The sequence below is a fragment of the Phenylobacterium zucineum HLK1 genome (assembly GCF_000017265.1).
GTDB lineage: Bacteria > Pseudomonadota > Alphaproteobacteria > Caulobacterales > Caulobacteraceae > Phenylobacterium > Phenylobacterium zucineum.
In genome coordinates, this window is record NC_011144.1 from 106350 (window position 1) to 160338 (window position 53989).

General features: G+C 71.7%; 54 protein-coding genes (2 of these 54 only partly in view). 29 read left to right on the forward strand and 25 right to left on the reverse strand.

Going from position 1 to position 53989, the window contains the following annotated elements:
• Positions 1 to 51, reverse strand: partial view of a 30S ribosomal protein S16 gene (gene rpsP, locus PHZ_RS00625; RefSeq protein ID WP_012520678.1) — the 5' portion only. Its footprint begins 486 nt before the window's first position; only the first 51 of its 537 coding nucleotides appear in the window; the start codon lies at positions 49 to 51; its stop codon lies off the left edge, out of view.
• A gap of 19 nt (positions 52 to 70) precedes the next feature.
• Positions 71 to 1591, reverse strand: a complete 1521-nt coding sequence (gene ffh / locus PHZ_RS00630) for a signal recognition particle protein (protein ID WP_041372921.1) — start codon at positions 1589 to 1591, stop codon at positions 71 to 73.
• Positions 1592 to 2123: 532 nt separating this feature from the next.
• Between ffh and PHZ_RS00635 the strand changes: the two genes are divergently transcribed.
• Both PHZ_RS00635 and PHZ_RS00640 read left to right on the forward strand, forming a co-directional pair.
• Positions 2124 to 2480, forward strand: a complete 357-nt coding sequence (locus PHZ_RS00635) for a nuclear transport factor 2 family protein (RefSeq protein ID WP_012520680.1) — start codon at positions 2124 to 2126, stop codon at positions 2478 to 2480.
• 51 nt (positions 2481 to 2531) lie between these two features.
• Positions 2532 to 3095, forward strand: coding sequence for a methylated-DNA--[protein]-cysteine S-methyltransferase (locus PHZ_RS00640; RefSeq protein WP_012520681.1), 564 nt, complete (start codon positions 2532 to 2534; stop codon positions 3093 to 3095).
• Between the two features lie 3 nt (positions 3096 to 3098).
• On the opposite strand, the gene PHZ_RS00645 is transcribed toward PHZ_RS00640, so the two are convergent.
• Positions 3099 to 5255, reverse strand: coding sequence for a M3 family metallopeptidase (locus PHZ_RS00645; RefSeq protein WP_012520682.1), 2157 nt, complete (start codon positions 5253 to 5255; stop codon positions 3099 to 3101).
• Positions 5256 to 5424: 169 nt separating this feature from the next.
• Here PHZ_RS00645 and PHZ_RS00650 point away from each other — a divergent pair, with 169 nt between their 5' ends.
• A complete protein-coding gene (locus PHZ_RS00650) occupies positions 5425 to 6276 on the forward strand; it encodes a glutamate racemase (protein WP_012520683.1) in 852 nt (283 codons plus the stop codon).
• Between the two features lie 17 nt (positions 6277 to 6293).
• Positions 6294 to 6845, forward strand: a complete 552-nt coding sequence (locus PHZ_RS00655; protein ID WP_041372922.1) for a hypothetical protein — start codon at positions 6294 to 6296, stop codon at positions 6843 to 6845.
• On the opposite strand, the gene PHZ_RS00660 is transcribed toward PHZ_RS00655, so the two are convergent.
• Positions 6802 to 7527: a pyridoxamine 5'-phosphate oxidase family protein gene (locus PHZ_RS00660; protein ID WP_012520684.1), complete on the reverse strand. Its 726-nt coding sequence runs from the start codon at positions 7525 to 7527 to the stop codon at positions 6802 to 6804. The two genes, PHZ_RS00655 and PHZ_RS00660, sit on opposite strands and share 44 nt — an antisense overlap.
• A gap of 98 nt (positions 7528 to 7625) precedes the next feature.
• Here PHZ_RS00660 and pdxR point away from each other — a divergent pair, with 98 nt between their 5' ends.
• Together pdxR and PHZ_RS00670 are read left to right on the forward strand one after the other, a co-directional pair.
• The gene (gene pdxR / locus PHZ_RS00665) at positions 7626 to 9083 is read left to right on the forward strand and encodes a MocR-like pyridoxine biosynthesis transcription factor PdxR (RefSeq protein WP_012520685.1); all 1458 of its coding nucleotides are present in this window, start codon (positions 7626 to 7628) and stop codon (positions 9081 to 9083) included.
• A 232-nt stretch (positions 9084 to 9315) separates the two neighbouring features.
• Positions 9316 to 10212, forward strand: coding sequence for a hydrogen peroxide-inducible genes activator (locus PHZ_RS00670; protein WP_012520686.1), 897 nt, complete (start codon positions 9316 to 9318; stop codon positions 10210 to 10212).
• Between the two features lie 12 nt (positions 10213 to 10224).
• Here PHZ_RS00670 and PHZ_RS00675 read toward each other — a convergent pair whose 3' ends face one another.
• Positions 10225 to 12306, reverse strand: coding sequence for a prolyl oligopeptidase family serine peptidase (locus PHZ_RS00675; RefSeq protein ID WP_012520687.1), 2082 nt, complete (start codon positions 12304 to 12306; stop codon positions 10225 to 10227).
• A 193-nt stretch (positions 12307 to 12499) separates the two neighbouring features.
• Here PHZ_RS00675 and PHZ_RS00680 point away from each other — a divergent pair, with 193 nt between their 5' ends.
• Genes PHZ_RS00680 through PHZ_RS00695 form a run of 4 tightly spaced genes read left to right on the forward strand, consistent with a single transcriptional unit; the run spans position 12500 to position 16839 of the window.
• On the forward strand, positions 12500 to 14203 hold the full coding sequence (locus PHZ_RS00680) for an ATP-binding protein (RefSeq protein ID WP_049758085.1): 1704 nt from the start codon (positions 12500 to 12502) through the stop codon (positions 14201 to 14203).
• Between the two features lie 58 nt (positions 14204 to 14261).
• The gene (gene dapF, locus PHZ_RS00685; protein ID WP_041373760.1) at positions 14262 to 15083 is read left to right on the forward strand and encodes a diaminopimelate epimerase; all 822 of its coding nucleotides are present in this window, start codon (positions 14262 to 14264) and stop codon (positions 15081 to 15083) included.
• Positions 15014 to 16411: a tRNA (N(6)-L-threonylcarbamoyladenosine(37)-C(2))-methylthiotransferase MtaB gene (mtaB, locus tag PHZ_RS00690; protein ID WP_012520690.1), complete on the forward strand. Its 1398-nt coding sequence runs from the start codon at positions 15014 to 15016 to the stop codon at positions 16409 to 16411. Before dapF ends, mtaB begins: the two co-directional genes overlap by 70 nt.
• Positions 16408 to 16839 (forward strand): GFA family protein, encoded by a 432-nt coding sequence (locus PHZ_RS00695; RefSeq protein ID WP_012520691.1) that lies wholly within the window; start codon positions 16408 to 16410, stop codon positions 16837 to 16839. Before mtaB ends, PHZ_RS00695 begins: the two co-directional genes overlap by 4 nt.
• Here the strand turns inward: PHZ_RS00695 and PHZ_RS00700 are convergent, their stop codons facing one another.
• Positions 16840 to 17475 (reverse strand): trimeric intracellular cation channel family protein, encoded by a 636-nt coding sequence (locus PHZ_RS00700; protein WP_012520692.1) that lies wholly within the window; start codon positions 17473 to 17475, stop codon positions 16840 to 16842.
• A gap of 59 nt (positions 17476 to 17534) precedes the next feature.
• Between PHZ_RS00700 and ftsY the strand changes: the two genes are divergently transcribed.
• The 3 genes from ftsY to PHZ_RS00715 all read left to right on the forward strand — a co-directional run bounded on the left by ftsY (position 17535) and on the right by PHZ_RS00715 (position 19713).
• Positions 17535 to 18479 carry a signal recognition particle-docking protein FtsY gene (gene ftsY, locus PHZ_RS00705; protein WP_012520693.1) on the forward strand — a complete coding sequence of 315 codons (945 nt, stop codon included), beginning with the start codon at positions 17535 to 17537 and terminating at the stop codon, positions 18477 to 18479.
• On the forward strand, positions 18476 to 19057 hold the full coding sequence (locus tag PHZ_RS00710; RefSeq protein ID WP_012520694.1) for an inner membrane-spanning protein YciB: 582 nt from the start codon (positions 18476 to 18478) through the stop codon (positions 19055 to 19057). Before ftsY ends, PHZ_RS00710 begins: the two co-directional genes overlap by 4 nt.
• 92 nt (positions 19058 to 19149) lie before the next feature.
• Positions 19150 to 19713 carry a MarR family winged helix-turn-helix transcriptional regulator gene (locus tag PHZ_RS00715; RefSeq protein WP_012520695.1) on the forward strand — a complete coding sequence of 188 codons (564 nt, stop codon included), beginning with the start codon at positions 19150 to 19152 and terminating at the stop codon, positions 19711 to 19713.
• Positions 19714 to 19738: 25 nt separating this feature from the next.
• On the opposite strand, the gene PHZ_RS00720 is transcribed toward PHZ_RS00715, so the two are convergent.
• The 6 genes from PHZ_RS00720 to PHZ_RS21375 form a co-directional block, all read right to left on the reverse strand.
• On the reverse strand, positions 19739 to 19936 hold the full coding sequence (locus PHZ_RS00720) for a hypothetical protein (RefSeq protein WP_041372924.1): 198 nt from the start codon (positions 19934 to 19936) through the stop codon (positions 19739 to 19741).
• A 105-nt stretch (positions 19937 to 20041) separates the two neighbouring features.
• Positions 20042 to 20308, reverse strand: a complete 267-nt coding sequence (locus PHZ_RS22940) for a hypothetical protein (RefSeq protein ID WP_012520696.1) — start codon at positions 20306 to 20308, stop codon at positions 20042 to 20044.
• Between the two features lie 87 nt (positions 20309 to 20395).
• Positions 20396 to 20911, reverse strand: coding sequence for a DsbE family thiol:disulfide interchange protein (locus tag PHZ_RS00730; RefSeq protein ID WP_012520697.1), 516 nt, complete (start codon positions 20909 to 20911; stop codon positions 20396 to 20398).
• The gene (gene ccmD / locus PHZ_RS22005) at positions 20908 to 21063 is read right to left on the reverse strand and encodes a heme exporter protein CcmD (RefSeq protein ID WP_083770787.1); all 156 of its coding nucleotides are present in this window, start codon (positions 21061 to 21063) and stop codon (positions 20908 to 20910) included. The genes PHZ_RS00730 and ccmD overlap by 4 nt, the downstream gene beginning before the upstream one ends.
• Before the next feature lie 4 nt (positions 21064 to 21067).
• Entirely contained in the window at positions 21068 to 21796 is a 729-nt protein-coding gene (ccmC, locus tag PHZ_RS00735) for a heme ABC transporter permease CcmC (RefSeq protein WP_012520698.1), read from the reverse strand.
• A 71-nt stretch (positions 21797 to 21867) separates the two neighbouring features.
• Complete coding sequence (locus PHZ_RS21375) at positions 21868 to 22452, reverse strand: Spy/CpxP family protein refolding chaperone (RefSeq protein ID WP_012520699.1); 585 nt, start codon at positions 22450 to 22452, stop codon at positions 21868 to 21870.
• 148 nt (positions 22453 to 22600) lie between these two features.
• Here PHZ_RS21375 and PHZ_RS00745 point away from each other — a divergent pair, with 148 nt between their 5' ends.
• A complete protein-coding gene (locus PHZ_RS00745) occupies positions 22601 to 23050 on the forward strand; it encodes a nuclear transport factor 2 family protein (protein ID WP_041372925.1) in 450 nt (149 codons plus the stop codon).
• Positions 23051 to 23060: 10 nt separating this feature from the next.
• Here PHZ_RS00745 and ccmB read toward each other — a convergent pair whose 3' ends face one another.
• Entirely contained in the window at positions 23061 to 23726 is a 666-nt protein-coding gene (gene ccmB / locus PHZ_RS00750) for a heme exporter protein CcmB (protein WP_012520701.1), read from the reverse strand.
• Complete coding sequence (gene ccmA / locus PHZ_RS00755; protein WP_012520702.1) at positions 23723 to 24325, reverse strand: heme ABC exporter ATP-binding protein CcmA; 603 nt, start codon at positions 24323 to 24325, stop codon at positions 23723 to 23725. Before ccmA ends, ccmB begins: the two co-directional genes overlap by 4 nt.
• A 223-nt stretch (positions 24326 to 24548) precedes the next feature.
• Between ccmA and acnA the strand changes: the two genes are divergently transcribed.
• Positions 24549 to 27239, forward strand: a complete 2691-nt coding sequence (acnA, locus tag PHZ_RS00760) for an aconitate hydratase AcnA (protein WP_012520703.1) — start codon at positions 24549 to 24551, stop codon at positions 27237 to 27239.
• Between the two features lie 69 nt (positions 27240 to 27308).
• Here acnA and PHZ_RS00765 read toward each other — a convergent pair whose 3' ends face one another.
• Positions 27309 to 27836 carry a hypothetical protein gene (locus tag PHZ_RS00765; protein ID WP_041372926.1) on the reverse strand — a complete coding sequence of 176 codons (528 nt, stop codon included), beginning with the start codon at positions 27834 to 27836 and terminating at the stop codon, positions 27309 to 27311.
• A 112-nt stretch (positions 27837 to 27948) separates the two neighbouring features.
• On the opposite strand from PHZ_RS00765, the gene PHZ_RS00770 reads away from it, so the two are divergent.
• Both PHZ_RS00770 and PHZ_RS00775 read left to right on the forward strand, forming a co-directional pair.
• The gene (locus PHZ_RS00770; protein ID WP_012520704.1) at positions 27949 to 28644 is read left to right on the forward strand and encodes a DUF1223 domain-containing protein; all 696 of its coding nucleotides are present in this window, start codon (positions 27949 to 27951) and stop codon (positions 28642 to 28644) included.
• Between the two features lie 328 nt (positions 28645 to 28972).
• Entirely contained in the window at positions 28973 to 29308 is a 336-nt protein-coding gene (locus PHZ_RS00775; protein ID WP_012520705.1) for a DUF2794 domain-containing protein, read from the forward strand.
• On the opposite strand, the gene PHZ_RS00780 is transcribed toward PHZ_RS00775, so the two are convergent.
• Together PHZ_RS00780 and PHZ_RS00785 are read right to left on the reverse strand one after the other, a co-directional pair.
• The gene (locus PHZ_RS00780; RefSeq protein ID WP_012520706.1) at positions 29292 to 29798 is read right to left on the reverse strand and encodes a GNAT family N-acetyltransferase; all 507 of its coding nucleotides are present in this window, start codon (positions 29796 to 29798) and stop codon (positions 29292 to 29294) included. The genes PHZ_RS00775 and PHZ_RS00780 overlap by 17 nt on opposite strands.
• An 86-nt stretch (positions 29799 to 29884) precedes the next feature.
• A complete protein-coding gene (locus tag PHZ_RS00785) occupies positions 29885 to 30637 on the reverse strand; it encodes a Bax inhibitor-1/YccA family protein (protein ID WP_041372927.1) in 753 nt (250 codons plus the stop codon).
• A 186-nt stretch (positions 30638 to 30823) separates the two neighbouring features.
• Here PHZ_RS00785 and PHZ_RS00790 point away from each other — a divergent pair, with 186 nt between their 5' ends.
• Both PHZ_RS00790 and thpR read left to right on the forward strand, forming a co-directional pair.
• Positions 30824 to 31486: an arylesterase gene (locus PHZ_RS00790; RefSeq protein ID WP_012520708.1), complete on the forward strand. Its 663-nt coding sequence runs from the start codon at positions 30824 to 30826 to the stop codon at positions 31484 to 31486.
• Positions 31487 to 31497: 11 nt separating this feature from the next.
• Positions 31498 to 32034 (forward strand): RNA 2',3'-cyclic phosphodiesterase, encoded by a 537-nt coding sequence (gene thpR, locus PHZ_RS00795; RefSeq protein ID WP_012520709.1) that lies wholly within the window; start codon positions 31498 to 31500, stop codon positions 32032 to 32034.
• A gap of 1 nt (position 32035) precedes the next feature.
• On the opposite strand, the gene PHZ_RS21380 is transcribed toward thpR, so the two are convergent.
• Together PHZ_RS21380 and PHZ_RS00805 are read right to left on the reverse strand one after the other, a co-directional pair.
• Complete coding sequence (locus PHZ_RS21380; protein ID WP_012520710.1) at positions 32036 to 32743, reverse strand: DUF6624 domain-containing protein; 708 nt, start codon at positions 32741 to 32743, stop codon at positions 32036 to 32038.
• Complete coding sequence (locus PHZ_RS00805; protein ID WP_183281284.1) at positions 32743 to 33129, reverse strand: DUF2237 family protein; 387 nt, start codon at positions 33127 to 33129, stop codon at positions 32743 to 32745. The genes PHZ_RS21380 and PHZ_RS00805 overlap by 1 nt, the downstream gene beginning before the upstream one ends.
• Before the next feature lie 69 nt (positions 33130 to 33198).
• On the opposite strand from PHZ_RS00805, the gene PHZ_RS00810 reads away from it, so the two are divergent.
• Both PHZ_RS00810 and PHZ_RS21385 read left to right on the forward strand, forming a co-directional pair.
• On the forward strand, positions 33199 to 34068 hold the full coding sequence (locus PHZ_RS00810) for an HpcH/HpaI aldolase/citrate lyase family protein (RefSeq protein ID WP_012520712.1): 870 nt from the start codon (positions 33199 to 33201) through the stop codon (positions 34066 to 34068).
• Positions 34065 to 34613 (forward strand): hypothetical protein, encoded by a 549-nt coding sequence (locus tag PHZ_RS21385; RefSeq protein ID WP_049758087.1) that lies wholly within the window; start codon positions 34065 to 34067, stop codon positions 34611 to 34613. The genes PHZ_RS00810 and PHZ_RS21385 overlap by 4 nt, the downstream gene beginning before the upstream one ends.
• Here PHZ_RS21385 and PHZ_RS00820 read toward each other — a convergent pair.
• Entirely contained in the window at positions 34588 to 35004 is a 417-nt protein-coding gene (locus PHZ_RS00820; RefSeq protein WP_012520713.1) for an HIT domain-containing protein, read from the reverse strand. The two genes, PHZ_RS21385 and PHZ_RS00820, sit on opposite strands and share 26 nt — an antisense overlap.
• A 99-nt stretch (positions 35005 to 35103) precedes the next feature.
• Between PHZ_RS00820 and PHZ_RS00825 the strand changes: the two genes are divergently transcribed.
• Entirely contained in the window at positions 35104 to 36093 is a 990-nt protein-coding gene (locus PHZ_RS00825; RefSeq protein ID WP_012520714.1) for a malate dehydrogenase, read from the forward strand.
• A 66-nt stretch (positions 36094 to 36159) separates the two neighbouring features.
• On the opposite strand, the gene PHZ_RS00830 is transcribed toward PHZ_RS00825, so the two are convergent.
• On the reverse strand, positions 36160 to 36987 hold the full coding sequence (locus tag PHZ_RS00830; RefSeq protein WP_012520715.1) for a lysozyme inhibitor LprI family protein: 828 nt from the start codon (positions 36985 to 36987) through the stop codon (positions 36160 to 36162).
• A gap of 91 nt (positions 36988 to 37078) precedes the next feature.
• A complete protein-coding gene (locus PHZ_RS21390) occupies positions 37079 to 38311 on the reverse strand; it encodes a lysozyme inhibitor LprI family protein (protein ID WP_012520716.1) in 1233 nt (410 codons plus the stop codon).
• 113 nt (positions 38312 to 38424) lie between these two features.
• On the opposite strand from PHZ_RS21390, the gene PHZ_RS00840 reads away from it, so the two are divergent.
• Positions 38425 to 38985: a GNAT family N-acetyltransferase gene (locus tag PHZ_RS00840; RefSeq protein ID WP_012520717.1), complete on the forward strand. Its 561-nt coding sequence runs from the start codon at positions 38425 to 38427 to the stop codon at positions 38983 to 38985.
• On the opposite strand, the gene PHZ_RS00845 is transcribed toward PHZ_RS00840, so the two are convergent.
• Positions 38982 to 39746: a LytTR family DNA-binding domain-containing protein gene (locus PHZ_RS00845; protein WP_012520718.1), complete on the reverse strand. Its 765-nt coding sequence runs from the start codon at positions 39744 to 39746 to the stop codon at positions 38982 to 38984. The two genes, PHZ_RS00840 and PHZ_RS00845, sit on opposite strands and share 4 nt — an antisense overlap.
• Before the next feature lie 148 nt (positions 39747 to 39894).
• Here PHZ_RS00845 and PHZ_RS00850 point away from each other — a divergent pair, with 148 nt between their 5' ends.
• The 5 genes from PHZ_RS00850 (at position 39895) to odhB (ending at position 47049) form a co-directional block, all read left to right on the forward strand.
• Complete coding sequence (locus PHZ_RS00850; protein WP_012520719.1) at positions 39895 to 40440, forward strand: DUF2306 domain-containing protein; 546 nt, start codon at positions 39895 to 39897, stop codon at positions 40438 to 40440.
• A 153-nt stretch (positions 40441 to 40593) separates the two neighbouring features.
• Positions 40594 to 41793, forward strand: coding sequence for an ADP-forming succinate--CoA ligase subunit beta (sucC, locus tag PHZ_RS00855; RefSeq protein WP_012520720.1), 1200 nt, complete (start codon positions 40594 to 40596; stop codon positions 41791 to 41793).
• Between the two features lie 4 nt (positions 41794 to 41797).
• Entirely contained in the window at positions 41798 to 42676 is an 879-nt protein-coding gene (gene sucD, locus PHZ_RS00860; protein WP_012520721.1) for a succinate--CoA ligase subunit alpha, read from the forward strand.
• 80 nt (positions 42677 to 42756) lie between these two features.
• Positions 42757 to 45705, forward strand: a complete 2949-nt coding sequence (locus PHZ_RS00865; RefSeq protein ID WP_012520722.1) for a 2-oxoglutarate dehydrogenase E1 component — start codon at positions 42757 to 42759, stop codon at positions 45703 to 45705.
• Positions 45706 to 45768: 63 nt separating this feature from the next.
• Positions 45769 to 47049 carry a 2-oxoglutarate dehydrogenase complex dihydrolipoyllysine-residue succinyltransferase gene (odhB, locus tag PHZ_RS00870; protein ID WP_012520723.1) on the forward strand — a complete coding sequence of 427 codons (1281 nt, stop codon included), beginning with the start codon at positions 45769 to 45771 and terminating at the stop codon, positions 47047 to 47049.
• A gap of 129 nt (positions 47050 to 47178) precedes the next feature.
• On the opposite strand, the gene PHZ_RS00875 is transcribed toward odhB, so the two are convergent.
• The gene (locus PHZ_RS00875; protein ID WP_012520724.1) at positions 47179 to 48249 is read right to left on the reverse strand and encodes a citrate synthase/methylcitrate synthase; all 1071 of its coding nucleotides are present in this window, start codon (positions 48247 to 48249) and stop codon (positions 47179 to 47181) included.
• 81 nt (positions 48250 to 48330) lie between these two features.
• Between PHZ_RS00875 and PHZ_RS00880 the strand changes: the two genes are divergently transcribed.
• Positions 48331 to 49494 carry a citrate synthase gene (locus tag PHZ_RS00880; RefSeq protein ID WP_012520725.1) on the forward strand — a complete coding sequence of 388 codons (1164 nt, stop codon included), beginning with the start codon at positions 48331 to 48333 and terminating at the stop codon, positions 49492 to 49494.
• Positions 49495 to 49532: 38 nt separating this feature from the next.
• On the opposite strand, the gene gltB is transcribed toward PHZ_RS00880, so the two are convergent.
• Positions 49533 to 53989: the 3' portion of a glutamate synthase large subunit gene (gltB, locus tag PHZ_RS00885; RefSeq protein ID WP_012520726.1), read on the reverse strand. The gene runs 88 nt beyond the window's last position; only the last 4457 of its 4545 coding nucleotides appear in the window; its start codon lies beyond the right edge, outside the window; it ends in the stop codon at positions 49533 to 49535.

Here is a 53989-nt window from a genome sequence, read left to right on the forward strand (position 1 = left end):
GTAGTAGGGGCGCTTCTTGGCGCCGCCGCGGGCGAGACGGATCTTCAGCATTGGTCTAGGTCCTCAGGTCTTATTTCTTGAAGGGATTGAAGCCCGGCGGCAGGCCGCCGCCGAGGCCGGGAAGCTTCAGGCCGCCCAGGGCCCCCTTGGGGCCGGCGCCGAGTTGTTTCTGGAGCTCTTCCATCTGCTCGGGCGTCGGCGCCTTGCCGCCGCCGAGCTGGGCCAGCTTGCCCAGGTCCATGTCGCCGCCGCCGAGCATCTTGGCCATCTGGCCGAAGCCCTTGCCGCCGTTCTTGGACAGCGCCTTGAAGGCGTCGGCCATCTGGCGGTGCTGCTTGAGCAGGCGGTTGATCTCGGCCACGTCGACGCCGGCGCCCGCGGCGATCCGGCGCTTGCGCGAAGCCTGCAGGATGTCGGGCTTCTTCCGCTCGGCCTTGGTCATGGACGAGATGATCGCGAGCTGGCGGTCGAAGGTCTTGTCGCTGACCCCGCTCTCGGCGATCTGCTTCTTCATCTTCTGCACGCCGGGCAGCAGGCCCATCAGGCCTTCCATGCCGCCCATGCGCTTCATCTGCTTGAGCTGCTCGGCCATCAGGTCGAGGTCGAACTGGCCCTTGGCCAGCTTCTTGGCCATCGCCTCGGCGCGCTCGACGTCGAGGTCCTGGGCGGCCTTCTCGACAAGGGCCACGACGTCGCCGCGGCCCAGGATGCGGCCGGCCACGCGGTGGGCGTCGAAGGCGTCGAGGCCGTCGATCTTCTCGGACACGCCGAGGAACTTGATCGGCAGGCCGGTGACCGCGCGCATCGACAGGGCCGCGCCGCCGCGGCCGTCGCCATCGGCGCGGGTGAGCACCAAGCCGGTGAGCGGCAGGCGCTCGTGGAAGGCCTTGGCGGTGCGCACCGCGTCCTGGCCAGTCAGGGCGTCGGCGACGAGCAGGGTCTCGGAGGGGTTCGAGATCTTCGCGATCTCGGCCGCCTCGCTCATCATCGCCTCGTCCAGCGTCGTGCGGCCGGCGGTGTCGAGGATCAGGACGTCGTAGCCCTGCAGCCTGGCCGCCTGCAGCGCGCGGCGGGTGATGTCCGGCGCCGACTGGCCCGGCACGATCGGCAGCGAGTCCACCCCGGCCTGGGTCGCCAGCATGGCCAGCTGCTCCATGGCCGCCGGGCGGCGGGTGTCGAGCGAGGCCAGGAGGACCTTCTTGCGCTCCTTTGAGAGGCGCAGGGCGAGCTTGCCGGCGGTGGTCGTCTTGCCCGACCCCTGCAGGCCGCTCATCAGGATCACGGTCGGCGGGTTGGCCGACAGGCGCAGGCCCTCGGGCTCGCCGTCTCCGCCCAGCATCTCGACGAGGCCGTCGTAGGTGATCTTGATGACCTGGTCGGCGGGCTTGACCGAGCGGATCACCGCCTCGCCCGTCGCGCGCTCCTTGGCCTTGTCGATGAACTGCCGGACGACCGGCAGGGCGACGTCGGCCTCGAGCAGGGCGACGCGCACCTCGCGCATCGCCTCGTCGATGTCCTTCTCGGACAGCACGCCGCGACCGGAGAGCCGGTCGAAGACGGATGTCAGCCGATCAGAAAGCGCGTCGAACAAGTGCAACTCCTATGGCCCAAACGCGATCAGCCCCCGTGGACGATTGCGTCGACGGGGGGCCTCGCCGCCCTCGTCCCATATGGTGGTGGGGGTCGTGGCGGTGGAGGGCGCTGACCGAGATCAGGCCGGAAGGGCGCGCTTATGCGCCTGTGGAGAACTCCGAGTCAAGGAATCAGCGGCGCGGGCGGCAGCCGTGGACGCTCGTAGGGTGCGGAAGAGGTCCACGAACCACACGAACGAGGCTCCCTCATCTCGTCATCGCCCGGCTTGTCCGGGCGACCCAGCCTGGGGCGGCGGGCCGGGGATGTTCGAACACCAAGAACACGAAGGGCGCAAAGGACACGAAGGGGCCATCCTTCGTGATCTTGGTGGTCTTCGTGCGCTTCGTGTCGACGGGACGGCTTTGCCGTCGGCCTCTCCCCTCTCGTCGCGGAGGGGCGTCGGGATGGGTGACCCGAACAAGTCGAGCCGTGACGAAAAGGGGAGAGGGCGCGGACGGGAGACGGACGGCGGGTCCTGCGTTTCCTCTTCCATGAACGAGACCGATCACCTGTGGGACCTGGAGCGGCGGTTTTGGCTCAGGGGACCCGAGCATTTCGCCCGCGCGCTGGACCCGGAATGCGTCATGGTCTTCCCGTTCGGCGTGCTGCGGGGTCCGGCGATCGCAGCCAGCCTGGAGGGTGCGCCGCGCTGGGCTTCGGTGGAGATGGACGAGCGGACCCTGGCGCAGCCGACGGGCGAGCTTGCGGTGCTGGCCTATCGCGCGAGCGGGCGGCGCGATGGCGAGGCGCCGTACGAGGCCTGGTGCAGTTCGACCTATCGCCGCGACGGGCCGGGCTGGCGGCTCGTCCAGCATCAGCAGACGCCGCTCCAGGGGACCTCGACCTAGCAAGTCCGAAAGCCGCCAGCGGCTATCGGCGACCGGCGCTATATTGCGGTCATGATCCGGTTCGCACTCTTCGAGACGGCCATCGGCTGGGCGGGGATCGCCTGGAACGAGGCGGACAGCCAGGCGCGCCTCGTCGCCTGCCACCTGCCCGAACGCGACGCCGAGACGGCGCGGCGCGGCTTCCGGCGCCGCTTCCCCGAGACGGCCGAGGCCGAGCCGCCGGCGTCGCTGTCGCCGACGATCGCCGGGATCCAGGCGCTGATGCGCGGCGAGAAGGCCGACCTGTCGGCCGCGCCGCTGGACCTGTCGCGCACGCCCCCGTTCCACGCCCGCGTCTACGAGATCGCCCGCGCGATCCCGCCGGGCGAGACCCTGACCTACGGCGAGATCGCCGAGAAGCTGGGCGACAAGCTGCTGGCCCGCGACGTCGGCCAGGCGCTCGGCAAGAACCCCTGGCCGATCGTGGTGCCGTGCCACCGGGTCACCGCCGCCGGCGGCAAGCCCGGCGGCTTCTCGGCCCGCGGCGGGGTGGACACCAAGCTGAGGCTGCTCGCCATCGAGGGCGCGAAGGCGGCCATCCCGAAGGAGACTCCCCAGGGCGACCTGTTCGCCTGAGGGTCAGCTCGTCGGGAAGCCCTTGTCCTTCAGGTAGGCCTTCACGTCGGGGTCGCGGCCGCGGAAGGCGCGGTAGCCCTCGCGCGGGTGGACCGAGTTGCCGACGCTCATGACGTGGTCGTGCAGCCGCTTGGCGACGCCCTTGTCGTAGAGGCCGCCCGGCGCCTCGCGGAACGCCTCGACGGCGTCCAGCGCGATCACCTCGGCCCACAGGTACGAGTAGTAGCCGGCCGAATAGCCGTCGGACGCGAAGATGTGCCCGAACTGCGGCGTGCGGTGGCGCATCGGCAGCTCGGCGGGCATGCCGAGTTTCGCCAGCTCCTCGCGCTCGAAGGCGTCGGGATCGATGTCGGCGTCGCCGGCCAGGTGCAGCTTCATGTCGATCAGCGCCGAGGCGAGGAATTCGGTGACGTCGAAGCCCTGGCGGAAGGTCGAGGCGTTCTCGATCTTGGCGACCAGCTCGGGCGGGATCGGCTTGCCGGTCTGATGATGCAGGGCGAACCGGTTCAGCACCTGGGGCGTGCGCAGCCAGGACTCGTTCACCGTCGAGGGGAACTCCACGTAGTCGCGGAACACCCGGGTGCCCGACACGGAGGGATAGGTCACCGCCGAGTTGAGGCCGTGCAGGGCGTGGCCGAACTCGTGGAACATGGTCTCGGCGTCGTCCCACGAGATCAGCACCGCCTCGCCGGGGGCGCCCTTCACGAAGTTCGAGTTGTTCGAGACGATGGTGGTGACCTTGCCGTCGAAGGTCTCCTGCGCCCGGTAGGCGTTCATCCAGGCGCCCGAGCGCTTGCCGGTCCGGGCGTAGGGATCGAAGTACCACAGGCCGATGTGCTCGGCCCCGCGCTTCACCTCCCAGACGCGGACGTCCGGATGCTGCACGGGCACGTTCGTCACCGGATGGAACGTGAAGCCGTAGAGCTGGCCGGCGGCCCAGAACATGCCCTCGCGCAGCTTCTCGAGCTGCAGGTAAGGCTTCACCTCGTTCATATCGAGGTCGTAGCGGGCCTTGCGGACCTTCTCGGCGTAGAACCGGTAGTCCCAGGGCTCGATCTTGATCCCGGCGCCTTCCTTGTCGGCGATGGCCTGCATCTCGGCCACCTCCTCCTTCACGCGGGCGACGGCGAAGGGCCACACCCGCTCCATCAGCTCGCTGGCGGCCTGCGGGGTCTCGGCCATGGAGTTGTTGGCCAGCCGCCAGTGGGCGTGGGTCGGATAGCCGAACAGCTTCGCCCGCTCGGCGCGCAGCTTCAGGATCTGGCGGATCAGGCCGTTGTTGTCGTGAGCTCCGCCGTTGTCGCCGCGGCTGTAGTAGGTGCGCCAGACCTTCTCGCGCAGGTCGCGGCGCTCGGCGTAGGTGAGGAACGGGTCCACCGACGAGCGCGTGTTGACGATCACGTACTCGCCGTCGCGGCCCTTGGCCTTGGCCGCCGCGGCCATGGCCGCGCGCACGTCGGCGGGCAGGCCGGCGAGGTCGGCCTCCTTCAGGTAGAGGTCGTACTCGTTCTCGTCGTGCAGCAGGTTCTGGCTGAAGGCGGTGAAGGCCGTGGCCAACTCGGCGTTGATCGCCGCGACCCTGGCCTTGGCCTCGGGGGCGAGCTGGGCGCCGTTGCGGACGAAGGTGTTCCAGCGCAGCCACAGCAGCCGGTCCTGCTCGGGGGTGAGCTTCAGGCTCTCGCGCTGGCGGTAGACCGCGTCGATGCGCTGGAAGAGCTTCTCGTTCTGCAGGATGCGGTCGCTATGGGCCGCGAGCTTCGGCTGCATCTCCTTGTCGAGCGCGCGCAGCTCGGGCGTGGACAGGGTCGCCACCCAGACGCCGTAGATCGTCTGGACGCGGTCGAGGGCAGAGCCGCTACGCTCCAGGGCCTCGATGGTGTTGTCGAAGGTGGGCGGGGCGGGATCGTTCGCGATCGCCTCCACCTCGGCCCACTCCTGCGCCATGCCGGCCTCCAGCGCGGGACGGAAGTGCTCCAGCCGCACCTTGTCGAAGGCGGGCACGCCGCCGAAGGGCCCAGTCCACGGGGCCGCGGCCGGGTTGGCGGCCAAGTCCTTGGGAAGGTCCTGGGCCAGGACGGCGGCGGGCAGGGCGGCGGCGGCGGCGAGGGCCGAGGTGGCGGCGAGGGCCGAGGTGGCGGCGAGGAAGGTGCGACGGCGCATGGAATCTCCGGTCGGACGGCTCATTGCCTGCGACCTTAAGCAGGATCGGAGCTGAACGTCACGTGACAGGGCCTTGATATGACGCCGGTTTTCCCGCGGGCTCGCCCGGCGAGGCGCGGGCCGCACGACGGCCTAGCCGCCGGTCGGGACGCAGTTTAAGCAACCGGACATGGCCATTGGTGTCTTCGACTCCGGCGTGGGCGGCCTGACCGTCCACCACAGGCTCGTGGAGCGCTTCCCCGACGCCGACTTCGTCTATCTCGCCGACCAGGCGAACGCGCCGTACGGCGGCCGCCCCGGCGAGGAGATCGTCGAGCTGACCAAGGCGGGCTGCATCCGGCTGTTCGAGGCGGGCTGCGACCTCGTCGTGCTGGCCTGCAACACCGCCGCCAGCGTGGCCCTGCGCCGCCTGCAGCAGACCTGGCTGCCGGGCTACCGCCGCGAGACGGGGCGGGCGCTGAACGTGCTGGGCATCGTCGTGCCGACCATCGAGGCGGCCACGGGCCTGCCGTGGGAGCACGAGGCCGAGCGGCGCGGCGAGAAGGTCGAGAAGCTCGACATCCTCGGCGTCTTCTCCACCCCCGCCACCGCCCGCAGCCGGGTCTACGAGATCGAGATCGACAAGCGCCGGCAGGACGTGGCGGTCTTTTCCGAGCCCTGCCCCGAGCTCGCCCGGATGATCGAGGCCGGCGCCCCGCGCGAGGAGCTGAAGGCGGTGATCGAGGGCCACGTCCAGGCGCTGAGGACCCGTATCGGCCGCGCGCCGGATCGCGCGATCCTCGGCTGCACCCATTACGAGATCGTCGCCGACCTGTTTCGCGAGGCGCTGCCGCCCGGAACCCCGCTGATCCGCCAGCCCGAGGCGACCGCCGACGCCCTGGCGCGCTACCTCGACCGGCATCCGGAGTTCGATCCCGGCCGTTCGGGCCTGCGGCGGTTCCTGACCACGGGCGAGCCCGGCGCCCAGAACAGCCTGGTCGAGACCTTCTGGGGCGGCCCGCTAAGCTTCGAGCCCGCCTGAAGGGGAGGAGTCCCCCCATGAGCACCCGCGTCAGACCCGTCATGCTCGCCGGCGCCATGATCGCCGCAGCCTTCGCCGGCGCGGCCCGGGCCGAGGTGGTGAGACAGTGGGACACGGGCTTTGCGATTCGGCATGTGGTCGAGGCGCCGGTCCGCGCCGACCGCGCCTATGCCGCCTTGGGCGAGGTCGGCCGCTGGTGGAGCAGCGCGCACACCTACTCCGGCGACGCGCCGAAGGCGCTGACGCTCGAGATGAAACCCGGCGGCTGCTTCTGCGAGGCCCTGGCGGGCGGCGGGGTGGCGCACGGGACGGTGGTCCTCGCCTGGCCGGCCCAGGGGATGCTGCGGCTGGACGCGGCCCTCGGTCCGCTGCAGGACCAGGGCGTCTCGGGCGCGCTGACCTTCACGGTCAAGCCCAAGGGGACCGGCGCGTCCGAGGTGGTGCTGACCTACAGCGTGAGCGGCGGCCCGCCGGGCCTGGCCCAGGCCTTCGCCGCGCCCGTGGACGGGGTGATGGGCGAGGCGCTCAGCCGCTACGGCCGCTACCTGCGGACCGGGACGCCCGACTAGCCGCCGCCAGCGCCGCGTCGAGCCGCGCCCCTTCGGCGTAGGGCGACAGGTCCGGCGTGTGCGGCGCCGCCTCGCCCCGCGCGGGGGCCGGCGCGCCGATCCGCGTCTCGATCGGGAACACGCCCGCCCAGGCGGCCCAGCCGGGCTCGGGCTCCAGTTCGGCGGCGTCGGCGCTGCGGACCTTCGCCGAGGCCTCCTCGATCTCCATCTCGACGAGGGCGATCCGCGCCAGCTCGGCGTCGGTCGTCGGCCGCAGCTTCAGCGGCCGGCCCGCGTAGAGGCGGTCGATGAAGGCGTCCATCGCGGCGCGCTTGGCCGCGGGCTCGGCGACGGCGCGCGCCCGGCCGAAGGCCATCACCGAGCGGTAGTTCAGCGAGTGCATGATCCCCGAGCGGCCGACGATCAGCCCGTCCAGGAAGCTGACGGTGACGCAGACCGGGACGCCCTGGCCGACCGTCCCCAGCATCCGGCTGGCGGCCGCGCCGTGCCAGTAGAGCGTGCGGCCCTCGCGCCAGTAGGCCGTGGGGGTCACATAGGGCTGGCCGTCGATGACATAGCCCACGTGGGCCATCAGCCCGGCGTCGAGGATCTCGAACACCGCCGCCTCGTCGTAGGCGGCGCGCTGCGGCCGGCGGCGCACCTGCGAGCGCGGCGTGGGCGTGAAGGCGGGCGCATCGTCCATCGGCGGAACTCCGTTACGTGGGTTCCGCAGCTAGAGGATATGTGGTCTAGCATGTAGGTCCAATCGGCGACGTCGCCGCAGACCACTTCGGGGCGAGCATGAGCTGGGCCGACATCTATCCGTGGGAGGCGCCGGGGCCCGGCGGGCCCGTGATCCGGCAGGTCTACGAGCAGGTGCGCGGCGCCATCCACCAGGGGGCGCTGAAGCCGGGCGGGCGGCTGCCCTCCAGCCGCGATCTCGCCGCGCGGCTGGGCGTGGCGCGGGCCTCGGTGGTGGCCGCCTACGACCTGCTGCTGGCCGAAGGCTACGCCGAAGGTCGGCCGGGCTCGGGCACCTACGTCTGCGGCGACCTCTCCGGGGTGCTGGAGCTGAAGGCCCCGTCCGCCGCGCCCGCCGCCCCGCCGCCGCTGACGCCGCCGCGCGTCGCGTCGCTGGCCGCCCTGCCCCTGCCCGGACCCGACGAGCCCCGCCTGTTCTCCAACGGCCGAACGCTGATGGACGCCCGCGCCCTGGACGCCTGGGCGAAGGCAACGCGCCGGGCCCTCCGGACCCTGGACCACGTCCACTTCGGCTATTCAGACCCGGCGGGAGAGCCCCGCCTGCGGGCCGCGGTCGCCGACTACCTGCGCGCGGCGCGGGGCGTGGTCTGCGACCCCGACCAGGTGATTGTCACCTCGGGCGCCCAGCACGCTGTGGACATCGCCGTGCGCGTGCTGCTGCAGCCCGGCGATCCGGTCTGGATGGAGGACCCCGGCTACCAGCCGACCTGGCACGCCCTGACCGCCGCCGGGGCGGTGGTGCATGCGGTGCCCGTCGACCGGGCGGGGCTGGACGTCGCGGCGGGGATGGCCGCGGAGCCGCGGGCCCGGCTCGCCTTCGTCACCCCCTCGCACCAGTACCCGCTGGGCGTGACGCTCTCGATGGGCCGGCGGCTGGAGCTGCTGGCCTGGGCCCGCGAGGCCGGGGCCTGGATCGTGGAGGACGACTACTCGGCCGAGTTCCGCTACTCGGGCCCGCCGCTGGCCGCGCTGCAGGGCCTGGATGGCGGCGAGCGGGTGATCTACGTCGGCACGCTGAACAAGGCGCTCTTCCCGGGCCTGCGGCTCGGCTACATGGTCGCCCCGCGGCCGCTGGCCGCCGCGCTGACCGCCGCGCGCCAGCTCACCGACCGGCAGCCCCCGACGCTGACCCAGGCCGTCGTGCTCGACTTCATGGAGAGCGGCCAGTTCGCCGCCCACATCCGCCGCCGCCGGATCGCATACAAGGTCCAGCGCGACGCGCTCGCGCAGGCGCTGCGGGACGCGTTGGGGGACCGGGTCGAGATCGGCCTGCCCGACCAGGGGCTGCACCTGACCGCGTTCCTGAACGGCGGGCTCGACGACGTGGCGGCCGAGCGCGCGGCGGCCGGGCGGGGGATCATCGCCCGGGCGATCAGTCCGCTGTACCGCCGCGCGCCGCCCCGCGCCGGCCTGATGCTCGGCTTCTCGGGCTTTCCGGCGCGCGGCATGGCGGCCGGCGTCGCGCGGCTGGCCGCGGCCCTGGACTCGCTGGGATGAAGAGGAAGGCGCCCGGGGGATGCTTGGGGGGAGGTAGGGAAGCACCCCCCGGGCGGGGCTGAAGTTGGTGTGCGTGTCCAGACTTCAGGAGAGCGCCGGGCGGTGGCTCCGCCCGGCGTGTGACGGGGAGATAGGGGAGGCTGAACCCAAAGGCCAATCGATTGTTTTTGGATATCGAATAGAACAAAGCTATGGTGATGCGGCGCCCCGCGCGCCCCTGGAGTGACGCCCGATGCTGCCGACGATCAGACAGCTGCAGTACCTCAAGCTGCTGGCCGAGCACGGCGCGTTCGGCCGCGCCGCCGAGGCCGCGCACGTCACCCAGCCGACGCTGTCGGCGGGCATCCAGGAGCTGGAGCGGACGCTGGGCGCGCCGGTGGTCGACCGGGCCCGCTCGGGCGTGATCCTGACCCCCGTGGGCGAGGAGGCCCTGCGCCGGGCGACGGTGATCCTCAACGAGGCCGAGGAGCTGGTCGAGGCGGCCAAGAACGCCGGACAGCCGCTGACCGGCCGCTTCCGTCTCGGGGTGATCCCGACCATCGCGCCCTTCCTGCTGCCCCGAGCCCTGCCGCTGCTGCGCGAGCGCTTCCCCAAGCTGAAGCTGTTCCTGCGCGAGGACCTGACCCAGCGGCTGATCGCGCAGCTCAAGGCGGGGCGCCTCGACGCCGCGCTGATCGCCCTGCCGTTCGACATGTCGGGGCTGGAGTGGGCGCACGTCGCCGACGACGAGCTGCTCGCCGCCCTGCCGGCGAACCATCCGCTCGCCGCCCTGAAGGCCGCCTCGCCCGAGGCGCTGGCGGAGGAGAACCTGATCCTGCTCGAAGACGGCCACTGCCTGCGCGAGCATGCGCTGTCGGCCTGCCGGCTGAGCCCGCCGCGCGACGGCGGCAATGAGGAGGCCTTCGCCGCCACCTCCCTGCCCACCCTGGTGCAGATGGTGGGCTCGGGCCTGGGCGTGACCTTCATTCCCCGGATGGCGGTGGCCGCCGGGCTGACCGAGGCGGCGCCGGTCGCCGTGCGGCCGATCACCGCCGATCACCCCGAGCGCGAGATCGTCGTCGCCTGGCGCGCCGGCTCGAACCGCCGGGCGGAGGGCCGGCTGCTGGCCGACATGCTGAAGGAGGCCTGAGGCCCCCCCCCTTCAGTCCATCAGCCGCTGGGCCAGGTAGACGTAGTGCCGCGCCCAACGCCGGGCGTTCAGCTCGGGATCGGCGTCGTTGGCGTGCCCGCCGAAGGTCTGCTCGTAGTAGAGGTAGGGGACCCCCAGCTCGGCGAGGCGCGCGGCGTACTTGCGCGCGTGGCCCGGATGGACCCGGTCGTCGCGGGTGTTCGTGGTGATGTAGGCCAGCGGGTAGCGCACGCCCGGCTTCAGGTTCTGGTAGCCGGAGTATTTCGCGATGAACGCGCGGTCCTCGGCCACGTCGGGATCGCCGTACTCGCCGACCCAGGACGCCCCGGCCGAGAGCTTGTGGTAGCGCAGCATGTCGACCAGCGGGCTCTCGACGACGACGGCGTTCCACAGCTCGGGATGCTGGGTCATGGACACGGTGGTCAGCACCCCGCCGTTGGAGCGGCCGTAGATGCCGAGCCTGCGCGCCGAGGTGATCTTGCGTGCGAACAGGTCGCGGGCCACGGCGGCGAAGTCGTCGAAGGCGAGCTGGCGCTTCTCGCGCAGCACCGCCTGGTGCCAGGCGGGTCCGAACTCGCCGCCGCCGCGGATGTTGGCGATGACGTAGGCGCCGCCCCGCTCCATCCACAGCTTGCCGGCCTCGGGCATGTAGATGGGCGGCTTGGCGACCTCGAAGCCGCCGTAGCCGTACATCAGGGTGGGCAGGGAGCCGTCCAGCTTCGCCGCCTTCGGGCGCACGATGAAGTAGGGGATCTTCGCGCCGTCGGAGGAGGTCGCCCAGAACTGCTCCACGACGTGGGTCGAGGCGTCGAAACGGGGCGGCAGGGTTTTCACCTGCTGCGCCGTCCCGCTCGCGGCGTCGGCGAGCCAGAGGCTGGTGGGGGTCAGGAAGCCCTCGACCGTGACGAACAGGGCGTCGTCCTTCCCGGAGGTGTCCACCAGGGTGATGTTGGCGTCCTTCGGCAGCGGCAGGCGCCGGGCGGTCCAGCGGCCGTCCGCGAAGTCGTAGGCGTCGACCGCGCCCTTCACGTCCTCGAGCAGCGTCACCACCAGCTTCCCGTCGGTGGCCGAGACCTGCTGCACCGCCTGGCGCGGGCCGGGCTGGAAGACGAGCGTCGGGCGCGCGCCGGCGGGGTCGGCCTTCAGGGCCGCCAGGTCGTAGGCGACGAGGGCGCCGGGCTGGAAGCCGCCCCAGGCCTCCTGCAGGCTGAACACCACCTGGCCGTCCACATAGGCCTCCTCCTGCGCCTTCTTCGGCAGCTGGATGCGGACGAGGCCCCGATCAGTGACGAGGCTGAACTCGGACTCGAAGAACGACAGGCCCCGCTGGACCACCAGGCCGTCGGCCCGGCCGCCCTCGCCGTAGAGCACGGCGGGCTGGGCCCAGACGTCAGCCTTCTGGCCGCGGAAGACCTCGCGCGCCGTCCCGTCGCGGGCGACCGTCTTCAGCACATAGGGATAGCCGGACTGGGTGACCTCGCCGGGGGTCCATTCGCGGCCGACGACCAGCGTGTGGCGGTCGATCCACTGGACGTACTGCTTGCCCTCGGCGAAGCGGAAGCCGCCCTCCACGAACCGTCGGGTGCGGGTGTCGAACTCGCGCAGTTCGACCGCGTCGCCGCCGCCGTCGGAGAGGCGGACGAGGCAGGTCGTCTCCTCGGGCTTCAGGCACACCGCGCCCTTGAAGAACCAGCGCCGGCCCTCGGTCTTGGCCAGGGCGTCCATGTCGATCAGCGTCTCCCAGGCAGGCTGGGCGGCGCCGTACGAGGCCCGGGTCGTATGCCGCCACAGGCCGTGCGGGTGCTCGGCGTCCTGCCACAGGTTGTCGATCCCGCCGGCCCGGAAGCCCGGCGTGGGGATGCGGTCCTTGGCGGTGAAGATGGCGCGCGCCTCGGCCAGCATCGCCTGGTAACGGGGGTCCGTCTCCAGGACAGCTGCGGTCTTGGCGTTCTCGGCCTCGGCCCAGGCGAGCGCCCTGGGGCTTTCCACCTCCTCGAGCCACAGGTGCGGATCGTCTTGGGCCAGGGCGGGGGGAGCGAGGGCGGCGGGCGCGGAAATCGACAGGGCGGCGAGGGCGCAGGCGAGGCGTTTCATGGCCTCATCTAGCCGGGCCGCCACGGGCTTGTCTGCCCCTCCTCGCCGGCCGCCGTACGCCTGATTCGAAAAAGGCGGCCTGATTGGAACGCTTGATTAAGCCAACCTGGGAAATGCTGCAGGCTGGGGAGAGGCAATGTCGCCCAGTTTCAGTTACCACCGCCTCGCGTCGACCCGGGCCCGGGAACTGCCCATGCGGGTGGGCCTTGCGCTCATCATCGGCGCCGGGACCCTGTACCTGACGCAGAGCCCCTGGACCTTCGCCTGGCTGGCGGCGGTGGCGGCGACCCAGCTTCTCGACCTGCGGCTGACGGCGCCGATGCGCCGCGACCCCGATTTCGTCCCCGACCGCGCCCAGGAGCGGGTCTATCTCGCCTCGGTGACGCTGAACGTCCTCGTCTACTCCGCCATCACGCCGCTGTGCTGGCTGAAGGGCGGGCTGGAGGGCCACCTCTACGCCCTGCTGGTGCCGGCGGCGGGGTTGATCAACGTGGCGCTGCAGGCCCAGTCGGCGCCCAAGATGCTGTGGGCCGGCTGCACGCCGCACGCCCTCTACCTGGTCAGCCTGCCGGTGCTGTCGATCCTCGTGGAGCAGGACGCCGATGTCGCCGGCATGGCCTTCGTCGCCGTCGGCGCGAGCCTCTACCTGGCCCACCTGTTCATCGCCGTGCTGCGCAACCGCCAGGCGGCGGTGGCCCTGGACGAGGCGCTCGGCGAGGCCCAGGCGGCCCGGGCCAGGGCCCAGGAGGCGAGCGCCGCCAAGAGCGAGTTCCTGGCCACCATGAGCCACGAGATCCGCACACCGCTGAACGGGGTGCTGGGGATGGCCCAGGCCATGGCGCACGATCCGCTGCCCAGGCGCCAGCGCGAGCGGCTGGAGGTGATCCGCCAGTCGGGCGAGGTGCTGCTGGTGCTGCTGAACGACCTGCTCGACATTTCCAAGATCGAGGCCGCCAAGCTGGAGCTCGACCTTGCACCGCTGGATCTGCACGACCTTGCGGCCCAGGCGCAGGAGGCCTTCGCCCCGCTCGCCGCGTCGAAGGACCTCGAGCTCTCGGTGCGGGCCGCGCCCGAGCTCGCCGGCGCCTGGCGGGCGGACGCGACGCGGGTGCGGCAGATCCTCTACAACCTGCTCGCCAACGCCGTGAAGTTCACCGAGCGCGGGGCCGTGGCCGCCGATCTCTTCCTGGACGCGGCGGGCCAGGTCGTGCTGCGCGTCCGCGACACCGGACCGGGCGTCGCGCCCGAGCGGCTGGACGCCCTGTTCGAGCGTTTCGTGCAGGCCGAGGCCTCGACGACCCGCCGCTACGGCGGCTCGGGCCTGGGGCTGGCCATCTCCCGCGACCTCGCCCGGCTGATGGGGGGCGACATCGCCGCGCAGAGCACGCCCGGCGCAGGCTCGACCTTCACCGTCATCCTGCCGCTGGACCGCGCCGATGCGCCCGAGGTTGTGGGGCCGGCGGCCGCGCCGGCGGAGGTCGCCGCGATCCGGGTGCTGGTCGCCGAGGACAACGAGACGAACCAGCTGGTGCTGAAGACCCTGCTGGGCCAGCTCGGGGTCGAGGTCGAGATGACCGCCGACGGCCACGAGGCGGTCGAGGCCTGGCGGCAGGGGCCTTTCGACCTGATCCTGATGGACGTGCAGATGCCGGTGATGGACGGCCTCGCCGCCACCCGCCGCATCCGCGAGATCGAGGCGCAGACCGGCCGGGCGCGCACGCCGATCGTCGCCCTGACCGCCAACGCGATGTCGCACCACCTGGTCGAGTACGCGCAGGCCGGCATGGACGGCGTCACGGCCAAGCCGATCGAGCTCAGCCGGCTGGTGGAACAGATGAACGTCGCCCTGAGCGGCCGCCGCTCGGGTCCGGTGACGGGGGCCACCGCGGCCGCCTGACCAGGCGCCGAAGCGGCGAGGTGCAGCGCGCGCCGTTCTCGCCTATATGTCCGCGGCCATGGGACGTCCGTTCCTCAAGATGAACGGGCTCGGCAACGACTTCGTCGTGGTCGAGACCCGCTCCGCGCCGTTCGAACCGACGGCGGCGCAGGTGCGCGCGATCGCCGACCGCGCGACCGGGATCGGCTGCGACCAGCTGATCGCCGTCGACCCTGCCGAGGGCGCCGACGCCCACGTCCGCTTCTGGAACGCCGACGGCGAGGAGGTGGGGGCCTGCGGCAACGGCACGCGCTGCGTCGGCTGGCTGCTCATGCAGTCCAGCGGCAAGGACGAGGCGGTGATCGAGACGCGGGCGGGGCGCCTCGTCGCCACCCGCGCGGGCGAGCGGCTGGTCAGCGTCGACATGGGCCCGCCGCGGCTGGAGTGGAACGAGATCCCGCTCGCCGAGCCGCACGACACCCGCGCGCTGGACGTCGTCCTATACCACCACGCCGACCTGATGGCGCCGCCCGGCTGCGTCTCGATGGGCAACCCGCACGTGGTCTTCTTCGTGCCCGACGCCGAGCAGGCGCCGGCGGCCGAGGCCGGCCCCGCGATCGAAGGGCACCCGCTGTTCCCCGAGCACGTCAACGTCGGCTTCGCCCAGGTGAAGGCGCCGGACCGCATCCGCCTGCGGGTGTGGGAGCGCGGCGCGGGGCTGACGAAGGCCTGCGGCACCGGCGCCTGCGCGGCCATGGTGGCCGCCTCGCGCCGCGGCCTGATCGGCCGCCACGCGACGATGGAGCTGGACGGCGGCGAGCTGTTCGTCGAATGGCGCGCGGACGGCCACGTGATCATGACCGGCCCGGCGGCCGTCGACTTCCAGGGCGAGCTGCCGTGAGCGGCTTCGAGGCCCCCTCCGTCTCGACGCGTTCGCGCCGATCCACCTCCCCCCCTTCGCAGGGGAGGAGCGACGTCGACATCGTCACGTTCGGCTGCCGGCTGAACGCCTACGAGAGCGAGGTCATCCGCAAGCGGGCGGCCGAGGACGGCCTTTCGGACGCCATCGTGTTCAACACCTGTGCGGTGACGGGCGAGGCGGTGCGCCAGGCCCGGCAGGCGATCCGCAAGGCCCGCCGCGAGCGGCCGGGCGCGAAGGTGATCGTCACCGGCTGCGCGGCCCAGATCGATCCCGACGCCTTCGCCGCCATGGACGAGGTCGACCTGGTGCTCGGCAACGCCGAGAAGAGCCAGGCCGGGTCCTATGCGCCGACGGCCGAGGCCGGCCGCGTGCGCGTCAATGACATCATGAGCGTGCGCGAGACGGCGGGCCATCTCATCGACGGATTGAAAGACCGCGCGCGGGCCTATGTCGAGGTCCAGAACGGCTGTGACCACCGCTGCACCTTCTGCATCATCCCCTACGGCCGCGGGAACTCCCGCTCGGCGCCCGCCGGCGAGGTGGTCGAGCAGGTTCGCCGGCTGGCGGGCGAAGGCTACCAGGAGGTCGTGCTCACCGGCGTGGACGTGACGAGCTGGGGCGCCGACCTGCCGGGCGCCCCGACCCTGGGCCAGCTGGTCGGGCGAATCCTGAAGCTGGCGCCCGGGCTGCCGCGCCTGCGGCTGTCGTCCATCGACGCGGCCGAGATCGACGCCGACCTGCTGCGGCTCCTCGCCGAGGAGCCCCGGCTGATGCCCTACCTGCACCTCAGCCTTCAGGCAGGGGACGACATGATCCTGAAGCGCATGAAGCGCCGCCACAGCCGCGCCGACGCGCTGAGGCTCGTCGCCGACGTGCGCGCGGTGCGCCCCGACGTGGCCTTCGGCGCCGACCTGATCGCCGGTTTCCCGACCGAGACGGACGAGATGTTCGAGAACACCCTGCGGCTGGTGGAGGAGGCGGGACTCGCGTTCCTGCACGTCTTCCCCTTCAGCCCCAGGCCGGGCACGCCGGCGGCCCGGATGCCGCAACTGCCGCGCGAGGTGGTGAAGGCTCGCGCCGCCCGCCTGCGCGCCGCCGGCGAGGCCGCCCTGGACCGCCACCTGGAGGCCCAGGTCGGCCGGACGCTGCTGGGCCTCGTCGAGCGGCCCGGGTTCGCGCGCGCCGAGGACTTCACCGAGATCGCCTTCACCGGCGAGGCGGCGGAGGGGGCCGTCGTCGCCCTGGCGGTCACCGCACACGACGGCCGGCGGGCGATCGCCCGCGTTCAGGAGAGGGGCGCGGCATGAGCTGGACCGGCGGATGCCAGTGCGGGAAGGTCCGCTTCCGGGTGGAGGGCGAGCTGGGGCGCGCCAGCATCTGCCACTGCCGCATGTGCCAGAAGGCGACCGGCGGCCCGTTCGGCGCGTTCGTGGGCGTGGACCGGGACCGGCTGACCTGGACGGGGGAGGAACCCGCCCGCTTCCAGAGCTCCAACCTCGTGCGCCGGGGCTTCTGCCCATCGTGCGGGACGCCGCTGACCTTCGAGACGGCCAAGAGCATCGACCTGACCATCTTCGCCTTCGACCGCGCCGCCGAGATCGCGCCGACCGTGCAGCTGGAGCCCGAGAGCTCGCCGGGGTGGATGGCGCACATCGCCGAGCTGGAGGTCGAGCGCCCGCCGCCCGGCTACTACGAGCGGATCCAGAACTACCAGCACCCCGACCGCGACGACTGATCAGTCCTCGGGTTCCGGCGGCGGCCGGCCGGGGAAGCCCGGCATCTTCCAGCCGAACAGGATCGCCCCCGCCCGCAGCGACAGCGCGACGGCGAAGCCCGCCCCCGCCGCCGCCATCGGCAGCACGTCCAGGGCGTACAGCCCCGCGAAGGTGGAGGCGCCGGCGAGCGCAGGGGTGACGTAGAGCTCGCGCCGCAGCAGCACCGACGGCTCCTGGGCCAGCACGTCGCGCAGGACGCCGCCGAAGGTGGCCGTCAGCACGCCCATGACGATGGCCGCCAGAGGCGGCACGCCCAGCGAGGCGGCCTTCAGGGCCCCCACCACCGAGTAGCCGGCCATGCCCAGCGCATCGAGCCACAGCAGCAGCCGCCCGCGTCCGCGCCCGCCGCCGAAGACCCACACCGCCAGGGCGGCGGCCAGGCACGCGACGAGGAAGCTCGGCTTCAGCACCCAGAACACCGGGGCGTCGATCAGCAGGTCGCGCAGCGTGCCGCCGCCCACGCCGGTGACGGCGGCGAAGAAGCCGAAGGTGATGATGTCGTGCTTGCGCCGGGCGGCCGCGAGCGCGCCGGTCGCGCCGAACACGGCCACGGCGGCGTAGTCGAGGGCGGCGAGGGTTGCAGCGAGACCTTCCATCGCCCCTCTCATGCGGCCGCAGGTGACGCGCGGCAAGCTCCCGGCTAGAAGCCCAACCCATGTCAGAACCCAAACGCGGCTGGTTCCAGCGCCTCACACAGGGGCTCACCAAGTCGTCGAAGCAGATGGGCGACCAGATCGCCTCTGTGTTCACGGCCAAGGAGCCGCTCGACCAGGCCAAGCTGGACGAGCTGGAGGAGATGCTGATCGAGGCCGACCTCGGCCCGCATTCCGCCGCCCGCATCACCGCCCGCTTCGCCGAGGAGAAGTTCGGCAAGGACGTCGGCGAGGAGGAGATCAAGGAGGCGCTCGCCCAGGCGATCGGCGACGAGCTGTCGAGCCGCCAGGGCGGCTTCGACCCGCTGTCGGGCCCCAGGCCCTACGTCGTCCTGTTCATCGGCGTGAACGGCTCGGGCAAGACCACCACGCTCGGCAAGATCGCGGCCGACCTGCGCAGCCGGGGCGCCAAGGTCCTCATCGTCGCCGGTGACACCTTCCGCGCCGCCGCCGTCGAACAGCTCAAGGTCTGGGCCGAGCGGGCGGGCGCCGACTTCATGGGCCGCCCGACCGGGTCCGACGCCGCGGGCCTGGCCTTCGACGCCGTGCAGCGGGCGAAGGCCGAGGGCTACGACGTCGTGCTGATCGACACCGCCGGGCGGCTGCAGAACAAGCAGGGGCTGATGGACGAGCTCCTGAAGATCATCCGGGTGGTCAAGAAGCTGGACCCCGAGGCGCCGCACGAGACCCTGCTGGTCCTCGACGCCACGGTGGGGCGCAACGCGCTGAACCAGGAGAACATCTTCGGCAACCAGATCGGCGTCTCGGGCATCGTCATGACCAAGCTGGACGGCACCGCCCGCGGCGGCGTGCTGGTGCCGGTCGCCCAGGCCTCGGACAGCCCCATCAAGCTGATCGGCGTGGGCGAGGGGATCGACGACCTGCAGCCCTTCGACGCCCGCGCCTTCGCCCGCTCCCTCGTAGGCCTCGCGGAGCCCGTCCGATGAACCAGCGCACGCGGGACTGGATCCGCTATTTCGTCGACTACTCGGCGCTCGTCGTGTTCCTCGTCGCCTACTTCATGACCGGCAAGGACATCACGGTCGCCACCTGGGCCCTGGTGGTGGGTTCGGGGATCGCGCTGGTCGTCGGCCTGGCGGTGGAGCGGCGGATCGCGCCCTTCCCCCTTATCGCCTGCGCCGCTGGCCTGGTGTTCGGCGGGCTGGCGCTGTTCTTCCACGACCCGCGGCTCCTGAAGATCAAGCCGACCATCATGAACGGGATCTTCGGCCTGGTGCTGACGGTCGGCCTCTTCATGGGCAAGCACCCGCTCAAGCTGCTGCTGGGCGAGGCGTTCCAGATGCCCGAGCCCGCCTGGCGGCGGCTGACCATCAACTATGCGCTGTTCTTCTTCGCCCTGGCGGGGCTGAACGAATTCGTCTGGCGGACCCAGGCCGAGGAGGTCTGGGTGGTGTTCCGCTTCCCCGGCTTGATGATCCTCACGCTGGTCTTTTCGATCGCCCACGCCCCGCTGCTGATGAAGTACGTGCGCGCCGACGAGCTGCCGCCGCCGCCGACGGAGTAAGGTTCGGGGGACGGGATCGTCCGTCGTCAAACCGTCGCAGAGAGCGGCTAAGTCTTGCCGCCGTCCAAGCCAGTTGGGGGACGGTGACGACCATGGCCAAAGGCAAGGCGCGTGCGAAGGCCGGCGTGGCCGCCCTCGACGGCTCGCCCAGTCATCTGCTGCATCGGGCGCTGCAGCGGGCGCTCGACGAATACGCCGCCGAGTTCGGCGCCGGCGCGATCACCCAGCGCCAGTACGCGGTCCTGGCGGCGGTCGCCGCCCAGGAGGGGGCGACCCAAACCGACCTCGTCCGCGCCACCGGCATCGACCGCTCGACCCTCGCCGACATGGCCGCCCGGATGATCGCGAAGGGCCTGCTGGCCCGGGAGCGCTCGACCGCCGACGCCCGCGCCAACGCCGTGCGCCTGACGCCCGAGGGCCAGGCCGCCCTGGCCGAGGCCCAGCCGAAGATGGCCGCGGTGGACGGCCGGCTGCTGAAGCTGATCCCCGGCCGCACGCGCCGCGAGGCCTTCGTCCGGCTGCTGAAGGACCTGGCGGGCGTTGGCGAGCCCCAGGGCAAGACCGAGGCCGAGGCCAAGCCGGCCAAGAAGCCCAGGGCGGACAAGGCCGCGAAGCCCGAGTCGAAAAAGAAGAAGAAGCTGAAGAAGGCGGCCTGAAACGGCCGATCCGTCCGGCGGCCGCCTACGCCGACGGGCGGGGCATCACCACGTCCGTGGGCCGCAGGTGCGGCGTGCGCAGGCGTTCATAGCCGGCCTCGGGCAGGGTCCGCATGATGATGTCGAGCATCGTCCCGCCGTCCGCCGTGATGGGCGGCGGTTCGCCGTAGAGCGCGCGCCACAAGGCCGCGGCCTCCTCGTAGATCCGGTCTTCCCGTCCCATCGCTCGTCTTACGAAACGCATTCAACAAATGACGAAACACGCGGAGCCGACCCGCGTTCCGCGCGGAATATGGTTAATTTTGCGTAGTTTAGGTGGAGCTGAAGCTCAGACGCGGATGTCCAGCAGCGAGCCGGGGCGCAGGATCCGCTGCGGCGCCTCGGCGCCGGGATCGGGCGTGCGGGAGGGGGCCTGCGGCGGGGGTTCGGCCGGCCGCGGGGCGGCGGCGGCGGCGGGCGCCTGAGCCTGACCCAGGGCGGCGGCGAAGAACGCCCGCTGGGCGGCCTGGCGCGCGGGATCCAGGCCGTGCGACTGGGGCGCGGCGGGTGGCGGCAGGTTCGGTCGGATCGTGGTCACGGGCGGAAGGCCGGACATGGTTAACAGGGACGCTCCCTGGGTGCCCGCGTCCGCCTCAAGAAGTGGTTAACGCGCCCGGCCGCGCACCTCATCAGCGCGCCCTTCTCAGCGGGCCTGGGCCGCAAGCCTCCGGGCGTCGGCCTCGGTGAGGGGGCCGGTGTGCTTGGCCAGGATCATGCCGTCGCGGCCCACGACATAGGTCTCGGGCACGCCGGTGACGCCGAACTCGACGCCCGCGCGCCCGTCGCGGTCCACCAGCACCTCCGCGTAGGGATCGCCGAGGCGGTCCAGGAAGGCCTGGCTGTTCTGGGGCGCGTCCTTGTAGGCGATGCCGACCACCCGCACCGGCTGGCCCTTCAGGCCCATCAGCACCGGGTGCTCGATCTCGCAGGGGGCGCACCAGGAGGCGAAGAAGTTGACGATCATCGGTCCTTCCGACGCCATCTCGCGCAGGGAAACCGGCTGGCCCTCGGCGAGCGTCGGCAGGCTGACCGTCGGTACGGGTTTGCCCACCAGCGCCTGCGGCTGGATCTGCGGATTGCGGTTGAGGGCGTAGAGGCCGAACAGCAGCCCCAGGGCGACCAGGGCGGCGAGCGGGATCCAGGCCAGCCAGCGGCTCATTTGCGGGCGCGCTCCTCGTAGCGGCGCTTCCAGCGGCGGGCGTGGGCCAGCGCCTCCCACACCATGCCGGCGAAGGCCAGGCCAGTCACGACGAAGGCGGGCCAGATGTAGGCGGCGTAGTCGGGCAGGGTCTCAGGCAGCGTCTGCGGCATCGGCTCAGCCCCGCGCCTGCCGCAGCGCCGCGGCCTCGGCCCGCCGGCGCCACACCTCGCCGCGGATCCGCACCAGCCACAGCGAGCCGAAGGCCGACAGATAGGAAAGGCTCATCAGCAGCAGCGGCGTCAGGTAGACGGCGGGCAGGGCGGGACCGCCCTCGGCGAAGAGGGTCGAGCCCTGGTGCAGGGTGTTCCACCACTCCACGCTGTACTTGATGACCGGCAGGTTCACCGCGCCCACCAGCGCCAGGATGGCGGCTGCGCGCCCGGCCTTGGCCTCGTCGTCGATCGCCGCGCGCAGGGCCATGTAGGCGAGGTACAGCAGGAACAGCACCAGCACCGAGGTCAGCCGGGCGTCCCAGACCCACCAGGCGCCCCACATCGGCCGGCCCCAGAGCGCGCCGGTGACCAGGGCCAGGAAGGTGAAGCCCGCGCCGAGCGGCGCCGCGGCCTGGGCGGCCGCGTCGGCCAGGACGTGCCGGAACACCAGCGACAGGAAGCTCGCCACCGCCAGGCAGACGTAGGCGAACATCGAGATCTGCGCCGCCGGCACGTGGATGAACATGATCCGGACGGTCAGGCCCTGCTGGTAGTCGGGCGGGGCGGCGAAGCCCAGCCACAGGCCGGCGGCCGCCAGCGCGGCGGCGAGCAAGCCGAACAGCGGCGCGGCCCAGCGCGAGAACGCCATGAAGCGCTCGGGATTGGCCAGGAAGGCGGGGGCCGGGATCATGGCCGATCCGCTTAAGGCCCGGCGGCCCGACCCGCAAGCGGTCCCGGGCGCAGGCCCCTACGCGCCTCTCCCTACATCGGCGGCGGCGGGGGTCCCGGCGGGCCCGGCGGCTTGGGCGGCATCGGGGGCCTGGGCGGCTTCGGTGGGGCGTCGAGGTGCGCCATGTGCGGGATCATCATCGGGCCCAGGCCCGGGCCCACCATCATCAGCATGGGCATGGCGTCGAAGGCCTTCCTCTGCTTTGCGTCGAGCTGGGCGTAGAACGCGCGGGTGGCGTCGATCCGCGCCTTCATCGCCTTCTGCTGCTCGGCCATCCTGGCCTCCATCTCGGAGAGGCGCTCCAGCGTCGTCTTGCCGCTGTCGTGCTCGAACCGCACCATCTCGTGGCGGGCGTGCTCGCGCCGGGTGGCCTCGAGGAAGGCCTTCAGCGCCGGCTCCTGGTCGGGACGCAGCTGCAGGACGTCCTTCAGGTGCTCGGTCCGGTCGCCGCGGCGGATCACCACGTCGCCGTCGCCGACGCGCGTGATGTGGACATGGCGCTCGGCGCGAGCGTCGTTCTTGCCATGCGCCTCGTGCGGATGGGCGGAGGCCGGCCCGGCCGCCGCCAGGGCGGCCAGCGCGGCTCCCGCAAGGAACCAGTGAGGGGTCTTCGGCATCGCCTTTTCGTCTCCCGTGGCAGGCGTCTGAGGGGCCAAGCTCAGCCGTCAGGATGGGGCGAAAAAGCGGCGTTCGGCATGAAGCTTTGTTCATGTGCCAGCGGCCCCGCGAAGCGGCATACGGTCGAGCTTTGATGTGGAGATCCCGATGCTCGCAGCCCTGCTGCTCGCGGCCGCCGTGGCCGCCCCTGCCCCTGCCCCAGATGCGGCGCCCGACCCGGCCGCCGTGCGGGCGATCGAGGCGGTGGCCTACGACTATGTGGACGGCCAGCTGGAGGGCGATCCGGCGCGCGTCGCCCGCGCCCTGCATCCCGACCTCGCCAAACGGGCGGTCGAGACCAACCCCGACGAGGTCTACGCCCTGCGCCGGATGTCGAAGGAGGAGCTGGTCGAGCTCACCCGCCAGGGCGTTCTGAAGACCCCGAAGGACCAGTGGAGCCGTTCGGTGAAGGTGCTGGACGTGGCGGGCGAGGTGGCGGTGGCCCGGGTCGAGACGCCCTGGTTCATCGACTACTTCCACCTCGGCCGGTTCGGCGAGCGGTGGGTGATCGTCAACGCCATGTGGCATCCCAAGCCGCGGCCGGCCGCCAGGGACTAGGCGAGAAGGCCTAGGACAGCGCGTTGCGGCAGGCGGCGGCCATGGCCAGCGGCCCCAGCGCCAGGGCGGCGGCGGCGTAGGCGCCCAGCAGGGCGAACCCGGCCTTCCACGGCAGGCCCGAGGCGAAGGCGTCCAGGGCGCCGCCGCCGAAGATCACCGGCGGGACGAACAGCGGCAGGACGATCACCGCCGTCAGCAGGCCCCCGCGGCGGGCGCCGAGGCTGAGCGCCGCGCCGATGCCGCCCATGAAGGCGAAGGCGACGCCGCCCAGCAGCGCGCAGGCGAAGATCATGGGGGCGAGCGCCGGCGAGGCGCCGAGCGCGATCGCGGCGACAGGCGCGGCCGCCGCCAGGGGCGCGCCGGTGGCCAGCCACTGGCCGAGGCACTTCACGGCGCAGGTGAGCTCCAGCGGCAGCGGCGAGAGCGCCAGCAGGTCCAGGGCCCCGTCCTCGAAGTCGCGCTCGAAAAGCCGATCGAGGGACAGCAGCGAGGCGAGCGCCAGGGCCACCCAGGCCGCCCCGGGCGCGATGGCCGCCAGCCGGTCGGGCTCGGGCCCGATCGCCAGCGGGATCAGGGTGGCGACGCCGGCGTAGAAGCCCACTGCCACCAGCGGGCCGCCGCCGCGGCCCCAGGCCAGGGCCGTCTCGCGGGCGAGCAGGGCGGAGAAGCGGCTCATGCGCCGAGATCCAGCGCGACCGCGGGGATGGGCAGCGGGTCGTGCACCGCGGCCACGATCATCCCGCCGTCGGCCAGGTGTCCGGCCATCAGCTCGCCCGCGCGCGCGCGCCAGCCGGCGTCCAGCGGGCTGAGCGGCTCGTCCAGCAGCCAGAGCGGCCGGGGCGCGGCGGCCGTGCGCGACAGGGCCAGGCGCCGCCGCTGGCCCGCCGACAGGCGTCGGACCTCGAGGTCAAGCAGCCGGACGAGGTCGAAGGTCTCGGCCGCGGCCGCCGCCGAGGCCTCGGTCCCCCCGGACCAGACGCTCCAGAACACCAGCTCCTCGCGCACCGTGCGCCCGGGCTTCAGCCCGTCCTGGTGGCCGACGAAGTGCACGGCCGCGGCCCGCGCCTCGGCCGGTTCGGCCCCGCCGAAGCCGATCTCCCCCGCTTCCAGGCGCACGAGTCCGGCGATCGCCCGCAACAGGCTGGTCTTGCCCGAGCCGTTCGGCCCGGTCAGCGCGCAGGCCTGGCCGGCCGCGAGCGTCAGCCCCAGCCCCTCGAACAGCACCCGCCCGCCACGCCGGACGGACGCGTCGGAAATGACCAGCTCCGATATCATCGGCCGGCCTGCCCCGCCGCGGCGCTACCCCTCAGATTTTGCGAACGATTCGCAAGGTGCGCCGCGCATGGACGGGCGCGATGGCCGGGGCTATGAAGCGGCCGGCCGCCACCGCCCCAGGGGGCCAACGCCGCGCGGGGACGAACGCTGTGTGTCCGCCCCTTCAGAGCGCGCGATCCCTGGAACGTGTGGGAGGCCGGGAACAGAGAAAGGATCTCCCCTCATGGCGTCAGTCGACAGCCTGAAAACCCGCCGCGAGCTCGTGGTGGGCGACAAGACCTACGCTTACTACAGCCTTCGCGCCGCCGAGGAAGCGGGACTTTCGGGCGTTTCGCGCCTGCCCATCTCGATGAAGGTGCTGCTCGAGAACCTGCTGCGCAACGAGGACGGCCAGTCGGTCACCGCCGACGACCTGAAGGCCCTCGCCGCCTGGCTCGAGAACAAGGGCTCGGTCGAGCACGAGATCAGCTTCCGCCCCGCGCGGGTGCTGATGCAGGACTTCACCGGCGTGCCGGCGGTGGTGGACCTGGCCGCCATGCGCGACGCCATGACGGCGCTCGGCGGCGACCCCGAGAAGATCAACCCGCTGAACCCGGTCGACCTCGTCATCGACCACTCGGTAATGGTGGACTACTTCGGCACCGCCAAGGCGTTCCAGAACAACGTCGAGCGCGAGTATGAGCGCAACATGGAGCGCTACCGCTTCCTGCGCTGGGGCTCGTCGGCCTTCAACAACTTCCGCGTGGTGCCGCCCGGCACCGGCATCTGCCACCAGGTGAACCTGGAGTACCTGGCCCAGACCGTCTGGACCAACACGGACGAGGGCCAGGAAGTCGCCTATCCCGACACCGTGGTCGGCACCGACTCCCACACCACCATGGTCAACGGCCTGTCGGTCCTGGGCTGGGGCGTGGGCGGCATCGAGGCCGAGGCGGCCATGCTGGGCCAGCCGATCCCGATGCTGATCCCCGAAGTCATCGGCTTCCGCCTGGACGGCGTCCTGCCCGACGGTACGACGGCCACCGATCTGGTGCTCACCGTCACCCAGATGCTCCGCAAGAAGGGCGTGGTCGGCAAGTTCGTCGAGTTCTACGGCCCGGGCCTGCAGCACCTGACGCTGGAAGACCAGGCCACCATCGCCAACATGGCCCCGGAATACGGCGCGACCTGCGGCTTCTTCCCGGTCACCCAGGCGACCCTGGACTACCTGACCGCCACCGGCCGCGACGCCGCCCGGGTGGCCCTCGTCGAGGCCTACGCCAAGGAACAGGGCCTGTGGCGTGACCCGTCCGATCCGGACCCGGTGTTCACCGACACGCTCGAGCTCGACCTGGGCACGGTCACGGCCTCGCTGGCCGGTCCGAAGCGCCCGCAGGACCGCGTGCTGCTCACCGAGGCCGCCGCCGAGTTCCGGGGCGCGCTGGCGAACGACTTCGGCAAGGCCGACGGCTACTCCGAGCGCTTCTCCGTGCAGGGCGAGAACTTCGACCTGGGGAACGGCGACGTGGTGATCGCCGCCATCACCTCGTGCACCAACACCTCCAATCCCAGCGTGCTGATCGCCGCCGGCCTGGTGGCCAAGAAGGCCGTCGAGAAGGGCCTGAAGGTGAAGCCGTGGGTGAAGACCTCGCTGGCCCCCGGCTCGCAGGTGGTCACCGACTACCTCAAGGCCGCCGGCCTGACGAAGCACCTGGACGCCCTGGGCTTCAACCTGGTGGGCTACGGCTGCACCACCTGCATCGGCAACTCGGGCCCGCTGCCCGAGCCGATCTCGGAGGCGGTGCAGAAGAACGACCTGGTGGCCGTGTCGGTGCTCTCGGGCAACCGCAACTTCGAAGGCCGGGTGAACCCCGACGTGCGGGCCAACTACCTGGCCTCGCCGCCGCTCGTGGTCGCCTACGCCCTGGCCGGCAACATGCTGATCGACCTGGCCAACGAGCCGCTGGGCGAGGGCAAGGACGGCCAGCCGGTGTTCCTGAAGGACATCTGGCCGACGACCGCCGAGATCGCCGCGCTCCAGCGCAAGCACGTGACGAACAAGATGTTCGCCACCCGCTACGCCGACGTCTTCAAGGGCGACAAGCACTGGCAGGGCATCAAGGTCGCGGGCGGCCAGACCTACACCTGGGACGTGGGCTCCACCTACGTGCAGAACCCGCCGTACTTCCAGGGCATGACCATGGAGCCGGCGCCGGTCACCGACATCGTCGAGGCCCGCGTGCTGGGCGTGTTCGGCGACTCGATCACCACCGACCACATCTCGCCGGCCGGCTCGATCAAGGCCTCGTCGCCCGCCGGCGTCTACCTGCGTGAGCGCCAGGTGCCCCAGTCCGAGTTCAACTCGTACGGCGCGCGCCGCGGCAACCACGAAGTGATGATGCGCGGCACCTTCGCCAACATCCGCATCCGCAACCGCATCACGCCCGAGATCGAGGGCGGGGTGACCAAGCACTTCCCGTCCGGCGACCAGATGTCGATCTACGACGCGGCCATGCGCTACCAGGCCGAAGGCCGGCCGCTCGTGGTCTTCGCCGGCAAGGAGTACGGCACCGGCTCGTCGCGCGACTGGGCGGCCAAGGGCACCAAGCTGCTGGGCGTCCGCGCCGTGGTGGCCGAGAGCTTCGAGCGCATCCACCGCTCGAACCTGGTCGGCATGGGCGTGCTGCCGCTGCAGTTCCTGCAGGAAGGCTGGCACAAGCTGGGCCTGACGGGCGAGGAGATCGTGACCATCCGCGGCCTCACCGACCTCGCGCCGCGCAAGCAGCTGATCGTCGAGATGTACCGTCCGAGCGACGGCCGCATCGCCCGTTTCCCGGTCCGCTGCCGGATCGATACGCCCACCGAGCTCGAGTACTTCAAGCAGGGCGGCGTGCTGAACTACGTGCTGCGCAGCCTGGCCAAGCCGGCCGCGTAAGCGCGCGAGCCTTCCGAACGCGATGGCGGGGCCCCGGCGACGGGGCCCCGTTTTCGCATGGGCGGCCCGTCAGCGGACCCGGGGGCGCACCGCGACTCCAGCGTGACCCAGCTCGGGCGCGAACCGCCGCTTGAGGTCGACTTCGAACCGCGCCGCCGCGCCCTCCGAGACCGCTTCGGACATCCGGGTCATGGCGGCCGCGACGGACGGGTGCTCGGGGACGCAGGCGGCGGCCTCCGGGACGGGCTCGGAGCCGCGGTCCCGGTCGTCCAGCCGGACCGTGTATGGCTGCATGCAGGCGAGGCGGCCGGTGATGGACTCGATGCAGGGGTCGCGCTGCAGCCAGACCGAGACGGTCCAGGTGCACAGGATCGGCGGCGGGGCGGCGTCGGGCGAGGCGTCCGGGGCCGCCGCCGGCCTCGTCGCCTCCACGTCCACGCGCTGGAAGAGCTGGTAGCGGACCACGCCGCGTTCGGCCTGCTGGCCCTTGGCGAACACCACGAGGCGATCGTCCGTGGCGATGGCGAGGTTCACGCCCTCGGTGCGCAGCACCTCGGGGGCGGGCGGCGGCGGCGGGGGTGGCGGAGCCTGGAACATGCGGGTTTCCCTGAACGGCCTGCGACCGAGGGTAGCGGCTCCGCGGCCGGCGTCCATGGCTCACGGCTTGTTGAGATTTACAGCTCCGGGCGCAGCTTCTAAGTCGGGGGCGATGCGGAAAGCGGCGCTCGTCAGTCTGATCCTCGTCGCCGCGCCTGCGGCTGCGACCGCCAAGCCCCCGGTGCTGGTGGAGCTGTTCACCGCCCAGGGCTGCGGCGGCTGCGTCGAGGCCAACACTCACGTGAACAAGCTGGCCGAGCGGCCGGGCGTGCTCGCGCTGACCTACTCCGTCGACTACTGGGACTACCTCGGCTGGACCGACACCTTCGCCAAGCCCGAGTTCACGGACCGGCAGCGGGCCTATGTGACGCGGCTGAAGCTGCGCGAGCCCTATACGCCCCAGGTGGTGGTGGACGGCGACGAGGAGGCCCCAGGCCTGAAGGCCGCCGAGGTCGACCGGCTGGTCCGCGCCGCCGCCGCGGCCCCGCGCAACCCGCCGGACATGAAGTTCATCGGCGCGCGGCGGGTGGACGTCGGCTCGGGACGCGTCCCGTCCGGCGGCGCCGAGGTCTGGCTCATCCGCTACGACCCGCGCGAGATCGAGGTCGACGTGAAGGCGGGTGACAACCGCGGCGAGACGATCGTGCAGAGGAACGTGGTGCGCGAGATCAAGCGGCTGGGCGCCTGGCGCGGCCGGCCGCAGGCCTATCGCCTGGGCGAGCCTTCCGAGGAGGGCCTGAAGACCGTGGTCGTGGTGCAGGCGGCGCGCGGGGGCCGGGTGATCGGCGTCCTGCAGAAGGGCGCCTGAGGCCCGATACTCAAGGGCCAGATACGGCGATCCCCTCCGCAGACGCGAACCCGCGCGGCTGGAGAGAGGGACCGCACGGGCTGCGCTAGGGGAGGGGATACCAAAGCGCCGGTTGGCCAGTCCGCCGATCCAGGGGGGCTGGGGGGGCTGTTCAGGATCCGGGACCGCCAGGTCCGACCAACCGACAAGGCCAATATCGAAGCCGCATCAGGCGCGCGCGGGACCGAAATAAGGTCTTTTCGCGGCGTGGCGTGCAGGCTTGCGGACGGGGCCGCCGGCCCTATTTCGGGTGGCCCGACACAGGAAATTGCGTCAGGCTCTCGCACTGATGGCTTTCGATCCGAGCTATGCGGCCCCGCGCCAGGCCGGCGTCTTCTTCGAAAGGCGCGAACTGGAGCGGCTGCTGCGGCTCTACGGGCGCATGGTCGCTGCGGGCGAATGGCGCGACTACGGCATGGACAGCCTGCCGGACGCCGCCGTCTTCTCCGTCTTCCGCCGGACCGCGGAGGCCCCGCTCTACCGCATCGAGAAACGCCCCGCCCTGGCGAGGCGCCAGGGGGCCTGGGCGGTGGTGGGGCAGGGCGGCCTGATCCTGCGCCGGGGGCACGAGCTGGAGCAGGTGCTGCGCTTCTTCGACAAGGGCCGCTTCACGGTCGTGGACTGAAGTCCTCCCTGGCCAGCGCCAGGTAGACGCTGTCGCACCACTCTTCGCCGACCAGCCAGGTTCGCGCGGCCCGGTGGGTTTCGCGGAACCCGAGCTTCTCAAGCAGCCGTAGCGAGGCGCCGTTCCGCGGGTCGACGTCGGCGACGAGGCTGTCGACCGAGCGCGTGGCGAACACGTGCGCCAGGGCGGCCGAGAGCGCCTCGGTGGCCAGGCCCTGGCCCCACCAGTCGGGGTGGAGGATGTAGCCCACGCTGGGCAGGGCGTAGCAGCCGGCCTTGCCGATCACCTGGCCGTCCCGCTCCACGACGAAGTCCTCCCCGTCCGAGGCGATCATGTCGTCCAGCCAGGCCCGGGTGCCGGCCAGGTCCGCGTGCGGCGGGGTCGACCAGTAGCGCATGGCGGCCGGATTGCTCAGGACGGCGTGCATGGCGAGAAGGTCGTCCGGCCGGGCGCGGCGCAACTTCAGGCGGGGCGTGACGAGCTCGACCATGGCGCCTTCTAGCGCCCCCGCGGCCCATGAAAAAACCCCGGCGGTCGCCCGCCGGGGTTCTCTCGTCTTGGGGTCCGCTGCGCGGCCTAGCGGCGTTGGCCGAAGAGCTGCAGCAGGAATTGGAAGAGGTTGATGAAGTTGATGTAGAGGCTGAGCGCGCCGTAGTTGGTCGCCACGCCCATCGCCGCCTGGTTCCCGCCCAGCTCATAGTAGGTCATCTTCAGGCGCTGGGTGTCGTAGGCGATCAGGCCCGCGAAGATGAACACGCCGAGCACGCTGATGAGGAAGTTCATCATCGAGTTCTGCAGGAAGATGTTCACGATCGAGGCGATCACCAGGCCGATCAGGCCGACCAGCAGGAAGCTGCCGAAGCCGGTCAGGTCCTTCTTCGTGGTGTAGCCGAACAGGCTCAGGCCGCCGAAGGCCGTGGCGGTGATCAGGAAGGTCGTGGCGATCGAGCCGCCGGTGTAGATCAGCGTCCACACGCCCAGGCCCGCGCCGATCAGCGCGACAATCGTCCAGTAGAGGATGCCGGAGCTGCGCGGCGTCGCGTTGCGAAGGGCGAACATGCCGAACAGCATCACCGCCAGGGGCGCGAAGGCGACGATCGTGCCGAGCATGGTCATGCCGGCCAGGCGGCCGTCGGGCGTGACGGCGTACATCAGGTCGCGCACCGGCGGATATTGGCCGGTCAGGAAGGCCAGGGCGGCCGAGACCACCAGGCCCAGCGCCACCTTGTTGTAGACGCCGAGCATGAAGCTGCGAAGTCCCGCGTCCACCGACATGTCGGCGCGATCCGCCGGGATCGTGCGCGCGTAGCCGCGGTTGAAGTCGCTCATGAGAGGCTCTGCCCTTTTTCGTCGCGTCCCAGTCGGACGCAGGTTGAATATCGTTTTGCCAAGGCGGCTAGGCAAGGGCTCACGGCCCCGTTGGTTCCGAAAAACCGAGGTGAGACAAGGCTCCAGATGAAGCTCCTGACGTCGCACGGGGTTGGCCCGACGGGGGCCGCGCCTAAATGGGGGGCCATGCCTTCCCGCCTCACCCGCCGCGGCCTCCTGGCGCTCGCCGCGGCCTCGGCCGCCGCCCCCGGTGCATTGGCGGCCCCCGTCCGTCCTGCCCCGATCCGTCGCGTCTCGATCCTGGGGGACTCGATCGCCGTCGGCTTCGGCCTGCCGGCGGGCCAGGCCCTGCCGGCCAGGCTGCAGGCCGAGCTCGCCCGCCTGGGCGTGCCCGCCCGCGTCACGCCCGCGGGCCGGGTCGGCGACACTACGGCCGGCGGCCTGCGCCGCCTGGACCGCGCCGCGCCGGCTGGGACCGACCTCGTCGTCGTGGCCCTCGGCGGCAACGACCTGCTGCTCGGCGCCGAGCCGCGCGAGGTGCGCGCCAACCTCGACGCCATCGTGCGGCGGCTGAAGGCCCGCGGGGTGCGCGTGGTGCTGGCCGGGGTCCGCGCGCCGCCGCTCCTGAGCGGCGCCTGGGCCAGCGCCTTCGACGAGGCCTTCGCCAGCGTCGCCCGCACGCACCGCGTGACCTTCGTGCCCGACATGCTGGCCGGGGTGGCGCTCAACCCGCGCCTGAACCAGCGCGACGGCATCCATCCGAACGCCGCCGGCGTCGAGGTCATCGCCCGGCGGCTCGCCCCGTCCGTGGCGAAAGCCCTGATGACCGGACGCACGGCCGCGGGCTAAGAGGCGAGGCCATGATCCGCCTGTTCGCCGCCCTGCCGCTGCCGCCCGACATCGTCCGCGGCCTCGTCAGACGCCAGACGGGCGTCGACGGCGCGCGCTGGCGCGAACCCGACAGCCTGCACATCACCCTGCGCTTCTTCGGCGAGGTGCGCGAGGACGTGGCCCGCGACCTCGACACCGAGCTCGCCGGCATCGACGCCCCGCCATTCGAGATCGAGCTGGAGGGCGCCGGCGCGTTCGGCGAGGGCCGCGACATCCATGCGATCTGGGCCGGGGTCGCCGAGAGCGCGCCGCTGCGCCGGCTGGCCGAGGCCTGCGAGACCGCCGCCCGCCGGGCGGGCCTCAAGCCCGAGAAGCGCCGCTACCGGCCGCACGTCACCCTGGCCTATCTCAAGCAAGCCGACCCGCCGGAAGTCGCCGCCTGGATCCAGGCCAACAACCTCCTGAAGTCGCCGCCGATCCCGGTGGACCGCTTCGCCCTCTACTCCAGCGTCCTGGGCTCCGAACGCGCCCTCTACCGCGTCGAGGCCGAGTACCCGCTAGGGTGACCTAGCAGGCCGATCCCACCTTCAGCCGGGTCTTGGTCTGGGCCAGGGTCTCGCCGTGACCGACGGCTTGGCGCAGCGCATCGACGCGGGCGAGGTCCTCCACGTCGCCGAAGCCCCGGACGCCGCCGTGGCACGATACCTGGGTCGCATAGCGCTGCGGACGGCTGTCCCGCTGGGCCACTCGGTCGTAAAGCTTGGCGTAGTCCGAGCCGTCGGCCTCGCCGATCCGCGCCAGCGGCTCGACATGGGCCAGGACCTCCTTTTGGAACGCCCAGTCGTTGGTGTGCTGGACGACGTCCCAGGCCTCGTGCGCCGCGGCCCCGTCGCGGCTCCTGCGGAACCAGCCGCCAGGCGGCAGGACCCGCTTCAGAGCTTCGGTGTTGTCGTCATCGATCCGGCCGAGCTCGTTCCAGACCACCGCCAGGATCCAGCCGCGTTCCTCGGGCGGCGAGGTGAAGATCGGCGAGAGCGCGAGCCGCGCCTCCCGCTGCAGCCGGTTGCGCCGAGCGAGATCCTCTCCGACCGAGGTGGGCGGCGGCAGGGCCGCCAGTTCGGCGCGCACCGCGTCCACCTTCGCGCGCCAGGCGTCGGCCAGCGCCTGCCCCTGCGGCGACAGCGGCCGGGTCGGGAACGGCGGCTTGAAGTGCTGAGCCGCCGCGGCGGGCGCGAGCGCCAGGAGGACGGCGGCGATGGCGAGCGCCGCCCGCATCACGCCTCCACCGCATGGTCCTTGAGGACGCCCAGGGGCACGATGGCCAGGGTCTCCTCGTGGGTGGCCTCCAGCACGACCCGGGGCGCGGCGTCGGCGTCGAGCGCCTCCTTCCAGCGCGGGGCGCAGAGGCACCAGCGGTCGCCGGGCTTCAGCCCCGGGAAGGCCAGCTCGGGCCGCGGCGTCGACAGGTCGTTGCCGACGCCCTTCGAGAACGCCAGGAACTCGGCGGTCATCACCGCGCAGACCGTGTGCATGCCGAGGTCGTGCGGCCCCGTCTCGCAGCAGCCGTTGCGGAAGAAGCCCGTCACCGGGTCGACGGAGCAGGGCTGCAGCTCGCCGCCCAGCACGTTGCGGGCGCCGGCGTCGTAGCGGAGCGGGCGGATGGCCATGGGCGCATCCTAAACGCTAAGACGGGGCGTCCGCCAAGGCGCTGAAGGAGCCTCGTCCGCCCAATGTCCGCTCTCGCCCGTCCCCGCCGCAGCGCGCTCTACCTGCCCGCCTCCAACGCCCGCGCGATCGAGAAGGCCCGGGAGCTGGCCTGCGACGTGGTGATCCTCGACCTGGAGGACGCCGTCGCCCCCGAGCAGAAGGAGGAGGCCCGCGCCCAGGCCGTGGCCGCCGTGAAGGCCGGCGGCTTCGGCCCGCGCGAGGTGGTGATCCGCGCCAACGGCCTCGACACCCCCTGGGGCGCCGAGGACCTGGCCGCCGCCGCCCAGGCCGGGCCGGACGCGGTCCTGGTCCCGAAGGTGTCCTCGGCCGAGGACCTCGCCGCCTGTGCCGGGGCCGCCGGGAGCCTGCGGATCTGGGCGATGATCGAGACCTGCCAGGCCATGCTGCGCCTGGACGCCCTGGCCGGCGCCTCGCGCGCGCATCGCACGGACGTGTGGGTGATCGGCACGAACGACCTGGCCAAGGAGATGCGCTGCCCGCTCACGCCGGAACGCACGCCCCTGCTGCCGGCGCTCAGCTTTGCAGTGATGGCGGCGCGGGCCCACGGCCTGTCGATCCTCGACGGCGTCTACAACGAGATCGCCGACGCCGAAGGCCTTGCGGCGCAGTGCGCCCAGGCCCTGGCGTTCGGCTTCGACGGCAAGACCCTGATCCACCCTTCGCAGATCGAAGCGGCCAATCGCGCGTTCACTCCCGAGCCCGGCGCCGTCGCCTGGGCGCGCACGATCGTCTCGGCCTTCGAAGCGCCGCAGAACGCCCACCGCGGCGTGCTGAAGGTGGAGGGCCGGATGGTCGAGCGCTTGCATCTGGCCGAGGCCCGGCGCCTGATCGCCGTGGCCGACGCCATCGCCGCGCACGAGGGAGGCGGATGAGGACGAGGGCAGGAACGATCGCAGCCGGACTGCCGGCGCTGATAGTCGCGCTCATCGGGGCCGCGCCCGCGGCCGCGCAACCCGCGGCCGATCCCATCGGCGCCCTGCTGGGCGAGCCGCCATCGGAGGCGGCCGATCCGCCGAAGCCTGAGATTCTGCCCGCCGTCGCCGCGCCCCCGCCGATCCAGGGCGTCGCCTACGACTCCCGCATCCGCGCCTCGATGGCGTCGGCCCAGGGCTTCCAGGGGTCGCTGGACGGCGGCTGGCTGCTGATGGCGGACGGCGCGCCGCTCTACGAATTCCAGCTGGTCGACCGGGGCGACGGCGCCCTCGAAGGCGCCTGGCGCGACATCCGCCGGCCGCTCGCGCCGGCCGCCTCGGGCCTCGTCGACGAGGCGGCGCGGTCCGGCGCGGAGGTGATCCTGCGCTTCGACGGCGCCCGCGTCGCGGTCCTCAGGGCCGTCCCCGGCGGCGGCTGGAATGGCGAGCTGCGCGAGGCGGGCGGCGCGCGCCGGCCCGTCAGCCTAGCGCGGCGCGCGCCCTAGCCAGCGCCGCCGAGAGCGCCTGCGGCGTATAGGGCTCCGCCGCGCCCGCGCCCCAGACCGGCCCGGGCCAGGCCGGATCGTCGGCCCGCCTGCCCACCACATGGACGTGGAGCTGCGGCGTGACGTTGCCCAGCTGGCCGACGTTCAGCTTCTCCACCGGCCGGCCCAGCGCCTCGCCGGCCGCGCGGACGGCGTCGCCCGCCAGCAGGATCTCGTCCATCAGCCTCGCCCGGTCGGCGGGAGACAGGTCCTCCAGCTCGCGGACGCCCTCGACCCGCGGGATCAGCACGATCCAGGGGAAGCGCGCGTCCGCCTGCAGCCGCGCCTCGCAGAGCGGAAGGGCGGCCAGGGGTTGCGACGTGGCCTCGAAGGCGGGGTCGATCCGGAACATCGCTCCAGGGCCTGCGGCATTGCAGCATCGCCGTCAATTGGCTACGGACCCGGCGCGCAGCCGCGTGTTTTCGCCACGAGTTTTGGAAGGAGCCGTCCCATGGCCTCGAAGCCGCCCATCCGAGTCGCCGTCACCGGGGCCGCCGGCAACATCGGCTACGCCCTGCTCTTCCGCATCGCCTCGGGCGAGATGCTGGGCAAGGACCAGCCGGTCATCCTGCAGCTCCTGGAGATCCCCGCCGAGGGCCCGCAGAAGGCGCTCAAGGGCGTGGCCATGGAGCTCGAGGACTGCGCCTTCCCGCTGCTGCAGGACATGGTGCTGACCGACGACGCTAACGTCGCCTTCAAGGACGCCAACTGGTGCCTGCTGGTGGGCTCCAAGCCCCGTGGCCCCGGCATGGAGCGCGCCGACCTGCTGAAGGACAACGGCAAGATCTTCATCGCCCAGGGCAAGGCCATCGACGCCGTGGCCGCCGATGACGCCCGCGTCGCGGTGGTCGGCAACCCCTGCAACACCAACGTCATGATCGCCGCCAGCCAGGCCAAGCGCCTGACGCCGGACCGCTTCACCGCCATGGTGCGCCTCGACGAGAACCGCGGCCGCGCGCAGCTCGCCAAGAAGGCCGGCGTGTCGATCAACGACGTCTCCGAGCTGTTCATCTACGGCAACCACAGCCCGACGATGTTCGCCGACTTCACCCACGCCAAGATCGGCGGCAAGGCGGCGGCGGACGTGATCAACGACCGCGCCTGGCTCGAGAACGAGTACCTGCCCACCGTCGGCAAGCGCGGCGCGGCGATCATCGAGGCCCGGGGCCAGAGCTCGGCGGCCTCGGCGGCCAACGCCCTGATCGACCACGTGCGCAGCCTGAACACCGTGGGCGAGGTCCACTCGATCGCGGTGAACTCGGAAGGCCGCTACGGCTTCGCCGAGGGCGTGTGGGCCGGCATGCCGGTGAAGACCACCGCGCCGGGCGCCTACGAGGTCGTCACCAGCTACGAGATGGACGACTTCGCCAAGTCGAAGATCAAGATCACCAACGACGAGCTGGTCGCCGAGCGCGACACCGTCAAGGACATGCTGGGCTAAGGCTTCACGGCAGCGCCCGTTGTGGAAGGGCCTCCGGCGCCGCCGGGGGCCCTTTCCTTTTGCGCGCTAGTAGTCCGCCAGGTCGTCCAGCTCGGCGATCCGCTGGCGGTAGACGCTCTCGACGGCGTCGGGCGAGTGGCGGGCGGCGTCCTCGCGGATCGCCAGCCAGTCGTCCTGCTCGGCGCGCAGCTCGCGGTAGGGGATCCCCGCCGCCACGGCGCGTTCGAAGGCGCGGTCGAGCCGCCGGTCCAGGCCGGCCAGGCGCGGATCGCCGCACACCATCCGTTCCGAGCGCGTCCCGGCGTAGCGGCAGTCGAAGCTGGGCCGCGGCGCAGGCGCCGAGACCCGCACGGGCGTCGGCGCCGGCTCGGGCGGCCGGACCCTCGGAGGGGCGATAGGCGCGGCGATCTCGCGCGGCTCGTCGGTTGTCTTGGCGGGGACATGGACCGCTCGAACCGGCCGGGCGGGCGCGGCGCGCACGGCGCGCGTCTCGGCCGCCTTCGCCATCTCGGCGGGCAGCACCTCGAGCTTGCCGGCGGGGGCCGGCGCCTCCGGCGGCGGCGCGGGCTGCGCCACCTCGACCGGCACGGTCGCCGCCGACGAGGCCGTCACGGGCTGCATGGGGGCAGGAGGCGGGGCCTCCCGGACGAGGTCGGGCTTGGCCAGCAGGCCGAACGCCAGGCCCGCGGCGATCGCCGCCGCTCCGCCGCCCAGCAGCGTGTTGCGTGAAATCCGCCTGCGAGGACGGCGCACGCCCCTGTATTCGTGCGGCTCGAACTGCCGGGGCGGCGGGCGCTCGATCCTCAGCTCGTCATCCTCGCGGCGGGGGCCGACGCCCGCAAAGCCGTTGTAGGTCACGCCGGACCAGGGGTCGCCGATACGCTCGGTCGCCATGAATCTCGATCTCTTACGTCTCGGTCCCTCGCGCTCCGAAAGCCGCAGCCCGCCGGAGGGTTGCAAATGCGAAGGTCGTTCCCGGGCCGGCTCAGTAGTCGCGGGCGTCGCGGGCCAGGTCGTTCAGCTCGGCGATCCGGGCGACGTAGACGTCCTCCACCGCCCAGGAGCCGTCGCGCGCCGCGGCCGCCCGGGCCTGACGCCAGCGCTCCTGCTGCCGGCGCAGGGCCGCCGCCGGCACGCCCGCCGCCTCGGCGTCGCGGAACGCCCGCTGCAGCTGGCGGTCGCGCTGGCCGAGCCGGGGGTCGGCGCAGACCAGGGCCTCGCCCGGATCGGGGGAGGCGCAGGGCGCGGCCTTGGCGAGCCGCATCGGCCCCTCGCCGCGCGGGCTGGGCGCCGTCTTCTTCGGCGTGGCCGCCGGGGCCGCAGGCTTCGACGCGGGCTTCGTTTTGGGCGCCGCCGCCGCTCGGGCGGGCGTTTTCGGCTTGGTCTTGGCGGGCTTTTCCGCGGCCTTGGCCTTGGCGAGCTTGGCCTCGCGTCTGCGCTTGTCGTCGGCGGCCTTGGCCTTCGCAGGCTCGGGCCTGGACTTGGGCTTGACGGCCTTGGTTTTCGTCGTCTGCGGGGACTTCCCGGCGGCCGCGGACGACTTGGACGGCTTGCCCCCGGCGACCTCGCCCGCCTTCCTGTTTTCGGCCTTCTTCTTCTCGGCCTTCTTCTCCGTCTTCTTGTCCGCCGCCTTCTTTTCGACCGTGGCCTTCTTCTTCGACGGGGCCTTCTCGGCCGTCTTCGCGGGCTTGTCCGCCTTCGCCGCGGCCTTGGGTTCCGGCTTCGGGGGCTTTCGGGCGGCGGCCTTCGCCTTGGCGGCAGGGGACGCCGGCTCCGCCTTCACCTCGGTCTTCGGCTCGGGCTCTGCTTTCGGCGGGGGCGCGGGCTGGATGGCGGGGGTCGGCGGCGGCAGGACGGTGACCGGGGCTGCGACCGGGGCGGTGGCCTTCATCAGCCCGGCGGGCGGCCCGAGGGGAGGGCCCATGGGAGGACGGGGCGCGTAGGGCCGCACGCCCTCGCCCATGTCCGGCGGCATGACCTCCAGCAGCGACTCCACCGGCGGAAGCGCATCGTCGACGACGATCTGCAGGCTGCGCATGGAACCGGCGGGCTCGGCCTCGGGCGGCGGCGCGGTCTCGGCCAGGCGTTCCCCGTCCGAGGGCCTCGCCCACAGCCCCAGGCCCGCGCCCAGCGCGCAGGCGCCGACCACGCCGGCCAGGACGAGGCGCCCGCCCCGGCGGGTGGTCTGGCCGTGATCTTCGAACTGGTCGTGCGCCATCGGCGACCCCTCGTGGTACGGGTCCCTCGATGCGCAGGCGGAAGGGGACTCGGGCGCGGCCGCCCGAGGTTCGCCCCACCCGAACGCTCTCCCAGTCCAGATAAAGGCGGAAAATGGTGACGATTCCAATACCTACGCTTGAGACAGAACGCCTCATTCTGCGCGCGCCGGAACCCGGCGACTTCGAGCCCTGGGCCGCGTTCGCCGCGGACGCGGAGGCGGCCCGGTTCATCGGCGGGGCCCAGGACAGGATCGGCGCCTGGCGGATCATGAGCGTGATGGCCGGCGCCTGGATCGTTCGGGGCTACTCGATGTTCTCGGTGGTGGAGAAGGCCTCGGGCGCCTGGGTTGGCCGGGTGGGGCCGTGGCGGCCCGAGGGCTGGCCGGGGACTGAGGTCGGCTGGGGTATCGCCCGCGAGCACTGGGGCAAGGGCTATGCGCCCGAGGCGGCGGAGGCGGCCATCGACTGGGCGTTCGACACGCTGGGCTGGACCGAGGTGATCCACACCATCGAGGCGGCCAACGTGAATTCGCAGAAGGTCGCCCGGCGGCTGGGCTCGGCGATCCTGCGCCAGGCCGTGCTGCCGCCGCCGATGAACGTGGCCGTCGACGTCTGGGGCCAGAGCCGGGAGGACTGGATGGCCCGCCGCGCCCAACGCCGGATCCGGCGCTAGATCCAGCCCCGGTCCCGCAGCTGGCCGGCGTAGGTGCGGCTGACGGGAACCTGGGCGCCGTCCTTCAGGGTCAGGGTGGCCCGGCCGTCGCCGCGCTTGGCGTCCACGATGGCGTCCCGGGCGACCCACCACGAGCGGTGCACCTGCAGGCCCTCGAGCCCCTCCAGTTCGGCCACGGCGTCGGCCAGCCGCATCAGGATCAGGTCCTGACCCCTGGAGGTGTGGAGCCTGAGGTAATGGTCCTCGGCCTCGACGGCCCAGACCTCGGCGCCGCGGAGCTTCAGGGGCAGGCGGTCCAGGAACTTCGGCGGCGCCGCAGGAGCGGCGGGGTCGGCCCCGCGGCGGGCCTCGATCAGGCTGAAGAGGGCGGTGATCGCCAGGGCGACGACGAAGACGTAGAGGAACAGGACCGGCAGCGCCGCGGCCGGCAGCTTCGATCCCAGGACGAGCCGGGTTCCGCCCCAGACGATCAGCGTGAACGGGGCGGCCATGACCGCCGACACCGCCGGCCCCACGATCCACCAGGGCCTGGGCCCCGCGCGCGGGGCGCGGAAGACGCGGCGCGCGACGAAGCCGCCCCAGAGGTAGCCCAGGAACATCACTCCCAGCCAATAGGCGCCGCGGCGCGCCAGCGGCGCGTCCCCGGTGTCGAAGGCGCCCGTCAGGGTCATGAAGAGGGCGAAGGCCACGGTCACCGCCAGGCCGCGCAGCCAGCCGGCGAGGTCGTCGTAGGGCGTCAGCCGGACGAGAAGGCGGCTCATGCCGCCGCTCGCGAAGCGTGAACGGCGGACCGCGGCTGTTCGCGAAGCCCGGCCGTCCCCCGACGCATCCGCTGTCGCGCCCTCAAGGCCACCCCGCCATCACCCGGTCCGACCGGCGCCGACGCGCCGCCTGGACCGGAGATAGAGCATGTCGCAAGCCTTCGAAAAGCCCGCCCGCAAGTTCGGCTTCGGGACCTACTTCGCCCTGGCCATGGTTGCGGTGGCCGCGATCCTGACCCTGGCGCTCGGGCCGTTCTGGCTGGGCGTCTTCCGGATGGCCGGGGAGGCGCGGCCGCACGCCCCGAACCTTTCGCTGTTCGCCGGACTTTCGACGCCCATCAAGATCCACCTCGTCACCGCCCTGGCGGCGCTGGCGCTGGGCGGGGTGCTGATGGCCGCGCGCAAGGGGCGGACCTTCCACCGCCTCGCCGGCTGGACCTGGGTGGGACTGGTGTCGGTCAGCGCGGGCGTCACGGTCTTCATCACCAGCCTGAACAACGGGAGCTGGTCCTGGATCCACCTGTTCACCGGCTGGACCCTGCTGGTCCTGCCGCTGGCCGTCCTCGCGGCCAAGCGCCACGACGTCGCCCGGCACCGGCGGCGGATGATGGGCCTGTTCTACGGCGCCTTCGCGATCAACTTCTTCATCGCCTTCATTCCGGGTCGGGTGATGTGGGCGATGGTGTTCGGCTGAGGCGCCGGCGGAGCCTTGCTCACGCTGGGGAAGCACCGTGAAGGATAACGCGGTTCAAGGGGGCCCGCGCGGTTGTCATCGAGGGGCGCGGCGCCTATAAGCCCCGTCACTCGCCGCCCGGGCGAGGTGTCCGGCAACTGCGCCCAAGGCCTCATGAACATCCACGAACATCAAGCCAAAGCCGTCCTCGCAGAGTTCGGCGTGGCCGTCCCGCGCGGGTATCCCGCGTTCTCCGTCGATGAAGCCGTCCAGGCCGCCGAGAAGCTCGGCGGCCCTGTCTTTGTGGTGAAGTCCCAGATCCACGCCGGCGGGCGCGGCAAGGGCCGGTTCGAGGGCCTGGGCCCCGACGCCAAGGGCGGCGTGCGCGTCGTCAAGTCGGTGGACGAGGTGAAGGCCAACGCCGAGGAGATGCTGGGCCGGGTGCTCGTGACCCACCAGACCGGCGCGGCCGGCAAGCAGGTGAACCGCCTCTACATCGAGGAAGGCGCGCAGATCGCCAAGGAATTCTACCTGTCGCTGCTGGTGGACCGCGAGACGAGCTGGGTCTCGGTCGTGGCCTCCACCGAGGGCGGCATGGACATCGAGGAAGTGGCGCACGCCACGCCCGAGAAGATCGTCACCTTCTCCATCGACCCGGCCACCGGCGTCTTCCCGCACCACGGCCGCCACCTGGCCAAGGCGCTGGGCCTGACCGGCGGCCTCGCCAAGGAAGCGGCCACGCTGCTGAACCAGCTCTACGCGGCGTTCCTGGCCAAGGACATGTCGATGCTGGAGATCAACCCGCTGATCGTCACGGGCGATGATCACCTGCGGGTGCTGGACGCCAAGGTCAGCTTCGACTCCAACGCCCTGTTCCGCCACGCCGACGTCGTCGCGCTGCGCGACGAGAGCGAGGAGGACCCGAAGGAGATCGAGGCCTCCAAGTACGACCTCAGCTACATCGCCCTGGACGGCGAGATCGGCTGCATGGTCAACGGCGCGGGCCTGGCCATGGCCACCATGGACATCATCAAGCTCTACGGCGCCGAGCCCGCCAACTTCCTCGACGTGGGCGGCGGGGCCAGCAAGGAGAAGGTGACGGCCGCCTTCAAGATCATCACCGCGGACCCGAACGTGAAGGGCATCCTGGTGAACATCTTTGGCGGCATCATGCGCTGCGACATCATCGCCGAGGGCGTGGTGGCCGCGGTCAAGGAAGTGGGCCTGAAGGTGCCGCTGGTCGTCCGCCTCGAGGGCACGAACGTCGACCTGGGCAAGAAGATCATCAACGAGAGCGGCCTGAACGTGATCGCCGCGAACGATCTGTCGGACGGAGCCGAGAAGATCGTGAAGGCCGTCCGGGGGGCTGCGTAAGAGAATGTCGATCCTTATCGGTAAGGACACCCGCGTCATCTGCCAGGGCATCACCGGCAGCCAGGGCACCTTCCACACCGAACAGGCCATCGCCTACGGGACCAAGATGGTCGGCGGCGTCACGCCGGGCAAAGGCGGCCAGACGCACGTCGGCCTGCCCGTGTTCGACACCGTCGCCGAGGCGGTGAAGGAGACCGGCGCCGAGGCCAGCGTGATCTACGTGCCGCCGCCGTTCGCCGCGGACTCCATCCTCGAGGCGATCGACGCCGAGGTGCCGCTGATCGTCTGCATCACCGAGGGCATCCCGGTGACCGACATGATCAAGGTCAAGCGCGCGCTCTCGGGCTCGAAGAGCCGGCTGATCGGGCCGAACTGCCCGGGCGTGCTGACGCCTGGCGAGTGCAAGATCGGCATCATGCCGGGCAACATCTTCAAGCGCGGCTCGGTGGGCGTTGTTTCCCGCTCGGGCACGCTTACCTATGAGGCCGTGTTCCAGACCACGCAGGTGGGCCTCGGCCAGACGACGGCCGTCGGCATCGGCGGCGACCCCGTCAAGGGCACCGAGTTCATCGACGTGCTGGACATGTTCCTGAAGGACCCCGAGACCGAGTCGATCATCATGATCGGCGAGATCGGCGGCTCCGCCGAGGAAGACGCGGCCGAGTTCATCAAGAATTCAGCTATCAAGAAGCCTATGGTCGGCTTCATCGCGGGACGCACGGCGCCTCCGGGCCGCCGCATGGGTCACGCGGGCGCGATCATCTCCGGCGGCAAGGGCGGAGCCGAGGACAAGATCGCCGCGATGGAAGCCGCGGGCATCCGCGTCTCGCCGTCGCCGGCGAAACTCGGCGAGACCCTGGTCGAGGTGCTGAAGGGCGCCTGAGGGACGATATTTTAGCGTAAGGGCGGTTCGCGCCGGCGCCTTCTCGAAAAGGTCCGCGGACCGGCCCGGAAGGCGGAGACATGGCGGACGACGCAGGCCTGATCAACGAAGTTCTGGCCGAGACTTCATTCCTCTACGGCGGCAACGCCGCGTTCGTGGAGGACCTCTACGCGAAATGGGCGGCGAACCCGGAATCGGTCGAGCCGTCCTGGCGCGCCTTCTTCGCCTCGCTCGCCGACCGCGCCGACGAGGTGAAGGCCGCCGCCCAGCGTCCCGCCTGGACCAGGCCGTCCGCGCCCCAGCCGCGGCCCGAGTGGCTGTCGGCGATCGACGGCCTGTGGCCGGCGGTCGAGGCCAAGCTCGGCCAGAAGGTCGCAGAGCGTAAGCCCGCCGCCACCCAGGACGAGGTCCGCGCCGCCACCCTGGATTCGCTGCGCGCGATCATGATGATCCGGGCCTACCGGATGCGCGGCCACCTGAAGGCCAACCTGGACCCGCTGGAGATCGCCACCACCCCCGGCGACGCCTCCGAGCTGGACCCCGCCACCTACGGCTTCGCCGAGGCCGACTTCGACCGCCCGATCTTCCTCGACTACGTGCTGGGCCTTGAGACCGCGACCCTGCGCGAGATCCTCGAGATCCTGCGCCGCACCTACTGCGGCAACGTCGGCGTGCAGTACATGCACATCTCCGATCCCAAGGAGAAGGCCTGGCTGCAGGAGCGGATCGAGGGCCGCGACAAGGAGATCGCCTTCACCAAGGAAGGCAAGGTCGCGATCCTGAAGAAGCTGATCGAGGCCGAGGGCTTCGAACGCTTCCTGCACCGCCGCTTCCCCGGCACCAAGCGCTTCGGCCTGGACGGCGGCGAGGCCATGGTCCCGGCGCTGGAGCAGATCATCAAGCGCGGCGGCGCGATGGGCGTGAAGGACATCGTGGTCGGCATGCCGCACCGCGGGCGCCTGAACGTCCTGGCCGCCGTGATGGGCAAGCCCTACCACATCATCTTCCACGAGTTCCAAGGCGGCTCGTCGGTGCCCTCCGACGTCGAGGGCTCGGGCGACGTTAAGTACCACCTGGGCGCCAGCTCGGACCGCGAGTTCGACGGCAACAGCGTGCACCTGTCGCTGACCGCCAACCCCTCGCACCTGGAGATCGTCAACCCGGTGGTGATCGGCAAGGCGCGGGCCAAGCAGGCCTTCACCCTGCGCGACAACCCCGACGCCGGGCGCAGCCATGTCCTGCCGCTGCTGCTGCACGGCGATGCCGCCTTCGCCGGCCAGGGCGTGGTGGCCGAGTGCTTCGCGCTGTCGGGCCTGAAGGGCTACGGCGTGGGCGGCACCATGCACTTCGTGGTGAACAACCAGATCGGCTTCACCACCAGCCCGAAGAACTCCCGCTCCTCGCCCTATCCGTCCGACGTGGCGCTGATGGTCGAGGCGCCGATCTTCCACGTGAACGGCGACGACCCGGAAGCGGTGGTCTTCGCCGCCAAGGTCGCCACCGAGTACCGCCAGCTGTTCGGCAAGGACGTGGTGGTCGACATGTTCTGCTACCGCCGGTTCGGTCACAACGAGGGGGACGACCCCACGATGACCCAGCCCCTGATGTACGCGAAGATCAAGGGCCACCCGTCGGTGAAGGACCTCTACGCCCAGCGCCTGGTGGCCGAGGGCGTGGTCAGCCAGGCCGAGGCCGACGGCTGGACCGCGGAGTTCGAGGCCTTCCTCGACGCCGAGTTCGACTCCGGCAAGGTCTACAAGGCCAACAAGGCGGACTGGCTGGACGGCAAGTGGTCGGGCCGCAAGCCGTCGGGCGAGGAGAAGCCCACGACCGGGGTGCCGAAGCAGAAGCTGCTCGACCTCGGCCGCAAGATGACCTCGATCCCCGAGCGCATCACCGCCCACAAGACCGTCGAGCGGGTCATCTCGGCCCGGCGCGATGCGATCGAGAAGGGCGAGGGGATCGACTGGGCGACCGCCGAGCACCTGGCCTTCGCCACCCTGCTGGACCAGGGCTATCCGGTGCGCCTGTCCGGTCAGGACAGCGTCCGCGGCACCTTCAGCCAGCGCCACTCGGGCCTGATCGACCAGAAGACCGAGGAGGTCTACTTCCCGCTCCGCAACCTGGGGCCCAGCCAGGCCCACTTCGAGGTGCTGGATTCGGCGCTCTCGGAAGAGGCGGTGCTGGGCTTCGAGTACGGCTTCTCGCTGACCGACCCCGACACCCTCGTCATGTGGGAGGCCCAGTTCGGGGACTTCGCGAACGGCGCCCAGGTGGTGGTGGACCAGTTCATCTCGTCGGGCGAGCGCAAGTGGCTGCGGATGAGCGGCCTGACCCTGCTGCTGCCGCACGGCTACGAAGGCCAGGGCCCCGAACACTCCTCGGCCCGCCTCGAGCGCTATCTGCAGCTTTGCGCCGAGGAGAACATGCAAGTGGTCCACCCGACCACCCCGGCCAACTACTTCCACGTGCTGCGCCGGCAGATGGTGCGCGAGTTCCGCAAGCCGCTGATCGTCATGACGCCCAAGAGCCTGCTGCGCCACAAGCGGGCGGTCTCGAACCTGGTCGACATGGCGGAAGGCTCCAGCTTCCACCGTGTGCTGGTGGACGGCGCCGAGGCGGGCTGCGACGTGGGCGGCGTGACCCTGAAGCCCGACGACAAGATCACCCGCGTGATCCTCTGCTCGGGCAAGGTCTACTTCGACCTGGTGGAGCACCGCGCCAAGACCGGCCGGGACGACATCTACCTGCTGCGCCTGGAACAGTTCTATCCGTGGCCGATGAAGTCGGTGACCAACGAGCTGAAGCGGTTCAAGAACGCCGAGCTGATCTGGTGCCAGGAGGAGCCCAAGAACATGGGCGGCTGGACCTTCGTCGACCCGTGGCTGGAGCTGACGCTGGAGCGGATGAACGTCAAGGCCAAGCGCGCCCGCTACGTCGGCCGCCCGGCCTCGGCCTCGACCGCCGCCGGCCTGATGAGCCGCCACCTGAAGGAGCTCGAGGCGTTCCTCACGGAAGCCTTCGCCTGAACCCCATTTCCCTGACCCGCACTCTGTTTGTGTCCGAGACCCGATAAGGAGCGAAATCCCCAAATGGCCGACATCATGACGCCAGCGCTGGGCGAATCCGTCACCGAAGCGACGGTGGCGCGCTGGACGAAGAAGGCCGGTGACGCCGTCCGCAAGGACGAGATCCTCGTCGAGCTCGAGACGGACAAGGTGAGCCTGGAAGTGGCCGCCCCCGCCGACGGCGTGCTGGCCGAGATCGCCGCCGACGAAGGCGCGACGGTCGAGCCCGGCGCCGTGCTGGGCCGCATCACCGAAGGCGCCGGCGCCCCGGCGCCGAAGGCCGAGGCGCCCAAGGCGGCCGCCCCGTCGTCCACGCCGACGCCGGTCCCGGCCGGCGAGCTGCAGCCCGAGCCGACCCCCGGCAAGGCCGTCCCGACCTCGGCCCCGGTGCCGGATACGTCGGCTCCCCAGGGAGGGGCCAAGGCCGAGAAGGTGCTGGCGCCGTCGGCCCAGCGGATCGTCGGCGAGAACAAGCTGGACGCCGGCGCCATTCAGGGCACCGGCAAGGACGGCCGGGTGACCAAGGCCGACGCCCTCGCCGCGCTGGAGTCCCGCGCCAAGGCGCCGGCCGCCCCGCAGGCACCGTCCGCGCCGCGCGAGCTGCACGAGCGCGAGGAGCGGGTCCGCATGACCCGCCTGCGCCAGACCATCGCGCGCCGGCTGAAGGAGGCGCAGAACGCCGCGGCCATGCTGACCACCTTCAACGAGGTGGACATGACGAACGTCATGGCCCTGCGGAACCAGTACAAGGACCAGTTCGAGAAGAAGCACGGCGTGAAGCTGGGCTTCATGAGCTTCTTCGTCCGCGCGGTGATCCACGGCCTGAAGCAGGTGCCCGAGGTCAACGCCGAGATCGACGGCACGGACATCATCTACAAGAACCACTACGACATCTCGGTCGCGGTGGGCACCGACAAGGGCCTCGTGACGCCCGTCGTCCGCGACGCCGACATGATGAGCCTGGCCGAGATCGAGAAGGAGATCGGCGCGCTCGGCAAGAAGGCCCGCGACGGCCAGCTGGCGCTGGAGGACCTGCAGGGCGGCACGTTCACCATCTCGAACGGCGGCGTGTACGGCTCGCTGATGTCGACGCCGATCCTGAACGCCCCGCAGTCGGGCATCCTCGGCATGCACAAGATCCAGGAGCGGCCGATGGTGGTCGGCGGCCAGATCGTCGCCCGGCCGATGATGTACCTTGCGCTCAGCTACGATCACCGCATCGTCGACGGCAAGGGCGCGGTGACCTTCCTGGTCCACGTCAAGGAAGCCATCGAGGACCCGCAGCGCCTGCTGCTGGACGTCTGAGCGACACGCCTTCTTCCCTCGGGAGAGAAGGTGTCGCCGGAAGAACGACGGATGAGGGGCCGCATCGCGAGTGCGGCCCCTCTTTCGTCCTGAAGGGCCGGCTCAGCCTCTCATCAGCCCTGCTTCATCCTAAGCCGCCCGCATTGGCGCGGGACCCACGTACACCGACTGCGGGCGGATCAGCCGGCCCCCGGCCAGCTGTTCGCGGGCGTGGGCCAGCCAGCCGGCCGTCCGGCCCATGGCGAAGACGCAGGTGAAGGCCGCCGGCGGGAAGCCGAGCCCCTCCAGCAGGAGGGCGGTGTAGAACTCGACGTTGGTGTCCAGCGGCCGGTCCGGCTTCTTCTCGCGCAGGATCGCGAGCGCCGCCGCCTCGACCGCCTCGGCGAACTCCAGCCGCCCCTGCCGGGCGTCCAGCCACTTCACCGCCCGCTTCAGCGCATCGGCCCGCGGGTCGCGCACCCGATAGATCCGGTGGCCGAAGCCCATCAGCCGCTCGCCCCGGCCGAGCGCCGCCTCGATCCAGGCGCGGGCGTTCGAGGGCTCGCCGATGGCGTCCAGCATCTCGATCACCGGCCCCGGCGCGCCGCCGTGCAGCGGGCCCTTCAGGGCGCTGATCCCGGCCAGGACCGCGCTGGTCAGGCCGGCGCGGGTCGAGGCCACCACCCGCGCGGCGAAGGTGGAGGCGTTCAGCCCGTGGTCGCTGACGGTCACGAGATAGGCGTCCAGCGCGTCGGCCTCGGCCTTCGACGGCGCCGCGCCGCGCAGCATCCGCAGCGTATCGGCCGCATGGGACAGGCCCGGGTCGGGCTCCACGGGCGCCTCTCCGGCCTGCGCGCGCACCACCGCGGCGGTGAACACCGAAGGCGCCGCCAGCAGCCGCAGCGCGGTGGCGGTGTCGTCGCCGTCCGGCAGCCGGGCCATGAGCGCCCGCACGGCCTCGACCGGCGTGCGGTCGAGGAGACCGGTGTCGAGGGCCGCCACCTCGGCGAACACCTCCGACCGCGCCCAGCCCAGGGCGCCGGCCAGGTCGGCCGGCAGGTCGTAGAAGCCCTCGAACAGCAGGGCGATCAGATCCTCGAACCGCGTCCGCCCCGCCAGCTCGTCCAGCGAGCGGCCGCGGATGATCAGCCGGCCGGCTTGGCCGTCCACCTCCGACAGCACGGTGCGCGCCGCGACCACGCCTTCAAGTCCGTCCGACATATCGGCCTCCATTGCTCTTGTCGGACGGGAGATTTGCCTCCAGGCTCCTGTCGTCAATCTTGATCAATATGATCAATATAAATGCCTCAGCGCGACTGGATTTCCGCCGAAGACGCCCTCGCCCGCCTCGGGGTGCGGCCGCAGACGCTCTACGCCTATGTCAGCCGCGGCCGGGTGCAGGTGCGGCCCGACCCCGGCGACTCGCGGCGCAGCCTCTATCGCGCGGCCGACATCGCGAACCTCGCCGAGCGCAAGTCCCGCAGCCGCAAGGCCGCCGACGTCGCCGCCGGCGCGATCAGCTGGGGCGAGCCGGTGCTGGCTTCCGCGATCACCACCGTTTCGGGCGGGCGGCTCTACTACCGCGGCCGGGACGCCATCCGCCTGGCCGAGACCGAGACCCTGGAGGCGGTCGCGCGCCTGCTGCGCGGCGGCCACGGCGCGGCCCTGAAACGCACCGACCGGCCCGAGCCGCCGCAGGGGCCCGACCTGCGCGCGCGGGCGTTCCTGGCGCTCGCCGCCCGGGCCGCGTCCGATCCGCCGGCCCGCGGCCGCGCGCCCCTGGTGCTGGCGGTCGAGGCGGCCACCCTGCTGGACGTGCTGACCGACGCCGTCGCCGGCCAGGTCGGCGGCGGGGCGATCCACAACCGCCTGGCCCTGGCCTGGGGGCAGGGGCCCGGCGGGCCGGGGGCGGACCTGATCCGGCGCATCCTGGTGCTGGTCGCCGACCATGAGCTGAACGCCTCGGCCTTCGCGGCGCGGGTGGCGGGCTCGACAGGGGCCTCGCTCTCGTCCGCCGCCCTCGCGGGTCTGGCCACGCTGTCGGGTCCGCGGCATGGCGGGGCGACGGCGGCCGTGCGGACCTTCGTGGCCGAGGCGGCGCAAGGCGGGCCGGCGGAGGCCATCGCCCGCCGCCTGGCCGAGGATCGGGCGCTGCCGGGCTTCGGCCATCCGCTCTATCCGGACGGCGATCCGCGCGCGGCGGCCCTGCTGGACCGGTTCGAGCCGCCGCCGGCGCTCGCCGCGCTCCAGCGGTCCGTGATGGAGGTCGCGGGCCAGGCGCCGAACGTCGACTTCGCCCTGCTGGCCGCCTGCGAGGCGCTGCGGCTGCCGAAGGACGCGCCCTTCGCCCTGTTCGCGGTCGCCCGCTGCGCCGGCTGGATCGCCCACGCCATCGAGCAGGGCCAGACCGACGCCCTCATCCGCCCGCGGGCCCGCTACGTGGGCCCGGAGCCTGAGCTGGTGTGACGTCCTCCCCCTCCTCCTGAGGGGGAGGAGTCCTGGCTCTAGGCCCGCCTATGCACGACCTCCTCGGCCTCCAGGGCATGGTCGAGGCGGCCGACCATCTCCTTGGGGCAGACCTGCCAGAAGCGGCCGAGGGCCTCGTCCCAGTTGCGCAGCAGGTCCTGGGCCAGGGCCGAGCCGGTCTCGCGGGCGTGCTCCTCGATCAGGTCCTTCAGCACGCCCTGCCAGTGGGCGCTGGCGACCCGGCAGGTGACCACGCTCTCGGCGTTGAGGGAGGCGTGGAAGTCGCCGGCGTCGTCCAGCACGAAGGCCATGCCGCCGGTCATGCCGGCCGCGAAGTTGAAGCCCACGGGCCCAAGGATCACGGCCGTGCCGCCGGTCATGTATTCCAGCCCGTTGGCGCCGCAGCCCTCGACGACGGTCGTCGCCCCCGAGTTGCGCACCGCGAAGCGCTCGCCGGCCAGGCCCGCGGCGAACAGCCGGCCCGAGGTCGCGCCGTAGAGCACGGTGTTGCCGATGATCGCGTTGCGCCGGGCGTCGGGCGCCAGATGCGGCGAGGGCTTCACCACGATGGTCGCCCCCGACAGGCCCTTGCCGACGTAGTCATTGGCCTCGCCGGTCACCTCCAGCCGCAGCCCCTGGACCGCGAAGGCTCCCAGGCTCTGGCCGGCCGAGCCCTTGAGCTGGACCGTCAGGTGGCCGGGCGCCAGGCCGTCCATGCCGTACTTGCGCACGATCATCGACGAGGTGCGGGTGCCGATGGCCCGGGCGGTGTTGGCCACGGTGTAGGTGAGCTGCATCTTCTCGCCGCGGTCGAACACCGGGGCGGCGTCGCGGACGATCTGGGCGTCGAGGGTGTCGGGCACCTCGTTGCGGCCGACGATGGTGCAATAGGGCTTGTTCGCACCCGGGTCGGCCTTCACCAGCAGCGGGTTGAGGTCGAGGTCGTCCAGGTGCTCGCCGCCGCGCGAGACCTGCATCAGCAGGTCGGTGCGGCCGACGATCTCCTGCAGCGAGCGGGCCCCGATCGAGGCCAGGATCTCGCGCACCTCCTCGGCGATGAAGGTGAAGAGGTTGATCACCTTCTCGGGCGTGCCGGTGAACTTGGCGCGGAGGGCCTCGTCCTGGGTGCAGACCCCCACCGGGCAGGTGTTGGAGTGGCACTGGCGCACCATGATGCAGCCCATGGCGATCAGGCTGGCGGTGCCGATGCCGAACTCCTCGGCCCCCAGCATGGCCGCGATCACCACGTCCCGGCCCGAGCGGATGCCGCCGTCGGTGCGCAGGCGCACGAAGTGGCGCAGGTTGTTCAGGGTCAGGACCTGGTGCGCCTCGGACAGGCCCATTTCCCACGGGCCCCCGGCGTACTTGATCGAGGTCTGGGGCGAGGCGCCGGTGCCGCCGACGTTGCCCGAGATCAGGATGATGTCCGCCTTGGCCTTGGCCACGCCCGCCGCGATCGCGCCGATGCCGGTCATGGCGACCAGCTTCACGGTCACCCGGGCGTCGGGGTTGATCTGCTTCAGATCGTAGATGAGCTGGGCCAGGTCCTCGATCGAATAGATGTCGTGGTGCGGCGGCGGGCTGATCAGCATCACCCCGGGGGTGGCGTGCCGCAGCCGGGCGATCATCTCGGTGACCTTGAAGCCGGGCAGCTGGCCGCCCTCGCCGGGCTTGGCGCCCTGGCTCACCTTGATCTCGATCTCGCGGCACTGGTTCAGGTACTCGGCGGTGACGCCGAACCGGCCCGAGGCGATCTGCTTGACCGCCGAGTTGGGGTTGTCGCCGTTCGGCAGGGGCTTGTAGCGCGCCCGGTCCTCGCCGCCCTCGCCCGAGACCGACTTCGCGCCGATGCGGTTCATGGCGATGTTCAGCGCGCCATGGGCTTCGGGGCTCAGCGCCCCCAGGCTCATGCCCGGCGTGACGAAGCGCTTGCGGATCTCGTTGACGCTCTCGACCTCGTCGATGTCCACCGGCCGGCCCTCGGCCCGCCACTCCAGCAGGTCGCGCAGCTGGATCTGCGGCATCGCCCGCATGGCCTCGGAGTAGCGCTTGTAGAGCTGGTAGTCGCCGCGGTCGCAGGCGCTCTGGAGGGTGTGGATCGAGCGCGCCTCGAAGGCGTGCGCCTCGCCCGCGCGCCGCGACTTGTAGAAGCCGCCGACCGGCAGGGAGAGGGCCGCGGGGTTCCAGGCGCGGCGGTGCAGGTCGACCGCCTTGGCCTCCAGGCCGGCCAGGCCGATGCCGGAGATGCGCGAGGGCATGCCCGGGAAGAACTCGGCCACGAGCGAGCGCGACAGGCCGACGGCCTCGAAGTTGTAGCCGCCGCGGTACGAGGAGATGACGCTGATCCCCATCTTGGAGATGATCTTCAGGAGGCCGCCCTCGATGGCCTTCTTGTGGTTCAGGCACAGCTCGCGCAGCGACAGCTCGCCTGTCAGGCCGCGCTCCTGGCGGTCGAGGAAGCTCTCCTGGGCGAGGTAGGCGTTCACCGCCGTCGCGCCGACGCCGACCAGCACCGCGAAGTAGTGGGTGTCGAGGCACTCCGCCGAGCGCACGATGATCGAGACGTAGCTGCGCAGGCCCTTGGCGACGAGCCAGGCGTGGACGCCGCCGGTGGCCAGGATCATCGGCAGGGCGACCCGTTCGGGACCGGTCGCGGTGTCGGTCAGCACGATGGTCGAGCAGCCGCGCAGGGCGGCCTCCTCGGCCTCGGCGCGGATGCGGTCGAGGTTGGCCCGCAGGGCCTCGCCCGACCGGGCGTCCTCGCCGGGGATCGGCATGGTGCAGTCGATCTCGGCGATGTTCTTCTCGCCGATGACCCCGACCACGCGCTCGTACATGCCGTTGGTCAGCACGGGCGAGTTCAGCACGAACACGTCCGTCTGGGTCTCGTCCTCGGCCAGGACGTTGCCCAGGTTCTTGAAGCGGGTCTTCAGGCTCATCACCGCCGTCTCGCGCAGCGAGTCGATCGGCGGGTTGGTCACCTGGCTGAAGTTCTGCCGGAAGAAGTGCGACAGCGGCCGGTATTCGTTCGACAGCACGGCCAGCGGCGTGTCGTCGCCCATCGAGCCCACCGCCTCCTTGGCCTCCTCGACCATGGGGGCCAGGACCAGCTCCAGGTCCTCCAGCGTCATGCCGGCGGCGGCCTGGCGGCGCACCAGCTCCTCGCGCGGGAACATCCGCGCCTCGGGGCCGGGGCCGATCTTCTCCTCCAGCTCGACCATGTTGCCGAGCCAGCGGTCGTAGGGATGCTGGCCGGCGAGGCGGTCGATGATCGCCTCCTCGGCGTAGAGGCGGCCCTCGGTCAGGTCCACGGCCAGCATGCGGCCGGGCTGGATGTGCGCCTTGCGCACGATGCGGGCCTCGTCGACGCGGCACATGCCGGCCTCGGAGCCGACGATCAGCAGGCCGTCCCGCGTCTCGGCCACGCGCAGCGGGCGCAGGCCGTTGCGGTCCTTGCCGGCCACGACCCAGCGGCCGTCGGTGGCGCAGACGGCGGCCGGGCCGTCCCACGGCTCCATCACCGCGTTGCAGTAGGCGTAGAGCGCCCGGTGCGAGGCCTTCATCTGCTCGTCGGTGCGGGTGTTCCACGCCTCGGGGATCAGCAGGGTCTTGGCCATCGGCGCGTCGCGGCCCGCGCGCACCAGCACCTCGAAGGTGTTGTCGAGGGCCGAGCTGTCCGAGCTGCCCGGCTGGATCACCGGCTTGATGTCGTCCTGGTAGTCGCCGAACGCCGAGGCCGCCATGCGGATCTCGTGCGACTTCATCCAGTTGGTGTTGCCCTTCAGCGTGTTGATCTCGCCGTTGTGGGCCAGCATCCGGAACGGCTGGGCCAGCCGCCACTCGGGGAAGGTGTTGGTCGAGTAGCGCTGGTGGAAGATCGCCACCGCGGCCATGAACCGCGGGTCCTTCAGGTCGGGGTAGAAGGTGTCGATGTGCTCGGCGAGGAACATCCCCTTGTAGATCAGGGACCGCGAGGACAGCGAGCAGATGTAGAAGTGCTGGATGTTGGCCTGCGCCACGCGCTTCTCGATCCGCTTGCGGCACAGGAAGAGGGCGCGCTCCAGCGCCTCGCCCTCCAGGCCCAGGGGCGGCGAGAGCATGATCTGCTCGATCTCGGGGCGGGTGGCGTTGGCCTTCTCGCCGATCACCGAGGTGTCGGTCGGCACCTGGCGCCAGCCGTAGATGTAGAAGCCGAAGCGCAGGGCCTCGCTCTCGACGATCGTCCGGGCCGCTTCCTGGGCGGCGAGGTCGGTGCGCGGCAGGAACACCTGGCCGACGGCGATGGGGCCGGGGCGCACCTTGTGGCCGATCGCCTCCACGTGGGCGGCGAAGAAGTCCTGCGGGACCGACACCAGCACGCCGGCGCCGTCGCCGGTCTTGCCGTCGGCGTCCACGGCGCCGCGGTGCCAGACGGCCTTCAGGGCGCGGATCGCCAGCTCCACCACCTCGCGGCGCGGCTTGCCGTCGATGGCGCAGACGAGGCCCACGCCGCAGG

Excerpts from the sequence above, each read along its gene's own strand:
- PHZ_RS00635 (WP_012520680.1), top strand. The coding sequence starts at position 2,124 with ATGAACGAGACCGATCACCTGTGGGACCTGGAGCGGCGGTTTTGGCTC.
- PHZ_RS00640 (WP_012520681.1), top strand. The coding sequence starts at position 2,532 with ATGATCCGGTTCGCACTCTTCGAGACGGCCATCGGCTGGGCGGGGATC.
- PHZ_RS00645 (WP_012520682.1), bottom strand. The coding sequence starts at position 5,255 with ATGCGCCGTCGCACCTTCCTCGCCGCCACCTCGGCCCTCGCCGCCACC.
- PHZ_RS00650 (WP_012520683.1), top strand. The coding sequence starts at position 5,425 with ATGGCCATTGGTGTCTTCGACTCCGGCGTGGGCGGCCTGACCGTCCAC.
- PHZ_RS00655 (WP_041372922.1), top strand. The coding sequence starts at position 6,294 with ATGAGCACCCGCGTCAGACCCGTCATGCTCGCCGGCGCCATGATCGCC.
- PHZ_RS00660 (WP_012520684.1), bottom strand. The coding sequence starts at position 7,527 with ATGGACGATGCGCCCGCCTTCACGCCCACGCCGCGCTCGCAGGTGCGC.
- pdxR (WP_012520685.1), top strand. The coding sequence starts at position 7,626 with ATGAGCTGGGCCGACATCTATCCGTGGGAGGCGCCGGGGCCCGGCGGG.
- PHZ_RS00670 (WP_012520686.1), top strand. The coding sequence starts at position 9,316 with ATGCTGCCGACGATCAGACAGCTGCAGTACCTCAAGCTGCTGGCCGAG.
- PHZ_RS00675 (WP_012520687.1), bottom strand. The coding sequence starts at position 12,306 with ATGAAACGCCTCGCCTGCGCCCTCGCCGCCCTGTCGATTTCCGCGCCC.
- PHZ_RS00680 (WP_049758085.1), top strand. The coding sequence starts at position 12,500 with ATGCGGGTGGGCCTTGCGCTCATCATCGGCGCCGGGACCCTGTACCTG.
- dapF (WP_041373760.1), top strand. The coding sequence starts at position 14,262 with ATGGGACGTCCGTTCCTCAAGATGAACGGGCTCGGCAACGACTTCGTC.
- mtaB (WP_012520690.1), top strand. The coding sequence starts at position 15,014 with ATGGCGCGCGGACGGCCACGTGATCATGACCGGCCCGGCGGCCGTCGA.
- PHZ_RS00695 (WP_012520691.1), top strand. The coding sequence starts at position 16,408 with ATGAGCTGGACCGGCGGATGCCAGTGCGGGAAGGTCCGCTTCCGGGTG.
- PHZ_RS00700 (WP_012520692.1), bottom strand. The coding sequence starts at position 17,475 with ATGGAAGGTCTCGCTGCAACCCTCGCCGCCCTCGACTACGCCGCCGTG.
- ftsY (WP_012520693.1), top strand. The coding sequence starts at position 17,535 with ATGTCAGAACCCAAACGCGGCTGGTTCCAGCGCCTCACACAGGGGCTC.
- PHZ_RS00710 (WP_012520694.1), top strand. The coding sequence starts at position 18,476 with ATGAACCAGCGCACGCGGGACTGGATCCGCTATTTCGTCGACTACTCG.
- PHZ_RS00715 (WP_012520695.1), top strand. The coding sequence starts at position 19,150 with ATGGCCAAAGGCAAGGCGCGTGCGAAGGCCGGCGTGGCCGCCCTCGAC.
- PHZ_RS00720 (WP_041372924.1), bottom strand. The coding sequence starts at position 19,936 with ATGGGACGGGAAGACCGGATCTACGAGGAGGCCGCGGCCTTGTGGCGC.
- PHZ_RS22940 (WP_012520696.1), bottom strand. The coding sequence starts at position 20,308 with ATGTCCGGCCTTCCGCCCGTGACCACGATCCGACCGAACCTGCCGCCA.
- PHZ_RS00730 (WP_012520697.1), bottom strand. The coding sequence starts at position 20,911 with ATGAGCCGCTGGCTGGCCTGGATCCCGCTCGCCGCCCTGGTCGCCCTG.
- ccmD (WP_083770787.1), bottom strand. The coding sequence starts at position 21,063 with ATGCCGCAGACGCTGCCTGAGACCCTGCCCGACTACGCCGCCTACATC.
- ccmC (WP_012520698.1), bottom strand. The coding sequence starts at position 21,796 with ATGATCCCGGCCCCCGCCTTCCTGGCCAATCCCGAGCGCTTCATGGCG.
- PHZ_RS21375 (WP_012520699.1), bottom strand. The coding sequence starts at position 22,452 with ATGCCGAAGACCCCTCACTGGTTCCTTGCGGGAGCCGCGCTGGCCGCC.
- PHZ_RS00745 (WP_041372925.1), top strand. The coding sequence starts at position 22,601 with ATGCTCGCAGCCCTGCTGCTCGCGGCCGCCGTGGCCGCCCCTGCCCCT.
- ccmB (WP_012520701.1), bottom strand. The coding sequence starts at position 23,726 with ATGAGCCGCTTCTCCGCCCTGCTCGCCCGCGAGACGGCCCTGGCCTGG.
- ccmA (WP_012520702.1), bottom strand. The coding sequence starts at position 24,325 with ATGATATCGGAGCTGGTCATTTCCGACGCGTCCGTCCGGCGTGGCGGG.
- acnA (WP_012520703.1), top strand. The coding sequence starts at position 24,549 with ATGGCGTCAGTCGACAGCCTGAAAACCCGCCGCGAGCTCGTGGTGGGC.
- PHZ_RS00765 (WP_041372926.1), bottom strand. The coding sequence starts at position 27,836 with ATGTTCCAGGCTCCGCCACCCCCGCCGCCGCCGCCCGCCCCCGAGGTG.
- PHZ_RS00770 (WP_012520704.1), top strand. The coding sequence starts at position 27,949 with ATGCGGAAAGCGGCGCTCGTCAGTCTGATCCTCGTCGCCGCGCCTGCG.
- PHZ_RS00775 (WP_012520705.1), top strand. The coding sequence starts at position 28,973 with ATGGCTTTCGATCCGAGCTATGCGGCCCCGCGCCAGGCCGGCGTCTTC.
- PHZ_RS00780 (WP_012520706.1), bottom strand. The coding sequence starts at position 29,798 with ATGGTCGAGCTCGTCACGCCCCGCCTGAAGTTGCGCCGCGCCCGGCCG.
- PHZ_RS00785 (WP_041372927.1), bottom strand. The coding sequence starts at position 30,637 with ATGAGCGACTTCAACCGCGGCTACGCGCGCACGATCCCGGCGGATCGC.
- PHZ_RS00790 (WP_012520708.1), top strand. The coding sequence starts at position 30,824 with ATGCCTTCCCGCCTCACCCGCCGCGGCCTCCTGGCGCTCGCCGCGGCC.
- thpR (WP_012520709.1), top strand. The coding sequence starts at position 31,498 with ATGATCCGCCTGTTCGCCGCCCTGCCGCTGCCGCCCGACATCGTCCGC.
- PHZ_RS21380 (WP_012520710.1), bottom strand. The coding sequence starts at position 32,743 with ATGCGGGCGGCGCTCGCCATCGCCGCCGTCCTCCTGGCGCTCGCGCCC.
- PHZ_RS00810 (WP_012520712.1), top strand. The coding sequence starts at position 33,199 with ATGTCCGCTCTCGCCCGTCCCCGCCGCAGCGCGCTCTACCTGCCCGCC.
- PHZ_RS21385 (WP_049758087.1), top strand. The coding sequence starts at position 34,065 with ATGAGGACGAGGGCAGGAACGATCGCAGCCGGACTGCCGGCGCTGATA.
- PHZ_RS00820 (WP_012520713.1), bottom strand. The coding sequence starts at position 35,004 with ATGTTCCGGATCGACCCCGCCTTCGAGGCCACGTCGCAACCCCTGGCC.
- PHZ_RS00825 (WP_012520714.1), top strand. The coding sequence starts at position 35,104 with ATGGCCTCGAAGCCGCCCATCCGAGTCGCCGTCACCGGGGCCGCCGGC.
- PHZ_RS00830 (WP_012520715.1), bottom strand. The coding sequence starts at position 36,987 with ATGGCGACCGAGCGTATCGGCGACCCCTGGTCCGGCGTGACCTACAAC.
- PHZ_RS21390 (WP_012520716.1), bottom strand. The coding sequence starts at position 38,311 with ATGGCGCACGACCAGTTCGAAGATCACGGCCAGACCACCCGCCGGGGC.
- PHZ_RS00840 (WP_012520717.1), top strand. The coding sequence starts at position 38,425 with ATGGTGACGATTCCAATACCTACGCTTGAGACAGAACGCCTCATTCTG.
- PHZ_RS00845 (WP_012520718.1), bottom strand. The coding sequence starts at position 39,746 with ATGAGCCGCCTTCTCGTCCGGCTGACGCCCTACGACGACCTCGCCGGC.
- PHZ_RS00850 (WP_012520719.1), top strand. The coding sequence starts at position 39,895 with ATGTCGCAAGCCTTCGAAAAGCCCGCCCGCAAGTTCGGCTTCGGGACC.
- sucC (WP_012520720.1), top strand. The coding sequence starts at position 40,594 with ATGAACATCCACGAACATCAAGCCAAAGCCGTCCTCGCAGAGTTCGGC.
- sucD (WP_012520721.1), top strand. The coding sequence starts at position 41,798 with ATGTCGATCCTTATCGGTAAGGACACCCGCGTCATCTGCCAGGGCATC.
- PHZ_RS00865 (WP_012520722.1), top strand. The coding sequence starts at position 42,757 with ATGGCGGACGACGCAGGCCTGATCAACGAAGTTCTGGCCGAGACTTCA.
- odhB (WP_012520723.1), top strand. The coding sequence starts at position 45,769 with ATGGCCGACATCATGACGCCAGCGCTGGGCGAATCCGTCACCGAAGCG.
- PHZ_RS00875 (WP_012520724.1), bottom strand. The coding sequence starts at position 48,249 with ATGTCGGACGGACTTGAAGGCGTGGTCGCGGCGCGCACCGTGCTGTCG.
- PHZ_RS00880 (WP_012520725.1), top strand. The coding sequence starts at position 48,331 with ATGCCTCAGCGCGACTGGATTTCCGCCGAAGACGCCCTCGCCCGCCTC.